This window comes from Streptomyces cacaoi (genome assembly GCF_006539165.1).
Classification (GTDB): Bacteria; Actinomycetota; Actinomycetes; order Streptomycetales; family Streptomycetaceae; genus Streptomyces; species Streptomyces cacaoi.
Map to the genome: position 1 here is coordinate 111,971 of NZ_BJMM01000019.1, position 49,814 is coordinate 161,784.

The following is a 49,814-nucleotide window of genomic DNA, read 5'->3' on the forward strand; positions in this document are numbered from 1 at the left end:
AGTTCGGACAGCCGCTGGGGGCCCTCGCGGCCGAGGCGGCCCAGCGCGGAGGAGGCGGCGGTGGACAGGCCGCCCGCCGTGGCGCTGTGCCGGACGTGCCGGACCAGTTGCTCGACGGAGAGCATCAGATCGTCCGGGGCCGGCCCGGCCGAATCCATAACCCGCTTATGCATATCCCCATTGTGTATCTACGTGTACGACGAAACAACCTTTCCGGCTCCGTTCGCGCCTCCGTTCCCGCACCCCTGACTGCTGCCGCCGCTCCCGCGCCCCGTGCCCGCTGCGTTCCGCCCCGCCTCCGCCCCGTCTCCGTGCGGCCGGAACGGATGGGGAGGCGCCGGGCAGGGCAGGGGGAGCGGTGGGCGCGGACCGGCCGCGTGGGGAGGCGACAGGGAGGGGAAGGCCGTATGGCAGCCGACGAGCTGGTGATCGTCCCGCACACCCACTGGGACCGGGAGTGGTATCTCCCGTTCCAGCAGTTCCGGCTCCAACTCGTCGGCCTCCTGGACGAGTTGCTCGACCGGATGGAGGGCGACCCCCGGCAGCGCTTCACCCTGGACGGCCAGGCGGTCGCCGTCGACGACTATCTGGAGGTGCGCCCCGAGCAGCGGAAGCGGCTGACGGCGCTGGTCCGCGCGGGCCGGCTGGCGGTCGGCCCCTGGCAGATCCTGCTGGACGAGTTCCTGTGCTCGGGCGAGAACATCGTGCGCAACCTGGAGCGGGGCCTGCACCGCGCTGCCGGGCTGGGCGAGGCGGGCACGATGCGCGTCGGCTATCTGCCGGACATGTTCGGCCACTGCGCCCAGATGCCGCAGATCCTGCGCGGCGCGGGGCTCGCGCACGCGTGTGTGTGGCGCGGGGTGCCCGCGCGGGTGGACGCGCACGCCTTCGCCTGGGTCGCGCCGGACGGCACGGCCGTGCGCACCGAGTACCTGGCGGGCGGCGGATACGGCAGCGCCGCGGGGCTGTTCGACGATCCGGTCCGGGTGGCCGAGCGCGCCGCCGACGTCGCCGCGAAGCTGCGCCCCTGGCGGCCGGACGGCTCCCCGATGCTGGCCATGTACGGCTCGGACCACACCGCACCCGCGGCGGACCTCGCCGACCTGCTGGAGCGGCACAACGCCGCCGTGGACAAGAGCGAGGCCGGCACCGGCAACGGCGGCGGAGTGCGGCTCCGACTGGCCACGCTCGCCGAGTACTTCGCGGCACAGCCCACCACCACCGAGGGGCTGCGCCCGGTCCACGGCGAGCTGCGCAGCCACGCGCGGGCGAACATCCTGCCGGGGGTGTTCTCGGCGCGGATCGGGCTCAAGCAGGCCATGGCGCGGGCGGAGCGCACCGTCGAGCGGTACGCGGAGCCGCTGGCGGCGCTCTGGTTCGACGGGGACGCGCGGCGGTTCCTGGACATGGCCTGGCAGCGGCTGATCGAGGTCTCGTGTCACGACTCGGTCACCGGCTGCGGCTGCGACGAGACGGCGCAGCAGGTCGCGGCGCGGATGGCCGAGGCGGAACAACTGGGCCGCGCCGTACGGGACATGACGGCCCGGGGGCTCGCGGCCGCCGTGCCGCACACCGCGCATCTGGTGCTCAACCCGACGCCGGAGCCGCGCACCGGCCTGGTCGAGCTGGACGTCGCCGGAGAGGGGCCGGTGCGGCTGCGGGACGCCGAGGGGCGCACCCTGCCCACCCAGCGCCTGGCCGCCGGGCCGACGCTGCTCGCGGACGACACGGTGCCGGCCGAGCGGCTGCCCCTGGTGCTGGCCCGGGTGCACGGCAGCGAGCTGTACGGCCGGGAGATCACCGGCTGGCGGGCCGACCACGCCCGGCGGCTGCTGCACTTCACGGTGGACCGCCGCGGTGAGCGGCCGTTCGACGTCGCCGACGTGCGGCGTGCGCTGGCGGGCGCCGAGGGCGAGTGGCGGGTGCGGATCGAGGCGGAGCCGCGGCAGACCGTCGCGGCGCTGGTGCCCGTGCCGGCGCTGGGCCGCACCGCCGTACGCGCCGAACCCGGCCGCGCCGCGGGCCCCGAGCACGCGGTGCGGGCCACCGGCCGGGGCGGGCCCTGCCTGGCCAACGGGCTGCTGACGGTGCGTGTCGCCGAGGACGGCACCGTCTCGGCGCAGGGCGCGGACGGCGCCGCACTGACCGGCGCGGGCCGCATCGTCGACGGCGGCGACCTCGGCGACACCTACAACTACGCCCCGCCCGCGCACGAGGAGCCGGTCGACCGGCCGGCCGAGGTGCACATCCGGCAGGCGGCCGAGGGCCCGCTGATCGGCGCCTGGGAGGTCGAGCGCCGCTGTGTCTGGCCGGTGGCCGGGGACTTCACCGGCGATGCGCGCTCGGCCCGGACCGTCGAGGTCCCGGTCACCACGCGGGTCGAGCTGCGCGCCGGAGAGCCGTTCGTCCGGCTGACCGTCTCGTTCGACAACCGCGCCGACGACCACCGGGTGCGGCTGCACGTGCCGCTGCCGCGGCGCGCCCGGGTCTCCTGCGCGGAGGGCCAGTTCGCCGTCGTGGAGCGCGGCGTCCGGGCCGAGGGCGGCTTCGGGGAGGAGCCGGTGCCCACCTTCCCGGCGTCGGCCTTCGTCGCCGCCGGGGGCGCCGCCGTCCTGCTGGAGCATCCCACCGAGTACGAACTCGTCGACGGCGGCGCCGAGTTGGCGCTCACCCTGCTGCGGGCAACCGGCCGGATGTCCCGCAACCGGCACGTGTGGCGGGACGAGCCGGCGGGCGGCGAGTTCGCCACGCCGCAGGCCCAGTGCCACGGCCGGCGCACCGTCTCCTTCGGGCTGCTGCCGCACGCCGGCCCGTGGCACGGCGCGGGCGTGCACCGGGCCGCCGAGCTGTTCCGGCATCCGCTCCTCGCGCTGCCCGGTACGGCACCGGCCGGTGCGCGGCTGCCGGGTGCGGCCGAGGGGCTGCGGCTGACGGGCGACGGCGTCGTCCTCAGCGCGGTGCGGGAGCGGGAGGGCGGCCTGGAGGTGCGGATCGTCGCGCAGACGCCGCAGCCGGTGACGGCCGTCCTGTCCCTGCCCGGGCTGCGGGCCGCACGCCGCACGGATCTGCTGGGCAGGCCGGGCGCGGAGTCGGCGGTGGAGGGGGCGCGGCTGCGGGTCGCGCTGCGCCCCTGGGAGATCGCCACGTTCCGGCTGGAGCGCTGAGCCCCCGGGCAGGGCCGGCGCACCCGCCCGGGATGCCGGAATTGCGGGTTTCTGTAACCTGTTGAGGGGATGGAGACGCCTGCAATTCCGGTATCCGGCCGGACGAGCCCGAAGCGGAAGGCGCAGACATGGCTTCACTGGGCGGAGTCCCCTGCTGGGTCAGCCTGATGACCCCCGAACCCCAGACCGCGGAGGACTTCTTCGGACCCGTCATGGGATGGACCTTCGCCCCGGCGGCAGAGGGGCCCGACGAGCGGGTCGCGCTCGCGGACGGCAGCCCCGTCGCCGGGCTCAGCGCCCTGGCCACCTCCGAGGGCGCACACGAGCGCTGGACCGTCTTCTTCCTGGTCACGGACGCCGACCAGGTCACCGAGCGGATCGCCGAACGCGGCGGCACCGTCGGCGTGGGCCCGCTGCGCGCCGGCGACGGCCGGGTGGTGATCGCCGCCGACCCGTTCGGCGCGCCGTTCGGCCTGTGGCAGGGCGAGACCCCCGCCTCCTGGGCGGTCGGCGAGCGCGGCGCCCCCGCCTGGCTCCAGCTGCACACCCGGGACGCCTTCGCCGCCGCGCTGTTCTACGGCGAGGTCTTCCAGTGGACCGACGACCCCCGGCACGCGGTCACCTACGAGGAGGGGTACGAGGAGATCGTGGTGCGCGCGGACGGCCAGCCCGTGGCCGGGATACGCGGCGGAGCCCTGGAGGCGCCGCCCGACCCGGCGATCCGCACGCGATGGGAACCCTATTTCCGGGTACCCGACCTGGACGCGGCGGTGGCGGCGGCCGAGCGCCCCGGCGGAGGCCGGGCCGCGCAGGTGACACGGCCGCGGGAGGGCCCGCTGGGCCGGACGGCGACGCTGTTCGACCCGAAGGGCGCCCCCTTCCGCCTCCTCGGCACGGTGTGACCGTCCGCCGCCCCGGCGCCCGCGCGGAGAAGCACATCCGAGCAAGGAGCACGACATGCAGGAGAACGACAAGGCCGGACGTCTCCAGGACGAAGAGGCCAAGAAGCGGCTCCAGGGCGATCTGCGCTCCAACCGCACGGAGTTCCGCGAGATGGAGCCCTCCGGCGAGGACCAGCCGGAGGCGGCCCGCGACCCGCTCGCCCTGCGCACCGGGGCCGCGCCCGACGGCATGACCCCGCGTGACGTCGAGCTGCGCTCCGAGATCGCCCAGTACCTGGGCCGGCATCTGTACCCGACGGGGCGCGAGGAGGTGCTGGACGCGCTGCGCGCCGAGCACGCCCCGGACCGGCTGCTGGACCTGGCCGCCCGGCTGCCGGCCGACGCCCGCTACAGCAACATCCAGGAGCTGTCCGAGGGCCTCGGCATCGGCACCGAGTCCGGCAAGCACTGAACGGGCTCCGCACCCGCGGACCCCGGCGAGGGCCCGCCGCCCCGCGCGGCGGGCCCTCGCCGTGCGCGGCCCGCCCGGCGCCGCAGGTGTGAGCGCGCGGCCCGGGGTTCACCCGAGGGTCATGAGAGAAACGAGCCCGAGGGCCACGACGAGAGAACCCAACCCCGACCCGGATCCCGAGCGCACGCCCGGCCTGGAGCGCGGCGGCGGAGTGCCGCCCGGCGAGACCCCGCCCGCCGAGGGCAGCACCCCGGACGCCGGGCCGCTGGAGACCCACAACCCGACGAAGGGCTGGAGCCGGACGCCGGTGATCCTCATCGGGCTGGTCGTCGCCTGCTTCGTCGTCCTCTTCCTCGGCTGGCTGCTGGAGCTGCTGGGGTAGCCACGCGGTCCGTGCCCGCCCCCGGCACGAGGCCGCCGCGCCGCTACCGCCCGTGCCCGGCCGATGGCGCCCCCGCACCCGCGCACACCGCCTCTGAGCTGCGCGGATGCCGGGGGCGTAGGAGTGTGTCACGGTGAAGGCGCGCCCCTTGGTGCGGTCCCGTTCCGCACCGCCGGCTTTCGTTCGGAAAGCGCGCACGGGAGGTTCCCCGATGGGTACCACGCAGCCGCACACCGATACGCCGCAGCGCGGGCGGCACAGCCACCACGACGCCCCCGACACGGCGGCCGACTTCGCGGCCCTGGCCACCATGCCGGACGGCCCCGACAAGCGGCAGCTCCAGGAGGGCGTCGTCACGGCCTGGCTGCCCATGGCGCACCGGCTGGCCCGCAAGTTCCGCAACCGGGGCGAGTCCCTGGAGGACCTGGAGCAGGTCGCCGCGCTGGCCCTGGTCAAGTCCGTCGAGCGCTACGACCCGCGGCGGGGCAACGCCTTCGAGACCTTCGCCATCCCGACGATCTACGGCGAACTCAAGCGGCACTTCCGGGACAACATGTGGGAGGTGCACGTGCCCCGCCGCGTGCAGGATCTGCGCAACCGGGTCCGCGCGAGCCTGCGGGAGCTGGAGCTGACCTGCTCCGGCCGCTCACCGACGGTCGCCGAACTGGCCGCGCACGCCGGGCTGTCCGAGGAGGACACGCTGGCCGGTCTCGAAGCCCTCCAGTGCTTCCACTCCCTGTCGCTGGACGCCCCCGTCGCCGCCTCGGAGGACGGCGGCGGAGCCGACGGCGGGCACGACGGGGCGATCCGCCTGGTGGACACGCTCAGCGCCGACGAGTCCGGCTACGACCACGTCGTCGACCGGGAGGCCGTCCGCTCCAGCCTGTGCCAGCTGCCCGAGCGCGACCAGAAGATCCTGTATCTGCGGTTCTTCGGCGAGATGACGCAGTCCCAGATCGCCCGCAGGCTCGGCGTCTCGCAGATGCACGTCTCCCGGCTGCTGGCAGCCGCCTGCCGCCGGGTGCGGGAGGAGGTCGAGGAGCGGGACGACGGGAGCGGGGGCGAGGCCGAACGCGCGGGCCCGATGGCGGCCTGACCGCCCGGCCGCCCCAAGTCACCGCGGGCGGCCGTGGGTTACCGCAGGCCACGGCACGTCACCGCGGGCCGCCGCCGGTTGCCGCAGGCCCACCGCGCGCCCTCGCAGGCCACCGCCCCGGCGACAAGAAACGAACCCGTTCACAGGGGTGCCGCATGCCGTGGTGTCACTGATTGAATGCACCGGACATTGATCGGTGAGCCGCACGAAAGGCGTGGTCACACCCCATGAGACGGCCCCTACGAGCCGCGGCGCTGACCGCCGCGACCCTGGCACTGGCCCTCCTCGTCCCCGCGGCGCCCGCCGTGGCGGACGGCACCGCCACCGGGGACGGCCGGCCGCAGCCCCAGGGCTCCGCCCGCGACCGGTACGCGGACGTCCTCGACCTGGAGGGCACCCCCGGCACGGCCCACCCGGGCGGCGAGCAGGAGAAGGACACCAACCCGGTCACCACCTTCGCCGACCGGGGAGCCTGGCACGCCTACTCCCTGCCCGAGGAGGACCGGCCCGCCACCTGGGGCGGGTTCAGCGGGCCGCTGTACCTCGCGCAGGAGTACCCGTGGTGGCTCAGCGACACCTTCAGCCGGCTCCGGCTGACCGAGCACGGCAAGCCGCTCGACCTCGACGGCGAGGGGAAGCCGCGCTTCACCTCGCTCCCCGGCGTGCTGCGCCAGAGCTACCGGCTGGACGGCGGGCTGCGCCTGACCCTGGAGCTGCGCTACGCCTCCGGCCGCACTGCGCTGGTCCGCGCCCGGCTCGCCAACGAGGGCCGCGCCTCCCGCACCCTGAAGGCCGGCTGGACGGGCTCCCTGCTGCGGCCACGCAAGGAGCCGATGCGCTCGGCGCCCTCGCTGGAGAAGACCCGTACCGGGGTGGCGGTCGGCTTCGACCGGGTCCGTGAGCCCTCCGACTACCTCACCGACGGCACCGAACGCTTCGCCGTCCGGCACGCCGAACCCGTCCGCACCCGCGTCTCCGGCGACGGCTACCGCACCGACCTGGCGCACCCGCTGCGGCTGCGGCCGGGCCGCAGCACCTCGCTGGACTGGACGGAGTCCTACACCTTCACCGCGGCCGAACGGCGCGCCGAGGCGCCGCGGGTCCGCCGGGCGCTGGCCCGCCCGGACGCGGTGGCGGCGGCGGGGCAGCGGCGCTGGGACGGCTACGTCCGCAAGGCCACCCATGGGGTGCCGGCCGGGCGCCGCCGGACCGCCGTCAAGGCCGTGGAGACGCTGGTCACCAACTGGCGCAGCGCCGCCGGCCGGCTGAAGCACGACGGGGTGACGCCGTCGCTGTCCGACAAGTGGTTCGCCGGGGGATTCTGGGCCTGGGACACCTGGAAGCAGGCCGTCGGCACGGCCCGGTTCGCACCGGGGCTCGCCGAGGACCAGATCCGCTCCCTGTTCGACCACCAGATCACCCGGGACGACCCCCGCCGCCCGCAGGACGCCGGCATGGTGCCCGACGCCGTCTTCTACAACGACACGGCCGACGGCGGCATCAACTGGAACGAGCGCAACTCCAAGCCGCCGATGGCCGCCTGGGCCGTGTGGGAGGTCTACCGGGCCACCGGCGACCGGGACTTCCTGCGCGAGATGTACCCGAAGCTCACCGCCTACCGGGACTGGTGGTACCGCAACCGGGACCACGACCACGACGGCCTCGCCGAGTACGGCGGCACCGTCGACCCGGCCAACGACAGCCCCGAGGAGGCCCGGCTGGCGGCCGCCTGGGAGAGCGGCATGGACAACGCGCCGCGCTTCGACGCCGAGCGCGGCACCGAGGCCCTGGTGAACCGGGACTCCGCCGGCCGCCGCACCGGCTGGTCGATCAACCAGGAGTCCGTCGACCTCAACGCCTATCTGGCCGCCGACCAGCGCCATCTGTCGCGGATCGCCGCCCGGCTGGGCCGCCCGGCCGAGGCCGTCCGGTGGCGGCAGCGGGCCGCGTGGGTGGACCGCGCCGTCCGCGAGTCCATGTACGACCCGCGCACCGGCTGGTACTACGACACCTCGCTGGACGGCACCCGGCTGACCGCGCGCGGCCGGGGCATCGAGGGCGCCGTCCCGCTGTGGACGGGCACGGCGAGCCGGGAGCAGGCCCGCGCGATGCGGCGCAAGCTCGTCGCTCCGGACGAGTTCGGCACCCGGATGCCGCTGCCGACGGTCGCGGTCAGCTCGCCGTACTTCGCCCCGACGCAGTACTGGCGCGGCCCGGTGTGGATCGACCAGGCGTACGTCGCCATCGAGGGGCTGCGCCGCTACGGCTACGGGCGGGACGCCGACGCGCTGACCTCCCGTCTCCTGGACGCCGCCGGGACGCAGGACCGCAACCCGCTGCGGGAGAACTACGATCCGCGCTCCGGCGACGGCCTCAACGCGCGCAACTTCTCCTGGACGGCCTCGCTGCTGCTCCCCCTGCTGTAGCGGCCCGTGCGCTTCCCCGGTGCGCTTCCCCGGTCGCGTCCGGGGCCGGGGAAGCGCACGCTGGAAGGGTCTGTGCCCGACCGGGGAGGAGCCCGCATGCAACCGGCAGCGCCGCAGCCCGTCCGTCCGCAGGCCGTCGTCTTCGACGTCCTGGAGACGCTGATGGACCTCGCGCCGATGTCGGCGCGCTTCGCCCAGGTGGGCTTCACCGGGCTGCTGCGGCCCTGGTTCCTGCGGCTCCAGCGGGACTGCATGGCGCTGGCGCTCAGCGGCGACAGCCCCGACTTCCGCACGGCGGCCCGGCAGGCGCTGCGCGTCGAGACCGAGCAGCGGGCCAGCGAGGACGCCCTCGACCACGTCCTCGAAGGCTTCGAGGGGCTGCCCGCACACCCGGACGCACAGGAGGCGCTGCGCACCCTGGACGAGGCCGGGGTGCGGGTCGGCTGTCTGTCGGTGGGGGAGGAGGCCACGGTGCGGGCGTTCCTGGAGCGGGCCGAGCTGGCGCCCTATGTGCGGGAGCTGGTCACCGCCGCCGACACCGGGACGTGGAAGCCCGCGCCGGAGGTGTACCGGGTCGCGGCGGAGCGGATGGGCACCCCGGCCGCGCGCACGGCGCTGGTCGCGGTGCACGCCTGGGACTGCCACGGGGCCAAGCGGGCCGGGTGGACGGCCGGCTGGTGTGCGCGGCTGGAGGGCCGGCACGGCGCGGAGCTGTTCGTCCGGCCCGATGTCACCGGCCGCGACCTGCCGGAGGTCGCGGCCGGACTGCTGGCGCTGCCCGGGAGCCCGGGCGAGGCCGGAGCCGTCAACGCCCCTGGAGCGCCTTGACGTTGTCGCCGAACGTCCAGTTCTTCGCGCCGTCCCAGTTGAGCGACCAGGTCATCAGGCCCTTGAGCGCGCCGTCGTAGTGGTTCCACGCCTGCGCGACCAGGTCCGGGCCCATGTGGCCGCCGCCCGCGCCGGGTTGGGCGGGCAGTCCGGGCACCTGCTTGTCGTAGGGCACCCGGATCGTGGTGCCCTGGACGACGAGGCCCTTGTCGAGGCAGTCGGTCTGCCGGGTGAAGCCCTCGACCGTGCCGGCGGAGTAACTGTCGCCGGAGCAGCCGTACATGCTGCCGTTGTAGTACTGCATGTTCAGCCACCACAGCCGGCCGTTGTCGGCGTACTTCTTCACGATCGGCAGATAGGCGCCCCAGATGGAGCCGTAGGTGACGCTGCCGCCGGTGACGTAGGCGGTCTCCGGCGCCATCGTCAGCCCGAAGCCCGCCGGCATCCGCTCCAGCACCCCGTCGATGATGTGGATGAGGTTCTCCTGGGAGGCGGAGAGGGTGTCGATGTCGCCGCTGCCGGAGAGCCCGGACTCGATGTCGATGTCGATGCCGTCGAAGTTGTACTTCTTCAGGATCGGCACGATCGTCTCGACGAACCGGTCGGCGACCGCGCGGGAACTCAGGTCGATGCCGGCCGAGGCGCCCCCGATGGACATCAGGAGGGTGGCGCCGTCCGCCTTGGCCTGGCACATCTCCTCGGGGGTGGGGACCTTCACCGTGGAGTCCATGCCGTCCTCCCACAGCACGGTGCCGTCCGAACGGATCACCGGGAAGGCCGCGTTGAGGACGTTGTAGCCGTGCTGCCGGATCCGGCTGTCGGTGACGGGCGTCCAGCCGAACGGCGGGTGCACGCCGTTGGACGCGCCGTCCCAGTTCTCCCAGTAGCCCTGGAGGACCTTGCCCTCCGGCTTGGGTTTCTGCGCGCAGGTCCCGGCGCGCGGCCCGTGCACGGCGCGTCCGGCGGACCCGGCGGGGTCGGCCGGCGCGGGCGCCGCGGTCAGGAGCTGTGCGGCGCAGGCCAGTACGAGCCCGGTGCCGAGCAGGCCCGGTACACGGACGCGGGTGAGCAGTCTTCGGAGGGGACCTCCGCTTGCCGGGCGGGCCGGTTCGGACATGGCGCGCTCCTTCTCGCCGTGGGGGCGCCCGCCCCCGGCCTGCGGGGGCGGGCGGTGGGTTGAGCGGTTCGCGCGTGCAGCCAGCAAGATAGAAAGGTCCAGACCTTTCGTCAACGGGTGCCGCACCGCCGACGGGCCCGCCCGCACGGCGAGTTGCCCGGGCTTCCGGGGCCGGGGCCGCCTCAGACCTCCGGCGCCGCCGCACGCGGACCGAGGTCGGGCTCGTCACGGAGCTCCACGCGCTCGCCGGGCTCCGCCATCTCCAGCACCACGATCTCGTTGCACGCCGAGCCGTCGCGCCCGTCGGCCCCGCTGTCCCCGTCGGCCCCGCCGCCCCGCCACAGCGGCGACGGCGCGTACAGCGTCTGCTGCGGCCCGCGTGCCGTGTCGTAGTGCCCGAGCAGAAAGCCGTTCAGCCACAGCAGCCCACTCGTCCAGCCGGGCAGCGCCAGGAAACCGTCGGCCGGAGCGCCCGCGTTGCCCGCGCCGCCCGCGTCCGCTGACCCGGTGTCGAGCCGGAACCGGTGGAAGGACGGCCCCGGGGCGCGCGACCCGTCCGCCCGCCAGGGCAGCCGTGCGAGGTCGTCCAGCGGCAGGGGGCGGCTCTCCCAGCCGAGGAGCTGCTGGTGGCCGTGGTGCACCGCACGCCAGATGCCCTTGCGGTCGTCCAGCAGCGGCCCGTAGTTCACCCGCCCCCACGCCCGTACGACGATGTCGAGCACCGCACCGTCCGGCCCGACGGCCAGCGGCAGCCCCTCGCCCGGTGCGTTCCTGTCCAGCGTGCCCAGCGGGACGCCGTCCACGAAGACGTGCGCGCGGTCGCCCAGCCCGTCGATCCGCAGCGGCATGGCGGGGCGCGGCCCGGTGATCCGCGTCCGGTAGTGCACCAGGCCGTGCGCCTGGCCGAGGCGTTCCATCGACAGCGGGGCGCTGTCGGCCACCGGTGCGCCCAGCACGTCCAGCGCGTCCAGCAGTGCGACCGACCCGGCGCCGGCGGCCGTGCCCGGTGCCAGGCGCGGGGGCAGCGGCGGCAGCGGGTCCCGCGGCAGCGCGGTGTAGCGGCCGATCACCTCCCGGAACGCGTGGAACTTCGGCGTCAGTTCACCGGCCTCGCCGATCGGTGCGTCGTAGTCGTAGCTCGTGGCGGTCGGCTGGTAGCCCGCGTCGAAGGGGCGCTGCCCGGTGTGGTTGGCCCCCGCCCACCAGCCGAAGTTGGTGCCGCCGTGCGCCATGTACAGATTGACCGAGGCGCCCGAGGCCAGCAGCTCGTCCAGCTCGGCCGCCGCCTCCTCGGGGTCGCGCACATGGTGCTGCTCGCCCCAGTGGTCGAACCAGCCGATCCAGAACTCCATCGCCGTCAGCGGGCCCGACGTCTGGTACCGGCGCAGCGTGGCCAGCCGCTCCTTCGGCCGGGAGCCGAACGTGGCCGTCGCCAGCCGCCCGGCGACCCCGCCGCCCTGCTGCATGGCGTCCTCCGCGCCGTCCGCCGTGAACATGAGCACGTCCACGCCCCGTGTGAGCAGCGCCTCCTCGATGTGCGCCCGGTATGCGGAATCGTTGCCGAAGCTGCCGTACTCGTTCTCGATCTGCACCGCGACCACGGGGCCGCCGCGGCTCGCCAGCAGCGGCAGCAGCTCGGGCACCAGCGCGTCGAACCAGCCGTCCACCTCGGCCAGATAGCGCGGATCGGCCGTCCGCAGCCGCATCTCCCCGTCCGCCAGCAGCCGTGCCGGCAGGCCGCCGAACTCCCACTCCGCGCAGATGTACGGACCGGGCCGGACGATCACATCCAGCCCGCACTCCCGTGCCAGACCGCAGAATCCGGCCAGATCGCGCGGGCCGGTGAAGTCGGCCCGCCCCGGGGCCGTCTCGTGGAAGTTCCACGGGACGTAGGTGTCCACGGTGTTGACGCCCAGCGCGCGCAGCCGGCGCAGCCGGTCCTCCCACAGGCCGGGGTGGACCCGGAAGTAGTGCAGGCCACCGGATATGACCCGGTGCGGGGCGCCGTCGCGGCGGAAGCCCGTCTCGTCGTAGCTGAGCATGTGCGTGCGTCTCCTGGTGCGGTGCGTGCGGTGTGTGCGGTCTGTTCGGTGCGTGCGGTGCGTGCGGTGCGTGCGGTGCGGGTGTTGCGGGTGTGGCGGTACGTGTGCGGGGGCGTGCGCGGGGCGCGCGATGTGGAGGCGCGGCCCGGCAACTCGGCGGTGATCTCCGCCGGTTGGGAGACGAGCGTACGCACCGGCGCCCGGCCCGGACAGCGCGCGCTCCCGGCGCCGGGTGCCCCGGTACGCACCGATCGCCCGTAGCTGCCCGCTCTTTCCGTTGCGCACCCGTCCGCGGCCTGTGCACCGAGCCGTTCCCGTGGCCGTCTCCACAACTCCGAGTGACCGTCAGCCGGCGGGAAACCGCAGGTCGAAGCCTTCTCGTCGGTGGATCGGGGGGCCCGGGGTGGTGATCACCTCTGCACGTATGTGTAGCCTGTGCGCCCGGCCGACGGCGTGTCCACGGTCAGGAGTACGAAGGATAGGCAGATGAACACAGCCCCCACACAGTCCGAACACCCACCGATCTACGAGGAGCTGCTGGAGGAACTCGGAGACGTACCCACCGACGTGCGGACGGTCGCCGAGCGCGTCATGCAGGAGTCGGAAGAGGCGGTGGCATCGGTCAAGGGCGGGGCGGCGCCGCGTCCGGCCGCGCCCCGCAAGCCGGCTCCCTGACCTCCGCCCCACGAACACACCGGTAACCCTTCCGGAACCGGACCGGCACCGCGCCGGGACGCCTCCGGAGCACCCACCGGAACGCCCGCCGCACCGCACGGGCCCACCGCCCGCGTCGCCCGGCCCCCGCCAGGGGAGCCCGGCGCCGCGGGCGGCGGTGTGTCCGGCGGCGGCGGGACCGTGCGCGGAACCGAGCGGACAGGGGGTGCGAGGGCGGGGTGCGGGGCGGGACCGTGCGGCGGCGGGGACCTCGGGCGGGGCCGTACGCTGGAGCGAGATCGTCGGCCACTGGCGTCCGCATGACCCCCTCGTACCGTCCGTAGAGGAGGCCCGTGCCCCGCACCGACCGCCCCCGCACCCCCGCAGGCCGAAGCTCCCGCGACGCCGGACGCACACTCCGTGCCCGGTGCGCCGCCCTCGGCTCCGCGCTCGGCACGCTGTGGGCCATCGCGCCCCCCTGGGTGCGCCACCCCTTCCGCTGGCAGCGGACGCCCGTGCCGTGGCCGGCGGTGCTGCGCGGCGCGCTGGGCGCCGGCCCGCTGCTGGGCGTCTCGGTGGCCACCGGGCACGGCGGCGCCGGGGTGATGGCCGGGGTCGGCGCCATGCTGGCCGGCGTCAACGACCGGCCCGGCACCCGGCGCACCGGCATCGCACACATCGGGGTCCCCGCCTTCGCCGGCGCCACCGGCGTGCTCGTCGGCTCCGTCTTCAGCCTGCTGGTGCCGTCCGCCTGGTGGGCAGTGCCGCTGCTGTTCGCGGTCGGGCTGGTCTCCGGCGCCGTGAGCGTCACCGGGCCCGTGCTGTCCGCCGCCGCCATGCAGCTGCTGGTGATGATGACGGTGAGCGCCGGTATGCCGCTGCCCGGCACCCCCTGGTTCAAGGCCGGCTGCTTCCTCGGCGGAGCGGCCTGGCTGCTGCTGCTCCGGCTCGCGCTGCGCCCCCTGCGCCGGCGCGGCGGCCCCCTCGACGGGGAACGCGCCGCCGTCGCCCAGGTCTACGACGCGCTCGCGGACGCGCTGGAAGCCGTCGGCCGGCCCGGCGCCGTCGGTGCCCGCCGCCGGCTGACGGCGGCCCTCGACCGCGCCGACGAGGCGCTCGCCATGCGCCGCTTCCTGCATCCCCGCCGCCGGTCCGACCGGCACGGCGCCGTGCTCGGCGAACGCCTCGCCACCGCCGCCGCGCTGTGCGAGGCCGCCGTCGCGCTGCTGTGCGAGGGCCGGCAGCTGCCCGCCCGCCTCGCACGCGGACCGCGCCGGCTCGCCGAGGCCGTACGCACCGGCGAGCCGCCCGGTGCCCTGCCGGCGCCCGCCTCCACCACCCCGGCCAGCAGCTCCTTCGACCGCGCTCTGCTGGAGGCCGCCCGCACCTTCGCACGCACCGCACCGGCGGAACCCGGCAAGCCGCACACCGTGCCCGCCGAACCCCTCGAAGCGGCCGGGCCGCCCGGCGGTCCGCAGCCGCGGCGCAGCGGCCGACGGCGGGGCGTGTTCGGTCCGGCGGGCCGCGAGTACGGGCTCCAGGTCGCCGTCTGCGTCGCGACCGGCGCCGCCGTGGCACAGCCGCTCAGCACCGAGCACTGGTACTGGATCCCGATGACGGCGGCCTTCCTCGCCAAGCCGGACCTGGGCCCGCTCTTCTCCCGCACGGTCAACCGGTTCGCCGGGACCGTGCTCGGCGTGCTGTGCTTCGGCCTGCTGACGGTGGTGTGCTCCGGCCCGTGGTGGCCCGTCGCCGTCGCCGTCGCCACGGGCGCCCTCATCCCCGTCGCCACCCGGCACTTCGCGCTCCAGACCTTCGTCATCACGGTGCTGGTGCTCTCCTTCGTCTTCACCGCCGGGGACACCCAGGCCGCCGGAGCGCGGCTCACCCACACCGCCGTGGCCTGCGGCATCGTCCTGATCGCCGGGCATCTGACGCTGGCGCTCGCGCCCGGCGCCCGGGTACGGCACCGCTTCGCCGGCGCGGTCCGTACCACGGAGGAGTACGTCCGCTGCGCCCTCGCCGCCCGCACGCCCGCGCCCGTGCCCGCCGCGGGCGCCCCCGTCACCGCCGGGACCCCGCCGTCCACCGGGGACGCACAGCGCAGGGCCCTGCGCCGCGCGGCCTACCGGGCGCTCGGCGAGGCCCGGGTGCTGGCCGACACCGCGGCGGCCGAGTTCCCCTCGCTGCGGGGCCGGGCGAACGAGCTGCTGCCCGCGCTCGCCGCGGCCGAGAGCGTCGTCGACAGTGCGACGGCCTGCTCCGTGCGGATCGCCAACGGGGCCGCGCCGCCCGCCCCCGAGCAGGCGGCCCGCCTCGCCGCCGAACTCGCCGACGTCGCACACCGCCTGGAGACCCATGGCCCCCGCCGCGACAGCGGCCCCCGCCTCCAGAAGTCCCTGACCGCCCTCGACGCCCGGCTGCGCGCCACCTCCCCCGCCGGGGACCGGCCGCGCTGACCTCCGCCGGGACACCGGCGTCCCGCCCGGGCGGTGGCTGACCTCCGGGTCCGACGGCCGGGGGCCGCCGGTGTTCCGCCGCGGCCCGAGGGTTGGTACCCCGCCCGCCGGGCCACCCGGGGAGGACGGCAGGGACAGCAGGGACAGCACGGACAGCACGGACGGTGCCGGCGGATCCGTGGACGGGAGGTGTCGGCCATGGCCGAGGCAGCGGCTCCCGCGCAGCGTACGGGGGCCTGGGACGGGCGTGCGGGGACCTGTGACGGCGGTGGCCCGGGCGACGGGCGCACCGTCGGCGTCGAGGAGGAGTTCCTGCTGGCCGAGGCCGGCGGGCGGCTCGCACCCCGGGCCGGTGAGGTGCTGGCGGCCGCTGCCGCCGGGCCGCGACTGCCGCCGGGCGTCCGGCTCCAGCGGGAGCTGCCGGCCTGCCAGGTCGAGGCGGCCACGGGCGTGTGCACCGGCATGTCCGAGCTGGGGGACCACCTGCGGGCGGCGCGGCGGGCCCTCGCGGCGGCGGCCCGGCGCTCCGGTCTGCTGCTCCTGTCCACGGGCACACCGCCCGGCCCGGTGAGCGGTCTGCGGCTCACCTCCGGCGAGCGCTACCAGCGGACGGCGGAGATCTACGCGGGCGCGGTACGCGACTACGTCTCCTGCGGCTGCCATGTGCACATCGGCGTCCCCGACCGGGAGACGGCCGTCGCCGTGGTCAACCATCTGCGCCCCTGGCTGCCCACGCTGCTGGCGCTGTCCGCCAACTCGCCCTTCCACCAGGGCCGCGACACCGGCTACGACAGCTGGCGCGCGGTGCTGAAGTCGCGCTTCCCCGTCTCCGGGACGCCGCCGTACTGCGCCTCGGCCGCCGAGTACGACGCGGCGCTCGACCGGCTGGTCGACTGCGGGGTGCTCGCCGACCGCCGGCAGACGTTCTGGCTCGTGCGCCCCTCCGAGCGCTTTCCGACCGTCGAGCTGCGCGTCGCCGACGCCGTACCCGGCACCGAGGACGCGGTGCTCCAGGCGGCGCTCTCGCGGGCCCTCGTCCGTACCGCGCTCACTGCCGTGCGGCAGGGACACGAGGCCCGGCCGGTGGACGACCGGGTCGCCGCGGCGGCGCTCTGGTCGGCCGCCCGGTACGGGGTGCCCGGCACCGCCGTCCACCCCGTCGAGCAGCGTCGGATGCCCGCCACCGAGCGGGTCCGTGAACTGTTCGCGCTGGTCGCCCCCGCCCTGGAGCAGGCCGGGGACCTCGCCCCGGCCCGGGCCGCGCTGGCCCGGCTGCTGCGCGCGGGCACCGGCGCCCACCGCCAGCGCGCGGCCGCCGCACACGACCCCGTCTCCCGCCCCGTCTCCTGCCCCGTCCCCGGCTCCGCCTCCGCCGGACCGCCGTAACCGCCCGTCTCCGCCGGGTGCCTGTCCGCGCCCTGCCCCTGACCAGGCGCCCGCGAACCGCCCCTCCGGCTCCCGCCGGGCACCCGTGTTGCGCCTGTCCCGGCCGGGCACTCGTGAGGCGCCTGTCTCCACCAGGCATCCGTGCAGTGCCCGTCCCCTCCCCGCGGGCGCTCGTGAAGCGCCCGTCCGCGCCGGGCACCCGAGAACCGCCCGCCGCCCGGACCGACTTCCCCGACCGACCGGCCGACTGCCCGTCCGCCCGACCGACCGCGTGACCGCGTGACCGACCGCCGTACCGACGACGCCCGGGAGGAACCCGTGACCAGCACCCTCACCCGCACCGCCGGCCGCGCGGAGGCACCGCTGCCCGGAGCACGCGGCGCGCTGACGGAGGCGCTCCTGGCGGCCCTGCGCACCCCGCCCGGCGCGGGACGGACCTCCCGGGCCGGCCGAAGCCCCTGGCCGGGCCTCGCCGGGGCCGACCCGTACGGCGAGGACGTCCAGCTCGCCCTCCAGCTCTGCTACGAGCTGCACTACCGCGGGCTGCGCGACGTCGACCCCGAGTGGGAGTGGGACCCGGAACTGCTGCGGCTGCGCGGCGAGCTGGAGCGGCTGCTGCTCGACCGGGTCCGCTCCGAGGTGGCGGGCGGCACGGACGTGACGGCGGAACTGGGCGCGCTGCTCGTCGAACCGGCCGGGGGCGCGGGACTCTCACGGCGGCTCGCGGAGCGCGGGACGTGGCAGCAGATGAGGGAGTACTTCGTGCACCGCTCCGTCTACCAGATGAAGGAGGCGGACCCGTATCTGTGGGCCGTCCCCCGGCTGCACGGCCGGCCCAAGGCGGGGCTCGTCGCCGTCGAGTACGACGAGTACGGCGCCGGGCACGCCGAGCGGGTGCACGCCCAGCTGTTCGCCGACCTCATGGCCGCGGCCGGGCTGGACAGCGGCTATCTGCACCACCTCGACGACGTGCCGGCGCCCGCGCTGGCCGTCGTCAACCTGACGTCGCTGTTCGGGCTGCACCGCCGGTGGCGCGGGGCGCTGGTGGGCCACTTCACCGCCGTCGAGACGACCACCGCCTCCAGCGCCCGGCGGATGACGGCCGCGCTGCGGCGGCTGGACGCGCCCGAGGAGTGTGTGCACTTCTACGCCGAGCACATCGAGGCCGACGCGGTGCACGAGCAGGTGATGCGCCGCGACGTGGTGTCCGCGCTGCTGGAGCAGGAGCCCGCGCTCGCGGCGGACCTCGTGCTGGGCATCCAGGCCATCGGCCTGCTGGAGGACCGGCTGAGCCGCCACCTGGAGACGGCCTGGGACGCCGGCACCACCTCACTGCGCCGCCCGCTCCCGGAGTGAAGCCCGCTCCGGGGCGCGCCGTCAGCCGCTGTGCGCGCCGTCAGCCGCTGTGCGGGCCGGACCCCGGGGAGCCCCGGCCGGGCGGGGTGCGGCGCCGGTGGCTGCTGTCGCACCAGGGCTGGGTGCGGCTCCGGCGGCAGGTGCACAGCGCCACCATGAAGCGGTCGGAGCAGGCCGTGCTCCCGTCCGGCAGCTCCACCTCGACGGGTCCCTCGACCAGCACGGGCCCCGCCGGGTCGACCAGCACCCGTCGCGGGTCCCGGCCACCCTCGGCGCCCCCTCCGGCGCCCCCTCCGGCGCCCCTTTCGGCGCCCTCTTCGGCCTCGGCGTCCGCGTCGGCCACCGCCTCGGGCCCGGCCCCGGCCCGAGGCTCCGTCCGGCCGTCGGGCTCCGTCCGGGTCTCGGGTTCCGTCCGGCCGTCGGATTCCGTCCGGGCGTCCGCTCCGGCCCCGGCCCGGGCGTCCGCTCCGGCCCCGGCCCCGGTCTCGGGCGCCGTACCGTCACCGGGTGGGGAGGTCACCGCGGATCACCACCAGTTCGTCGTGTGCCGAGCGCCGTTCGGCGGGCGTGATGAGCCCCTGCTCCTCCAGCCAGGCCGCGCGTTCGTGCAGCACCGAGCCGAACGGCTGGACCCTGCGGGCCACCACCGCCGCCTTCAGCCCGGCCTTGTGCAGCAGTTCGACGGTGCGTTCCGTGCCGCACAGCGCCGAGTGCACGACGAGCAGGACACCGTCCGGGGCGAGCAGCCGCGGTGCCGCCTCGCACAACCGGTCCAGATACCGTCTGCCGTCCGGTCCGGCGTCCACGGTCCGGGTCCGCCGGGTCCCGCCCCGGCCGCACGACGGCACATACGGCACATACGGCGGATTGGCCGTGACCAGGTCGAAGCGGCCCGCGGCGCGGGGGAGCAGATCGGCGCGGTGGGCCCGGACGGGCGCCCGGTGCAGCCACCCGTTCCAGCGCGCGGTGAGCACGGCCCGTGCCGAGATGTCGACGGCGTGCACCTCGGCGGCGCCGAGCCGTGCTCCCGTCAGGGCGATCAGGCCGGTGCCGGTGCACACGTCCAGCATCCGCGCACCGGGCGGGACGGACACGGCACACAGCGCCTGGCGCAGCAGTTCGGTGTCGCCCCGGGGCCGGTAGACCCCGGGAAGCCGTAGAAGTCGCACACCCCCGGGGTTCCATGCGCCGACGGAACCAAACGGCCGGCCCGGACCCGGGCGCCGCTCGGCACACCGGCCGCGAGGGGCCGGGGCAGCACCGGTCAGCGCCGGGTCAGCGCCGGGGCAGCGCCGGGGCAGCGCCGGGAACTGCCGGGCAGTGTCGGGCAGGGCCGAGAGGTGTCGGGCAGGGGGTGCTCAGGAGGGCCGTTCGTCGCGGTCGATGGTGTCCTTCACCCGGTCCACGAGAGCCGCGAACGGGCCGACCGTCCACTGGGCCGCCGTCGAGCCCGCGGCGCCGGGGTGCGGATGGGTCGGCGCGGCCTTCTCCACCCGCAGCAGCCGCCTGCCCATGCTCTGGAGGTGCTCGTCCGAGCAGGAGCGACGCAGCGCGGGGAACTCCTCGCGCTCCTCGTGCTCGGCGTGGTCGGAGACGGCGTGTTCGAACTCCATGAGCTTGGTGACGAACACCGGGCTGCCGACGTCCATGTCCTCCAGCTCGGCCAGGATGTGGTTGGCCTCGTCCTCCTCGGCGTTGCGCGCCCGGACCTCCTCCTCGCCCGCGGCCTTCTTGGCGGCCGGACGCACGATCATCTCCTCGGCCGTCTCGTGCACGGCGAGCAGCGCCCGCAGCTCGTTGAACTTCTTCTTGCGGTGCTCGCCCTGCGCCTGCCGCACCTCGGTGAACAGGTCGCGGATCCGGGCGTGCTGGGTCAGCAGGACGGCGGTGACGTCCCCCTGCGGGAGCTTCGCCGCCTCTGCGCGTTCCGTCACTGCGTTGCTCACGGCACTGTCCTCCTGTCGGTGCGGACTGTCGGTGCGGTCTTTCGGTACGGGCTGTCGGTTCGGGCTGTCGGTCCGGGGTGTCGCTTCGGGCTGTCGGTTCGGGGTGTCGGTGTTCGGGCTGTCGGTTCGATGCGGGCTGTCGGTGCGGATCGTGTGCCTCGTGCGGGTGGCCGCACGGGGCGCGGGCAAACCGGGCGCTCCTCGGCCGCCCGACGCACGGGCGGTCAGCGGGTGTTGGTGAGTCCGCCGGTGACGGCGAGCACCTCGCCGGTCGTGTAGCTGGAGTCGGGGTCCGAGGCCAGATGGACATAGGCCGGGGCGATCTCCTCCGGCTGCGCGGGGCGGCCCTCCGAGGCGTTGCTGCCGACCTGTGCGAGGCCCTCCAGCGGCATGTGCTGGTCGGCGACGTTCAGCACGGTCCAGGTGGGGCCGGGCGCCACGACGTTGGCGCGGATGCCGTCCGCGGCCAGATCGGGGGCGATGGACTTGATGAAGGTGATCAACGCGGCCTTCGAAGCGGCGTAGTCGATCATCGTGGTGCTGCCCTTGAGGCCCTCCTCGGAGGCGGTCGCGATGATCGAGTCACCCGGGTCCAGATGCGGGAGGGCGGCCACCACCAGGTGGAAGCACGAGTAGACGTTGGTCTTGAAGGTGCGGTCCCAGTCGGCCGAGGTGAGCTGGTCCAGCGCCATCTTGCTGTTGAGGTAGGCGGCGTTGTTCACCAGGATGTTGAGCCCGCCCAGCTCCCGCACCGTCCGCTCGACGGCGTCGCGGCAGAAGTCCTCGTCCTGGAGATCGCCCGGCAGCAGCAGGCACCTGCGCCCCTGCTCCTCGACGGCCGCGCGCGCCTCCTCGGCGTCGGACTGCTCGTAGGGCAGGTACACCAGCGCCACGTCGGCGCCTTCGCGCGCGTACAGCAGCGCGACGGCCCGCCCGATGCCCGAGTCGCCGCCGGTGATCAGCGCCACCTTGCCGGCGAGCTTGTCCGCCGGGCGGTAGCGCTCGGCCAGGTACCGGGGGCGCGGGGACATCTCGGACTCCAGCCCCGGCGGGTCCTGCTTCTGCTTCTCGAAGGGCGGGACCGGCTCGGCGTCGATCTGCGGAACGGCCGTGTCCCCGCCGCCCTGTCCGTCGTCGTGCCGGTCGTCCTGCCGGTCGTCCTTCCGGCGTGCTGCGTCGTGCCGCACCGCAGGCACCTCCTCGCGGAACGTGTCCGGCCGGGCGCTTCCCGGCCTGCCGGACGAGTGGCCGGTGCACCCGGGGGCCTAACCTGCGGCGGGGCCGACGGGGCCGGTGTGGTGCGGACGGTTCGGCTGGGGCGTACCGGGAACCCGGGAGCGTGAGCGGAGTCCGGCCGTGGCCCCGTGTCCGCTGCGGCGGTGCGGGGCGCGGCCGGGCGGACCCCTAAAGGAAAGCGATCATGACTGTTCCGGAAGAGAGCCGTGAGAAGACCGCGTCCACCGACGAGGTGGTCATGCGCCCCGAATCCCCCGAAGAACAGCCGCACATCCACTCCGGCGCGACCCTGAGGGAGGCGTTCGAAGAAGCCGGCGTCCAGCCCGAGGACTTCCAGGAGGGCACGGAGGGCGCCGGGTCCGAGGGCACCTCGGGCGAAGGGGGAGCGGCGGACACCTCCGGGCGGTGACCGCGCACCCTCATGTACCCGGGCCGGTGCCGGCCCGCCGCCCCGAGGCCCCGGCACCGGCCCGCCCATTCCCCCGCCCGTGCCCTGCCTCTGACCGGGCCCCGCCGGACGAGCGTCCCCGCCGGACGGTCGCCCCTCGCCGTGCGTGCCCGGAAGCGTCCGGAAGCCCCGCCGTGGGCAACTGCGGTTTCCTGGACGGCATGACGCAGCCACACCCTTCCGCGCACAGCCCGTCCCCGGCCCCGTCCGCACCGACGTCCCCGTCTGCGCCGACATCCCCGCACCACGTGCTCCGGTCGTTGCTGCCGGGGTCGGGCGGGAGCGGGCGGGAGTGGGACGCTGTCGCGGCCGGGGAGTCCGGTGCCGCCGTCTTCCGCCGTTCGGACGGTGCGGCCTACGCCAAGTGCGTCCCACCGGAGAGGAGTTCGGGTCTGGGCGCGGAGCGGGACCGGGTCGCCTGGCTCGCGGGGACGGGGATCCCGGGGCCCGAGGTGCTGGAGTGGGCCTCCCGCGAGGCGGGTGCCTGTCTGGTGACCTCGACCGTCCCCGGCGTTCCGGCCGACACCCTCACCTCCGGCGCCCTGCGCGCGGCCTGGCCCGCGCTGGTGCGCCTGCTGCGCCGCATCCACGAACTCCCGCCGGGAGACTGCCCGTTCGAGCGGCGGCTGGAGACCATGGTCCGGGTGGCCGAGGACGTCGTGCGCCGGGGCGCCGTCGAACCGGCCTTCCTGGCCGAGGAGCAGCGGGGCGTCCCGGCCGCGACGCTGCTGGCGGACCTCCGCGCCGAGCTGCCCGCCCGCCTCGCGCAGGAGGAGGCCGACCTGGCGGTCTGCCACGGGGACGCCTGTCTGCCCAACTTCCTGGTGGATCCGGACACTTCGCTGTGCACGGGCGTCATCGACCTGGGCCGCCTCGGCGTCGCCGACCGCTGGCCCTGCTGCGCGCCAGTGCGGAGGAGACCTGGACCGGTGACGACGGCGCGCACGCCGACCGCGTCCTCGCCGAGCACTGCTCGCCCGACCGGGACCGGCTCCGCTTCTATCTCCACCTCGACCCGCTGACCTGGGGCTGACCGCGCCGCCGACCAGGCACCGACGAGGCGCCGACCGGGCATCGGCCGGACGCCGGCCGGACGCCGAAGGGAGGCGCGCCGAAGGGGGCGCCGAGGGGGCCGCTGACGGCCGGTGCCGTCACCGCAGCCGGGCGACGCCCGCGAACATGTTGCTCTCCTCGGTGCCGACGGGCTCGGCCCCGTCCTCGGGCCGCCAGTGCTGCATGGGGACGATGCCGGGCTCGACCAGTTCGCACCGCGCGGGCAACAGCGCCGCCACCTCGGTACGGGAGCGCAGATGCATCGGCACCCCGCGCCGGGCGTACACCTCGGCCAACGCCGCCGATCCCCGGGCGAGTTCGGCCGTGGCGGTCGTCAGCGCGAGGAAGCTGCCGGGGGCGAGAGGCTCCACGAGTTGTGCGAGCAGCCCGGCCGCGTCCTCGACGAACTGGAGCACCGCGATCGCGGTCACGCCCACCGGCCGGCTCAGGTCGAGCGTGTCGCGCAGCCCGGGCGCCGCGAACAGCGCAGCGGGGTCCCGCAGGTCCGCCTCGACGCAGGCCGTGCCGCCCGGTGGTGAGTCGGGCAGCAGCGCGCGGGAGTGGGCGAGCACCACCGGGTCGTTGTCGACGTAGACCACGCGTGCCCCGGGTGCGGTGCGCCGCACCACCTCGTGCAGGTTCGGCGAGGTCGGGATGCCGGAGCCGAGGTCGAGAAACTGGCGCATTCCGGCCTCGGCCGCGAGCCAGTGCGCCATGCGCCGCATCACCGCCCGGTTGACCCGCATGCTCGTCCACAGCCCCGGCCACACCCGGAGCGCTTCCTCGGCGGCTTCCCGGTCCGGCGGGTAGTTGTCCGTGCCGCCCAGGACGTAGTCGTACATCCGGGCGGAGTGCGCCACCGTGGTGTCCCCGTCGGCCATCCGCACCCGCTCCCTCTTCCCTCTGCCGCTGCGATTCCCGGCATACGGTTCCCCGCACCGCGGGTCTCCCGCCGCTCAGGCTCTCGTCGCCCGGCCCGCTCCGGGCCTGCGCGGTGGCCAGTGTGTCCCGGCGGCACGGCCCGGCGACAGCGGTCGTACCGCCCCCGAACACCCGGCAGCTGCCGTACGGGCGGACGCCATACGACGGATGCCGTACGGCAGGTGACATACGGCGGACGGTGCACGGCAGTCGGCGCGCGCGGTGGGTCCGGCGGGCGTCGTGCCGGTGGGGGACGGAGGGCGCGGGGCGGTCCGTGCGCCGTGCCACGGCCGTCCGGCCGATCGTGCGCTGTTGCGCTCCCCGGCCGCCTGCCGGTGCCGTGCGCTCCCGATTCCGTCCCCGGGGTGGTGTGAGCGTCCCCCAGGAGTGACATGTCCGCTGCGGCTCTGTCCCGGAGCGTGTGCGGCTGCTGCTCTGAACCCGGCGGACGGGCGCCCTGCCTCAGGTAGCGGGGATGGCGCGTCGCCGACGAGTCACCAACGCTGCCCCGGCCCGGACCCCCGCTCGCGACGACGGTGCCCTCCGGTGCCGCCCCGTCCACGGGTCCGCCGCCGGCGGCCGACGAAAGGACTGCAACATGAGGACGAAGGAAACGACCACCCGCACCCGGGCGTTGACGGTGCTGGCCGTGATGGCCACCGCACTGGTGGGCGTGCTGCCGGCCTCGGCGGTCGCGCAGAGCGGTTCGGCCTCGGCCGAGCGGCACCGTGGCTATGTCTGCGACCGCGTCGAGCGGCACCACAGCGGCGTGGTGGGCAGCAGCAGGTGCCGTGCCTTCAATGCGCCCCGCCACGGCACCATCCGCGGCTCGTTCACGATCCAGAAGCGCGGTTCGCATCACCTCAGGTGGCTCTGTGTGGCCCGGCACAACCGTCCCTCCGGGTACGCCAACACGCCCAACTGGGTGCGCGGGGAGCAGTGCCGCCGGATCTGAGCCGTCGGCTGATGACTCACCCGGGCTGGGTGCGCTCGACCGCGCCCCGCCCGGGTGACCCACCGGACCACCGCCCTGCCGGCGGTGGTCCGTTCCCGTGCGCCGCCCCGTGCGAGCGCCTCGTCCCCCGACTCGTTCCCCGACGCCGGGTCACGCCCGCGTGCGCCGCGTTCCGCCTCCGGGCACGGAGCCCACCCCGCCCGACCCGAGCCCGCGTGCCGACGCCGGGCGGGCCGCACCCGCGCCCGCCCTGCCCCGGCCCGCACGGCGACGCCGAGAGGTTCGCCTCCTGGCCCTGCCCCGGCCTGCGCGGTGACTGCGAGGTCCGCCTCCCGGCCCTGCCCCGGCCCGCACGGCGACGCCGAGAGGTCCGCCTCCTGGCCCTGCCCCGGCCCGCGCGGTGGCACCGAGGTCCGCCCGCCTCCCGGCCCACGCCAAGCCCCGCCACTCCGCGCCGAGTTCGGCCTCCCCCGGCGGCCCCGGCGCCGGGTTCCGCCCCGTTCGCCCGGCGCTCCGGGCCCCGGCGCCACCTCCCCGACGCCGCGCGCCGTGTGTCGCGCCCGGACGCCGGGTGCCCCGCCCCGCCGCCCGGCCCCGCGCCGCCGGGTCCCGTCGTCCGGTCTGGTCCACTGGCCCTCCGGGCGGGGGCGCGTCCCTGCCGTCCCCGCCGTCCCGACCGATCGCGGAGGACCATATGCGTACTGGAGTGCTGAGGGCCGTCGGTGCGACGACCGCCGTCTACGGGCTGGCCGTGGCCGCCCGGCCCGGGCTGCTGGCCCGGCCTTCCGGGCTGGTGGACGAGGGCGGGCGGGTGCCGGGGCACACCGCCGTGTCGCTGCGTCCGGTGGGCCTGCGGGACGCCGCCTCCGGGCTGGCGCTCGTGCTGGCGCCGCGCGGCCCCGCGCTGCGCACCGCCGCCTGGGTGCGGATGGCCGCCGACTTCGGTGACGCGGCGCTGCTGGGTGCGACCCTGCCGCGCCGGGCCCGGGCGGGCGCCGTCGCCATCTCGCTGGCGTGGGGCGCGGTGTCCCTCGCCGCCCTGTGCACGGGCCCGGACGCCGAGTAGCCCCGGGCTCGGACGCCGGGTGGCCCCGGGCCCGGACGCCGGGTCGCCCCGGGTGCCGCGTCGCGGAACCCGCGCGGGGGACGCCGGTGGACCTCACCCGGGGCGGTACGCGCTCCAGCCCGCAAGCTATGCGCTCCCGTCCGCAGCCTTATCTGCTCGCACATTTGCCTAAAGGCCTTAGGTAGTGCACACTCGACGATGTCGAACAGGAGGACGGACATGGTGCGTGCGGGACTCACCCCGGAACGGCTGACCCAGGCGGGTGCCGAGCTGGCGGACGAGGTCGGCTTCGAGCAGGTCACCGTCTCGGCGCTCGCCCGCCGGTTCGACGTCAAGGCCGCGAGCCTGTACTCGCACGTACGCAGCTCGCACGACCTGAAGACACGTATCGCCCTGCTCGCCCTGGAGGAGATGGCCGACCGGTCCGCCGAGGCCCTGGCCGGCCGGGCGGGCAAGGGGGCGCTGACCGCTCTGGCCGACGTCTACCGCGACTACGCGCGGGAGCACCCCGGCCGCTACACGGCGGCCCGGTTCCCGCTCGACCCGGAGACGGCCGCGGCCAGTGCCGGCCCCCGGCACGCCCGTATGACGCGGGCCGTCCTGCGCGGCTACGACCTCCAGGAGCCGGAGAGCACCCACGCGGTCCGGCTGCTGGGCAGTGTTTTCCACGGTTACGTGAGCCTGGAGGCTGCGGGCGGGTTCAGCCACAGCGCCCCGGACTCGCAGGAGTCCTGGGAGCGGACCCTGGACGCCCTCGACGCGCTGCTGCGCAACTGGCCGACGGCCTGACCGGCACCACGCCACGCCCGCAACGCCTCACCGCACCGCGCCCAGCGCCCGCCGCACCCCCGTTGCCCGGCCCCACCCGCGGCGCGCACGGCGCCCACGACGACTGACGGCACCACGTCCGCCGCGCGCACGGCATCGCCGCCCCCCCCGCGACGTCTGCCGGCACCGCGGTGGACGCCCGGCACGGGCCCGTCCGTCCCCCTGCACGGCGGACGTGGCGGCGACGGGCGACGGGCGACGGGGACGGGCGACGGACACGGTGCGCATCCGCCCCCGCGGCGCCCGCCCGGCACCGCGCCCGCATGCCCGGGCGCGGCGGCCCCGCACACCCGAGACCCCTGCACACCCGAGACCCCGCACACCCGAGAACACTCCCCGCACACCCGAGAACATGCAGCGACAGGTGGAGACCATGCACACCGAGAAACCCTGGATCACCACACCCGTCACGCCCGAACTGGTCCACGGCGCCCTGGAGTTGGCGCCGACGGAGGACGGTGTGATGCCGTACCGGCTGCCCGCCCGGGCCCGCAGGTTCGCCGACGGGCAGATGAACATGGCCGCGGGCCAGCCGTCCGGCGTACGGCTCGCGTTCCGTACCCGGGCCACCGCGATCGAGCTGGACACCCGGCCCACCAAGCGCGAGTACGTGGGCGCACCGCCGCGCCCGGACGGCCGCTACGACCTGTTCGTCGACGGGCGGCCGGCCGGCCAGGGCAGTGTGTCCGGCGGCAACACGCTGGTGATCGACATGACGGCCGGCACCTTCGAGCACCGGCCGGGCCCGCCCGGCACCGTCCGCTTCACCGGACTGCCCGACGCGGGCGGGAGCGGGAGCGGGGGCGACGGCGGCGGGAGTCCGCGGGACGTGGAGATCTGGCTGCCGCACGACGAGGCCACCGAGCTGCTCGCGCTGCGCACCGACGCGCCCGTCGAACCCCTGCCGGACCGGGGCCGCAAGGTCTGGCTGCACCACGGCAGTTCGATCAGTCACGGTTCCAACGCGGAGAGCCCGTCCGTCACCTGGCCCGCGCTCGCCGCGGCCCGTGGCGGGGTGGACCTGGTCAATCTGGGCCTGGGCGGCAGCGCACTGCTCGACCCGTTCCTCGCCCGGACGATGCGGGACACCCCGGCCGACCTGATCAGCGTCAAGATCGGCATCAATGTGGTGAACGCCGACCTGATGCGGCTGCGGGCCTTCGGCCCGGCCGTCCACGGGTTCCTCGACACGATCCGTGAGGGGCATCCCACCGCCCCGCTGCTGGTCGTCTCGCCCATCCTGTGTCCCATCCACGAGGACACCCCGGGGCCGAGCGTGCCGGACTTCAGCGGTGTCGAGGAGGGGCGGCTGAGCTTCGCCGCCGCCGGCGATCCGGCCGAACGGGCCGCGGGCAAGCTGACGTTGAACGTCATCCGGGAGGAGCTGGCCCGGGTGGTGGAACAGCGGCTGGCCGACGACCCGAACCTCCACCTCCTCGACGGCCGTGAGCTGTACGGCGAGGCGGACAACGCCGAACTGCCGCTGCCGGACGCGCTGCACCCGGACACGGCCACCCACCGGCGCATGGGCGAGCGGTTCGCCGCGGCGGTCTTCACCCCCGGTGGCGCCTTCGGCGAGCGCGCCGACTGAGCACCGGGGCCGGGACCGGCGCCGGGGCCGGAACGGGCGCCGCGGCCGGGGGAGCGCCGGGCCCCGGCCCATGTGCCGGGGCCGTGCTCAGGGGGCGATGGACTCCAGTTTGCGGCCGCTGGTCTCCTCGGCGCCCGCGGCGGCGGTGAGCGATCCGGCGAGCGCCGTGCCGGCGAGCGTCAGGAAGACCGCGCCGAGGGTGCCGCCCGCGTACACGGCGCCGACGACGATCGGGCCGAGGATCACCCCGAGCCGGTTGAGCGCACCTCCCACGCTGGAGCCGAGCGCCCGCATCCGGGTGGGGAACAGCTCGGGCGTGTAGAGGTACAGGCAGATGTTGGAGCCGAAGAAGAACACGGCGGCCAGCGAGGTCCACAGCAGCACCGCCCCGGCCGAGCCGGCGCCGAGGACGCCGAGCAGCAGCAGACAGCCGGCCGCGGCGCCGAGGCACCGCACGACCGTGCGCCGCCGTCCCACCCGGTCGACGGTGAGCGCCACGACGAGGCAGCCCAGCAGCCCGGCGCAGGAGGTCAGCGTCGAGTGGAGCAGTGCCTCGGAGAGGCTCAGTCCGAACCGGGTGCTGTAGATCGTCGGCAGCCAGGACGTGATGCCGTAGTTGACGAAGTAGCCGGTGAACCAGAGGACTCCGATCACCAGCGTGCGCTTGCGGTAGCGCCCGGAGAGCAGTTCGCGCAGCCCGCCGCCGCCACGGGTTCCGGCCGGCGGGGCGGTCTCCTCGGGTACGGGCTCCGGCTCGGGCAGCGGGGCGCCGGTGATCCGCCGCACCCGCTCCTCGATGGCGTCCATGGTGGCCAGGGCCTCCCGGTGCCGCCCCTGGTCGGCCAGCCAGCGCGGCGACTCGGGGACGTACCGGGCGACGACGAAGCAGAGCACGCCGGGCAGCGCGGAGAGGCCGAACATCCACCGCCAGCCGAGCAGCGGCACCAGCCAGGAGGCGAGCAGCGCGCCCGCGGTGAGCCCCGCGGGGAAAACGAGTTCGTACAGCAGGACGAAGCGGCCCCGGTGCCGGGTCCTGGTGATCTCGGCGATGAAGGTGGCGGCGACCGGTACCTCGCCGCCGATCGCGAGGCCCTGCACGAACCGGACCGCCATGAACGGCCCGGGCGAACCGCTCGCCGTGAGCAGCAGGTTGCACAGACTGGAGACGGCGATGCAGACGGCGATGACCCGGACCCGGCCGAAGCGGTCTGCGAGGCGGCCGGAGAGGACGGCGCCGAGCAGCATCCCGACGGAGCCGACGGTCATCAGGGCGGTGGCGTGCCCGGTGCCCAGCTGCCACTCGGTGCGCAGTTGGGGCAGTGCGTAGGCGATGAGCAGCTGGTCGAAGGCTTCGAAGAAGGTCACCACGCCGATCACGAGGCGGACGGTGACGTGCCAGCGGCACAGCGGAAGGCGTTCCACGCGGGCGCCGATGGCGGCGGCGTCCGTCCGGCGGCGGTCGCCGCCCTCGGTGGCAGGGGAGGCGTCGAGCGTCATGGCGGTTCCTCCGGTCCCGGCACGGTCGCGCGGGCGCGGCTGAACTGCCGGGGTTTCGGGCGGCGTCGGGGCAGGGGAGGGGGAGCGGGCTGAGCCCGGGGCCGGCAGGCGGGGGGTGCTGGTGCGGGTGCCGAGGCGGGTGTCGTCGGGCGGTGCACGGCCGGCCCGGGCCGCACATGTACAAGGGCTGAACCTCTCAGGGCCTAAGTTCTACCGGCCGCACACAGGGGCCCGTCAAGGGTCCTGCCGTGACCTCACGCGAATTGACCGCCGCCCGGGGCTTGCGGGTGAATTATTTAAGCCCTTAGCTTCTTGGTGCTTGCCGACGACGGCCGGTCACCGACCCGGCCGCCGGTGAACTCCCGTGCCCCTTCCTCCCGGAGGCCCTGTCATGCTGCGCGTTCCTCCCGACGAGATCCTCGGCGCGGGCCGGGCCCGGCGCGGCGCCGGCGCGCCCGTCGAAACGGTCGACCCGGCCGACGGCACCGTGCTCGCCACCCTCCACGCCGCCTCGCCCGAACAGGTCGACGAGGCCGCACACGCCGCCGACCGGGCCGCCCGCGACCCGGCCTGGCGCGACCTCCTGCCGCACCGCCGGGCCCGGCTGCTGCACCGGATCGCCGCACTGATCGAGGAGAACGCCGACGCACTCTCCGCGCTCCAGACCGCCGACACCGGCAAGACGCTCGCCGAGACCCACGCCCTCGCGCTCAGCGCCGCCGGCACCTTCCGCTACACCGCGGCGGCGCTGGAGACCGCCGAGGACGCCGTCACCCCCGCACGCGGGCCGTATCTGACGATGAGCGTGCACGAACCCGTCGGTGTCGTCGGCGCCGTCAACCCGTGGAACTCGCCGATCGCCTCCGACGCGCAGAAGGCGGCGCCCGCCCTCGCCGGCGGCAACGCGGTCCTGCTCAAGCCCGCCGAATGGACCCCGTTGGTCTCCCTCGCGCTCGGCCGGCTCGTCCACCGCGCGCTCGACGAGGCCGGGTTGCCCACCGCGCTGTTCTCCGTGCTGCCGGGGCCCGGCTCCGTCGTCGGGGACGCGCTCGTGCGCCACCCGCTGGTACGGCGCATCGGATTCACCGGCGGCACCCGCACCGGCCGGGCCATCGCCCGCGTCGCCGCCGACAAGCTCGTACCGGCCGGGCTCGAACTCGGCGGCAAGTCCCCGACGATCGTCCGCGAGGACGCCGACACCGAACAGGCCCTGGCCGGTGTGCTGTTCGGCATCTTCTCCTCCACCGGCCAGTCCTGCGTCGCCGGCTCCCGGCTGTTCGTGCACCGCTCCCGGTACGACGCCTTCGTCGGCGAACTCGTCGAGCGCGCCCGCGCGTTGCGCGTCGGCCCCGGCACCGACCCGGCCACCCAGGTCGCGCCGCTCGTCCACCACCGGCACCGGGAGACCGTCGACGGCTGGGTCCGGCTGGCGCGCGCGGAGGGCGGGCGTGTGCTGTGCGGGGGCCGGGCGCCGGACGGCGAGCGGTACGCGGCCGGCGCCTACTATCTGCCGACCGTCGTCGACGGACTGCCGCACACCGCGCGGGTGTGCCGCGAGGAGATCTTCGGGCCCGTCCTGGTGGCCCTGCCGTACGACGACGAGGACGAACTGGTGCGCCAGGCCAACGGCACCGACCACGGCCTCGCCTGCGGCATCTGGACCCGCGACGCGGGGGCCGCCTGGCGCCTCGCCCGCCGTATCGAGGCCGGGACGGTCTGGATCAACACCTACAAGCAGTTCTCCGTCTCCACCCCGTTCGGCGGGATGAAGGACAGCGGCCTCGGCACCGAGAAGGGCCGCGACCTCATCCGCGCCTACCAGCGGCAGAAGTCCCTGTACTGGGGGACCGATCCGGCGCCGCTGCCCTGGGCCGACCGACGGCCGACCGACCACGGAGGGAACCCGTGACACCACCCCCGATCGCCCGGCTGCGCGCACTGCGCTCGGTCGAGCTGCTCACCCCCGACTTCGCCGAGGCCGCCGACTTCTACGAGGAGGCATGGGGCCTGGAGGTCGTCGAGGCCGGACACAGCGCCAGCTGGCTGCGCGGTACCGGCACCGAGCACCACGCCCTCCAGCTCACCCGCGCCGACCGCACCGGTCTGGGCCGGCTCTCCTTCGCCGTCGGCACCCCCGCCGAGATCGACGAGGCCGCCCGCCGGCTGGAGCGCCGCGGCATCACCCCGCTCACCGAGCCCGGCCCCCTCGACCAGGCCGGCGGCGGCTACGGGCTGCGCTTCCACGACCACGAGGGCCGGCTCGTCGAACTCTCCGCCGACACCTGGGCGGTGCCGCCGCGCGGCCGGGACGCGGCCGTGCCCGTCGGCGTCACCCACGCCGTGCTCAACACCCCCGACATCGACGCCGCCGTGGCCTTCTGGACGGATGTGCTCGGGCTGCGCGTCTCCGACTGGTCCGAGCACCAGATGGCCTTCCTGCGGTGCAACAGCGACCACCACTGCATCGGGTTCAACCAGGCCGACTGGGTCTCGCTCAACCACGTCGCCTACGAGATGACCTCCGTCGACCACTTCATGCGCGGCCTCGGCCGGCTCCGCCACCACGGCGTCACCCCGCAGTGGGGACCGGGCCGGCACGGCCCCGGCAACAACACCTTCTCCTACTTCACCGACCCCACCGGGCTGGTGTGCGAGTACACCTCCGAGGTGGCCCAGGTCGTCGAGGACTCCTGGATCTGCCGCGTCTGGCGGCGCACCCCCGAGCTGTCCGATCTGTGGGGCACCGCCGGTCCGCCCTCCGCACACATCCGCGCACACATGGCCGGCACCCCCGATGGCAGCCCCGTGCGGCCCCCGCGCGCCGAGAACGCGCCCGAGGACGCGCCCGTGGACGCCCCCGTGGACGCGCCCGCGGAGGCCCGCACCCCGCACGGCGAAGGAGCAACCGTATGACGGCCCCCGCGCTGCGCACCGGCCTGATCGGCTGGGGCGCCATCGGCCGCGTCGTCGGCAGAGCCCTCGCCGACGGGGCGGTGCCCGGCGCCGCACTCGTCTGCGTCGTCGACAACCGGCCGCTCGGCGCGGACGTCCCCGCGCCCCGCTGCACCGTCGAACAGGCCCTGGAGCGCTGCGATCTGCTCGTCGAGGCCGCCGGGCAGGGCCTCGTACGCGAGTGGGGCGAACGCGTCCTGGAGTCCGGCACCGATCTGCTGATCGCCTCCACCGGCGCCCTCGCCGACGAGGACCTCGCCAAGCGGCTGCTGGACGCCGGCCCCGGGCGTCTCCACGCCACCGGCGGCGCCCTCGGCGGGCTCGACCTCCTCCAGGCCGTGTGCGCCATGGGCCCGCTGGACGAGGTGCGACTCACCACCACCAAGCTCCCCGCCACCCTCGAACAGCCCTGGATGGGCGAGGAGTTGCGCACCCGGCTGTGGACCGCGACGGGCCCCGTCGAGGTGATGACCGGCACCGCACGGGACGTCCCCGAGCGCTTCCCCCGCTCGACCAACGTCGCCGCCTCGGTGGCGCTCGCCGTGGGCGACCCCGGCGCCGTGCGGGTCACCGTCGTCGCCGACCCGGCGGCCCGGCAGACCTCGCACGTCGTCGAGGCACACGGCCCGCACGGCTCGTACCGCTTCGAGGTGCGCCATGTGCCCGACCCGGGCAACCCGGCCACCAGCGGCGTCGTGCCGTACGCCGTGCTGCGCTCGCTGGGCGCCCTCACCGGCAGGACGGGGCAGATCCTGTGACCGCGCACCCGGCCGCAGCCGGCCGCACCCCCGGAGCAGGCCCCGCCGCCGACCCGCCCGCCGTGTCTGCCGCGCCCGTCACGCGCGCCGCCGACCCGCCCGGTCTGCACCTGCGCGAGGCGGGGGAGCGGGGCCCGCTGGTGCTGTGTCTGCACGGCATCGGCTCGTCCTCCGCGGCGTTCGCGCACCAACTCGACGCGCTCCGCGGGGAGTTCCGGGCCGTCGCCTGGGACGCGCCCGGCTACGGCAGCTCCGCCGACCCGCCCGGCCCCCTGACCCTGGACGACTACGCGGACGCCGCCGCCGCGGTGATCCGCGCCCGGGGCGGCACCGCCCACGTCCTCGGCGCCTCCTGGGGCGGGGTGATCGCGCTGCGGCTCGCGGTGCGCCACCCGCGGCTCGTCACCTCGCTGATGCTCCTCGGCTCCACCCCGGGCTCCGGCACCGCACCCGGCAAGGCGGCGGCGATGCGGGCCCGCGCCGACGAGCTGGCCGCCTCGGGGCCGGACGCCTTCGCCGCCGCCCGCGCCCCCCGGCTGCTCGCCGAGGACGCACCGCCGGAACTGGCCGAGCACGTCACCCGGTCCATGGCCGACGCGGTACGGCTGCCCGGCTACCGGTACGCCGCCGAGTCCATGGCCGCGACCGATCTGCGCGGCGCACTGCACCGCGTCACCGCGCCCGCCCTCGTCCTGTGCGGCGACCGGGACCGGATCACCGGCCCCGAAGCCTCCCAGGTGCTGGCCGGCGGCCTGGCCGGGGCCGCCTACGTGATCGTCAGGAACGCCGGCCACCTCGTCCACCAGGAGCGGCCCGGCCCCGTTGACGCCTGGCTCCTGTCCCATCTGCACATCGCAGCCGACCCGTCCACCGAACCGAAGGGCTGAATCCCATGCCGCTGACCACCACCGCCTACGACAACGGCGGTGACCTGGCCGCCTACACCGACTCCCTGATCGCCGGCCGGGAGTCCCGCGAACCCGACTGGGGCGCCCTGTCCTTCCAGGAGAAGGCCGGGCCGCAGTACCGCCGTGCACAGATCCGCTACGTGGGCTCCGGCGCCACCGGCGACCACGAGGGCGACCGGCGGATCCTGCCCTCCGGCGGCTTCACCTTCTCCAACATGCTGCTGCCGCCCGGTGCCGAGGGCCCCGCGCACACCCACCACGACGTCGAAGAGGCGTTCTTCGTCCTGGAGGGCGAGGTCCGGGTCGGCATCCACCGGGGGCCCGACGAGGCCGAGTACCGCACCCTGGGCTACCGGGACATGATCGTCGTCCCGGCCGGGGTGACCCGCTCGCTGAAGAACGAGGGCGACACCGACGCGCTCTTCTGCGTGATCATCGGCACCCGTAAGCCGCAGGTGCCGACCTACCCCGAGTACTCGCCGCTGTACGGCGTCACCCGTGACTGACCACGGGGCGCGCACCGTCGTGGTGACCGGCGCCGGCCGTGGCCTGGGGGAGGCCATGGCCCGCCGGGCCGCGGCCGACGGCTACCACGTCGTCGTCGCCGAGCTGGACACCGGGCGCGGCGAGCGGTGCGCCGCCGCCATCCGGGACGACGGCGGACAGGCGGTCCATCTGCCCCTGGACGTGGCCGACCCCGGCTCGGTGGCCTCCCTCGCGGCCGAACTCGCCCCGCGGGCACCGCTGTACGCGCTGGTCAACAACGCGGCGCTGGCGGACGGCGTCGGCGGCAAGGAGTTCCAGGACATCGACGTGGCCGTCTGGGACCGGCTGATGGCGGTGAACGCGCGCGGGCCCTGGCTCGTGGCGAAACACCTGCTGCCGCTGATGTCCGGCCCCGGCCGGATCGTCAACATCGCCTCGGACGCCGCGCTGTACGGCTCGCCCCGGCTGGCCCACTACATCGCCTCCAAGGGCGCCGTGCTCGCGCTGACCCGGGCGATGGCGCGGGAGCTGGGCGAGTCGGGCATCACCGTCAACGCGGTGGCGCCCGGCCTCACCGAGGTCGAGGCCACCGAGGCGGTGCCCGCCGAACGCCACGCCCTGTACGCGGCGCGGCGCGCCATCGCCCGCCCGCAGCGGCCCGACGACCTCACCGGCCTGGTCGCCTTCCTGCTCGGCGAGGAGTCCCGCTACCTCACCGGCCAGGTGATCGCCGTCAACGGCGGCTTCACCATGCACTGACCCTCGCGGGAGCCGGCCCGCGCGGTGGTCCGGCCGACCCGGACCGGCCGGGACACCCCCGTACCGCCCCGACCGGACGCCGCCCCGCCCCCGGGCACCGCCGCACCACCGCACGGGCCGCCCCCGGCCGTTCGCCCCCAACAACCCCTGCACCACACGGCGCGACACCACGACACCCGGCACCACGACCCGGTGCCATGGCCACTCCGGCATCACCGCTTCGGCACCGCCACCCCGGCGCCGCCGCCCAGGCACTGCCGCTTCGGCACCGTCACCTCCGGTGCCGCCGCACACCGACGCCCGCACGCACACACCCGCCTCTGGGAGCAGGTGCACACCGCCCGCCGGGCCACACCCCGACCCCCACTCGTCCAACGCCCCGCGCGGGGCCCGTACTTGGAGGCAACCGCCATGGATCTCGGCCTCGCCGACCACGCGTTCCTGGTCACCGGGGGCAGCTCCGGTGTCGGGCTGGCCACCGTCCGTGCCCTGCTCGACGAGGGCGCGGGCGTCGCCACCTGCGGCCGGGACGCCGAGCGGCTCGACGCCGCCGCCCAGCGTCTCGACGCCGCGCCCGGCCGGCTGTTCACCGGCGTGTGCGACGTCCGCGACGCCGGCCAGATGTGCGCGTTCACCGAGCGGGCCGCCGCACACTTCGGCCGGCTGGACGGGCTGGTCAACAACGCCGGACGCTCCCGGATGCAGCGCCTGGACGAGACGACGGCGGACGACTGGCGCGACGAGCTGGAGCTGAAGTTCGCCGGTGTCCTCAACCCGCTCGCCGCCGCGCGGGAGCATCTGCGCGCGGCGCCGGCGCCCGCCGTCGTCAACATCAACGCCGTCCTCGCCAAGCAGCCCGAGCCCCGGCTGATCGCGACGGGCGCCGCCCGCGCCGGTGTCCTCAACCTCTCCGCCGCCCTCGCCACCGAGCTGGCGCCCGAGCGGATCCGCGTCAACTCCGTGTGCTTGGGCCTGATCGACACCGGCCAGTGGACCCGGCGGCACGCCGCCGCCGGCACGGCGCTGAGCTACCAGGAGTGGCAGCGCGAACTCGCCGCCGACCGCGGTATCGCGCTGGGCCGCCTCGGCCGGGCCGAGGAAGTGGCGTACGCCGTCGTCGCGCTGCTCTCGCCGCGCGCTTCCTACATCACCGGAACCAGCATCGACGTCTGCGGCGGAGTCGGCCGCGGCATCCTGTGAGGAGCCCGAAATGCAGTACGCCGACGGAGGCGAACTCCTCGTCGCGCATCTGAAGGACATCGGCGTCGACACCGTCTTCGGCATCGTGTCCGTCCACAATCTGCCGCTCGTCGAGGCCGTCGACCGGCATCTGCGGTTCGTGCCCGTCCGGCACGAGGCCACCGCCGTCAACGCGGCCGACGCGCACGGGCGGGCCCGCGGCGGCATCGGCTGCGCCCTGACCTCCACCGGGACGGGCGCCGGCAACGCCGCCGGGTCGCTCATCGAGGCGCTGGCGGCCGGCGCGGCCGTCCTGCACGTCACCGGCCAGATCGAGACCGCCCATCTGGGGCGCGGGCGCGGCTTCATCCACGAGACGCCGGACCAGCTCGGCATGCTCACCGCCGTCTCCCGGTACGCCGCGACCGTCCCCACCGCACGGGACGCCGGACGGCTGCTGCGCGCCGCCACCGCCGCCGCGCTGACCGCGCCCGGCGGCCCCGCCAGCCTGGAGTGGCCCGTCGATCTCCAGTACGCGGCCCAGACCGACCGGGGCGAACAGCCGTCCCGTACACCGCTGCCCGTGCCCGACCCCGGTCAACTCGACGCCGCGCGCCGCCTGTTGGCCGGTGCGCGCCGCCCGCTGATCTGGGCCGGGGGCGGCGCGGCCGGCGCCCGTGCCGAGCTGGGCACGCTGCTGACCGCCACCGGCGGCGGCCTGCTCACCTCCAACGCGGGCCGCGGCGCCGTCCCCGAGGACCACCCGCGCGTCGTCGGCAACTTCGCCACCGCCCCGGCCGCCCGCGCTCTGCTCGCCGACGCCGATGTCCTGGTCAGCGTGGGCACCCACTTCCGCTCCAACGAGACCGCCGACTACACCCTGGGCCTGCCCTCGGCGCACATCCAGGTGGACGTCGACGAGGCGGCGCTCGGCCGCGCCTACCCGGCCCGGCACACCCTGCACGGCGACGCCGCGGCCGTACTGCCCGAACTGGCCGGCGCCGCCGCACCGGCCGAACCGGGCTGGGGCGAGCGCGTCACCGCCGTCCGTGCCGAGGTGCGCGCCGCGCTGCACGAGTCCATCGGCCCGCAGGCGGCGATCTGCGACGCGCTCGCCGCGCTCCTGCCCCGGGACGCCGTCGTCGCCCGCGACGTCACCATCCCCTCCTCGTCCTGGGGCAACCGGCTGCTGCCCGTTCACGACCCGCGCGCCAACGTCTTCCCGCGCGGCGGCGGCATAGGCCAGGGCCTCGGCATGGGCATCGGCGCCGCGCTCGCCCGCCCCGGCCGCCCCACCGTCGTCATCGCGGGCGACGGCGGCCTCGCCGTCCACCTCGGCGAGCTGCTCACCCTCGCCCAGGAGCGGCCCCGGCTGACCCTGCTCGTCTTCGACGACGGCGGCTACGGCGTGCTGCGCAACATGCAGGACGCACACCGCACCCGCCGCAGCGGAGTCGACCTGGGCGGCCCCGACTTCGCCGCGCTGGCCGCCGCCTGCGGGCTGCCGCACTCCCGTATCGCCGACGCCGCCGAGGCCGAGGCCGTGCTGGCCGACGCGCTCGCCCTGGACGGCCCCTGCCTCGTGGAGATCGACCTGGCCGCGCTCGGCCCCATGAAGAACCCCTTCACCCCGCCCGTCACGATCCCCGCCGCGTAAAGGGGGAACGCGCCATGACCGACACCGCGGAGCACGAACTCGACCTGCTGGTGCACCGGATGACCTGGGAGGCGGACGGCGTGCTGGCCGTCGAACTCGTCCACCCGCAGGGCAAACCGCTGCCCGCCTGGACGCCCGGCGCCCACATCGACCTGCACACCGGCGGCCACATCCGCCAGTACAGCCTGTGCGGCGACCCGGCCGACACCGGCAGCTACCGGCTGGGCGTCCTCGACGAGCCCGCCTCGCGCGGCGGGTCCCGGCACATCCACACCCGGCTGCGGCCCGGCCGGCGCGTCCGGGCGGCCGGGCCGCGCAACCGGTTCGAGCTGGAGCCCGCCGCCTCGTATGTCTTCCTCGCCGGCGGCATCGGCATCACGCCCCTGCTGCCCATGGCCCACCGGGCCGCGCGGGACGGCATCCCCTACCGGCTGGTGCACGGCGGACGCAGCCGCGCCTCGATGGCCTTCGGCGCCGAGCTGGCCGCGCTCACCGGCGGCGAGGTGACGCGCGTCCCGCAGGACGAACAGGGCCACCCCGACCTCGGCGCCGCCCTGCACGGCCTGCCGCCCGACGCCCTCGTCTACTGCTGCGGGCCCGCGCCGCTCCTCGACGCCGTCGAACAGCTCTGCCCCGCCGGGCAGTTGCGCACCGAGCGGTTCGCCGCCCCGCCCGCCGGCCGGCCGGACACCGGCACCTCCTTCGAGGTGGAGTGCCGCTCCTCCGGCATCACCCTCACGGTGGACGCCGGCACCTCCGTCCTGGAGGCCGCCGAACGCGCCGGGCTGGCCGTCCCCTCCTCCTGCCGGGACGGGATCTGCGGCACCTGCGAGACCCGCGTCCTGGCCGGCACACCCGACCACCGCGACTGCCTGCTCAGCGAGGCCGAACAGGCCGCCGGCGACACGATGATGATCTGCGTCTCGCGCTGCGCCTCCGACCGCCTCGTCCTCGATCTGTGACACCGGCGCACGCGACCACCGCCGGACCGGCGACCGCCGCACCCCGCCGCCTCCCCAACAAGCCCTGGAACACGCGCACTTCACCGCGACGCGACCGTACGGAGAACGCCATGCAGCCCACCGGAACCCCGCCCTACCTGGACCCGCACCAGACCCGCCGCCACGCGCCCACCCCCTACGAGCTGAAGCTCGCCCGCACCCTGGAGGAGATTTTCACCGAGGACGGCCACACCCTCGACGACGTCGTCGCCGGGCTCAACGCCCGGCAGGTCCGCACCCCCGACGGCCGGCCCTGGACCGAGGAGTCCTTCCGCGCCGAGATGCACCGCCTCGGTGCCTGAACACGCCGGGCGGCCCGGGCGGCCCGAGCACGCCGCGCAGCCCGGGCACGCCGAGAAAACCGGGAACCGGAACCCCGAGACCCCCGACCGAGGAAGCCGCACATGACTCTCTCCACCAAGGACTCAGCCGAGCACATCCACGCCAACGGCCTGCGCAACCAGTGGCATCCGGTGGTGCCCTCCCGGTTCGTCGAGCCCGGTGCCCTGCGCCGGGTCACCGCGCTCGGCGAGCAGTGGCTGCTGTTCCGCCGGGCGGACGGCACGCTCTCGATGCTCGCCGACCGCTGCCCGCACCGGGGCGCGCCCCTGTCCCTCGGCAAACACCTGGGCGACCGGATCGCCTGCTGGTACCACGGCGTCGAGGTCGACGGCGGTGGCACGGTCACCTCCGTGCCCGGCCTGCCCGGCTGCAATCTGGAGGGCAAGACCCTCGTCACCTCGCTGCCCGTGCGGGAGGCCGGCGGCGCCGTGCTGGCCTGGTTCGGCGACGAGGAACACCCCGAGCCCGGCGAGCTGACCCTGCCGGAGCCGCTCACCGACCCGGAGATCTCCGCGCTGCTGTGCTACGCCGAGTGGAACGTGCCCTGGCGCTACGCCATGGAGAATCTGCTCGACCCGATGCACGGCGCCTTCCTGCACCGCGACTCGCACACGATGTACGACGGGGACACCACCGCCAAGTTCCGCATCAGGGAGACCGAGCGGGGCTACTTCTTCGAGAAGACCGACCAGCGCGGCGTCAACTTCGACTGGGTCGAGCTGTGCCGCACCGGCGTCGACTGGGTGGACCTGTCCATTCCCTATCCGCCCTCCGCGGGGCCGGGCGGGCCCTTCGGCATCGTCGGGATGGTCTGCCCCGTCGACGCCGGGCGCACGGGCGTCTTCTTCTGGCGCTACCGCAAGGTCTCCGGCTGGCAGCGCGACACCTGGCACTTCCTGTACCGCACCCTCATCGAGGAGCGCCACTGGGAGGTGCTGGAGCAGGACCGCGTCATGCTGGAGGCCATGCCCGCCGACGCCGACCAGCGGGAGAACCTCTACCAGCACGACCTGGGTGTCGTCCGGCTCAGGCGGCTCTACCGGGGCCTGGCCGAGCAGCAGTCGGCGGCCGGGAGCGCCGGCTGAGGAGCGGCGCACCCGCCTTCGGCCGCGGCCCCGCGTCCGGCAGGTGCCGGGTGCGGGGCCGGGCGCTGTGGCGCCGTGCGCGGAGCCGGGCCCGTGCGGCGGCGTTGCACGGGGCGGGCCCGCGCGGCGGGCCGGTGCCCGGTTCACTCCGGTGCGTCGTCGTCCTCCGGCAGTTCGTCCGACTCGACGATGGAGCGCTCCAAATGTGAGAGCAGCCGGGCGAGTTGGCGCTGCTGTGCCGGGCTGAGGCCGGTGAGCATCCGGCGTTCGTTCTCCAGGTGTTCCGCGAACACCTCGTCCACGGTGGCCAGTCCCCGCTCGGTCAGCCGGGAGTAGACGACCCTGCGGTCCTCCGAGTCCCGCTCCCGCACCAGCAGGCCCTCCTTCTCCAGCCGGTCGAGCCGCAGCGTGATCCCGGCCGAGGAGACCAGCCCGCTGGCCGCGAGCTGCCCGGCGGTGAGCCGGTAGGGCTCCCCGGCCCGGCGCAGCGCGGTCAGCACGTCGAAGCCCGCGAGGGACAGCCCGTGCCGCTCGATCTGTGCGGTGAGCCGCGACTGGTAGTGGAGGTAGGCGCGGTGCAGCCGGGCCAGCACCTCCAGCGGGCTGGTCTCCAGCTCGGGCCGCTCGCGCGCCCAGTCCTCGACTATGCGCGCCACCGCGTCGGGCCCCCTCGTCGACCTGCGCTGCCCCATCTGCTCCCCTTGGTCGGTCCTGCCGCGTTCCACCGGCTGCCGGATCCCGGAACCGGAACGACGCGCGTTCCGGGATCCGCGGAAACTTTAGCCATGAGCTATCGCCGGGCGGCCGGGCAGGCGCCGGAACAGGGGACCGGGGGAGGGGCGGCGGCGTCAGAGCGCGCCCGTGCCGGGTTCCAGGCCGGCGGCGGCCAGCCGGGTGCGGATACGCCGCCGGGCACGGTGCAGCCGGCTCATGACGGTGCCCTCCGGCACGTCGAGGAGCCGGGCGGCCTCCGCGTAGCTGAGCCCGCCGATGTCGACGAGGCGCACCACCTGCCGGTGTTTCTCGGGCAGTTCGTCCAGCGCGGCGTCCACGGCGTGGTCGAAGCTTCCGCCCACCACGAGGTCCTCGGGGGAGGCGACGCTGCCCGGCGAGTCGATCCGCCCGGCCGAGGCGAGCCGGTCGAGATCGGCGTCGGGGTCGTCCAGCAGGTGCGGACGGCGGCGCCGGTGCCGGTTGCGCTCCGCCCTGCGCATGATCGTCAGCAGCCAGGCGCGTGGATGCCGGCCGTCGAACCGGTCGATCGCCTTGTACGCGCGCAGCAGTGTGTCCTGGGCCAGGTCCTGGGCGTCGGCGGGCTGCGCGGTCAGGGTCATGGCCACCCGCAGCAGCACGTCCACCTCCGGCAGCACGTACCGCGCGAACGCCGCGTCCCGGCCGCCCTGCGTGTCCCGCGCGGCCGGCGGCCGCACCACTGTGTCCTCCACGCGGTCCTCCACGCACCGGAAAACGTTGCTCCGCTCCTGGTGTTGCGCCGCACGCGCCGCCGGCCGGGCGCGCCCCGCGCGGACGCCCCCGCGTGCGACGGCGGCGCGCCGCGGGCCCGCGCCCGCCGTACACCGCCTCCGGGCCCGCCGGGCCCGGCCTGGGGACGGCGGGCGGTGGCCGGGCCCGTCCCGCCGCCCGGAGGGGGCCGCAGGATCAGTCCGGCACGGCCAGCGCGACGGCGAACCGCTGCTCCCGGTCGGTCCACCACTGCCGCACGGCGAACCCGGCCCGGCGCAGCTCGGCGGTGAGCCCGGCGCGGCGGAACTTCGCCGAGGTCTCGGTGCGCAGCTCCTCGCCGGCCGCGAAGTCCACGGTGAGATCGAGCGGGGGGAACTTGACGGTCTGCGCGGTGCGGGAGCGCAGCCGCATCTCGACGCGTTCGTGCTCGGCGTCCCACACCGCGCGGTGGTCGAAGGAGCCCGGGTCGAAGTCGGCGTCCAGCTCGCGGTTGAGGACGTGCAGCACATTGCGGTTGAACTCGGCGGTGACGCCCTCGCCGTCGTCGTAGGCCGGCAGCAGCTCACCGACGGGTTTGACGAGGTCGGCGCCCAGCAACAGGGCGTCGCCCGGGGCGAGTTCGGCACGCAGCGCGGCGTGGAAGGCGGCACGCTGCGGCGGGCCCAGATTGCCGAGGGTCGAGCCGAGGAACGCCACCAGGCGGGGGCCCGGCGCATCGGCGGGCAGCGCCGGGTCGGTCTCGAAGTCGGTGACGGTTCCCGAGACGCGCAGCCCCGGGTAGGCGCGGCACAGCCGCTCACCGGCGTCCCGCAGCGCGGAGGCGGAGACATCGACGGGGACGTACCGCTCGGGCGCACCGCGGTCCGCCGCCCGGAACGCGTCGAGCAGCAGCCGGGTCTTGCGTGAGGCGCCGGAGCCCAGCTCGACGAGGGTGCGGGCGCCGGTGAGCCGGACGATGTCGGCGGCGTGCCGGGCGAGGATGCCGTGCTCGGCGCGGGTGAGGTAGTACTCCGGCAGGGCGGTGATGGCCTCGAACAGCCCATCGCCCCGCGCGTCGTAGAACCACTTGGGCGGCAGGGTCTTCGGCGTCGCGGTGAGCCCGGCCAGCACATCGGCACGCAGGGTGGTGGCGAAGTGGCCGTCGGGCAGCCGGTGGGTGAGGGTGAAGCGGCCCGTCATGGGGTGGGCGTCCTCTCCGTGGGACGGATGGCGGGTTCGGTGGTGCCGGGCGTCAGCGGGGTGATCGTGACGTCCGTGTGGGTGGCCAGCAGCAGCGATCCGTCAGGCACGTCCTGCCAGTCGCCGTCGTCGTCCGGCGGCTCGGACGCGACGAGCACCCGACCACCGCGCGTGCCCGCACCGCCGTCACCGTCCGGGCCGGGGACGAGCCGGTAGCCGAGGGAGTCGCCCCAGCGCACGGCGGCGATCGTGCGGCCGTCGGTGAGCAGCAGGTTCAGCCGTGCGCCGGGCCGTACGGCGGCGGTCGCGCGGACGACCGACGCGAGGGCGGCGCCGGCGGACTCCCCGGCGGACAGCCGTCGCACGAGCAGCGCCCACAGGAGCGCGGAGTCGGAGCGCGCCTCCATCTCCAGCAGCTCCCGTGCGCCGAGCGGCGTGCGGAGGTCGTCCGGGAGGCCGGGCCAGTCGGCCACGGCCCCGTTGTGGCTGAACAGCAGATGCCCGGCGCGCAGCGGGGCGCAGGCGGCCTCGTCCTGCCCGGTACCGGGGGTGGCGTCGCGGACGGCGGCGAGCAGCGCGCCGGTGTACAGGCACCGGGCGAGGTCCGGCAGGTTCGGGTCCGCCCACAGGGGGACCGCCCTGCGGTAGCGGGCCGGGCGGGTGTCCCGGGCCTCGATGGCCCCGGGGGCCCCGGTGGCCCCGGGGGCGCCGGTGGCCGGCGGGTACCAGCCGAGTCCGAAGCCGTCGGCGTTGACGGTGCCGTGCCGCTGTGCGCGCGGCGCCCAGGACTGCCGGTGAAGGCCGTACGGCGGATCGAGCAGCAGCCGCGACACCGCCACCGGCGGCCCCAGATAGGCCATATGACGGCACATCAGACGGCCTCCGGCGCGGCAGGTCCGGCGGGGTCGGCGTCCCGCGCGGTGCGGAATCCGGCGAAGATCTGCCGCCGCACGGGCAGATCCCAGTTGCGGAACGTCCCGCGGCAGGCCACCTGCGCGGTGCCGAACGAGCCGCCGCGCAGCACCCGGTACCGGTCGCCGAAGAACACCTCGCTGTACTCGCGGTACGGGAACGCCTCGAAGCCCGGGTAGCCGGTGAACGGCGAGGACGTCCACTCCCACACGTCGCCCAGCAGCTGGCGTGCCCCGCACGGCGCGGCACCCTCCGGGTAGGAGCCGACGGGTGCGGGACGCAGCTGCCGCTGGCCGAGGTTGGCGTGGACGGTCCCCGCGTCCCGGTCGCCCCACGGGTGGCGCAGCGACCGGCCGGTGGCGGGGTCGTGGCGGGCGGCCTTCTCCCACTCGGCCTCGGTCGGCAGCCGCCGCCCGGCCCAGCGGGCGTACGCGTCCGCCTCGTACCAGCACACGTGCAGCACGGGTTCGTCCCCCGGCACCTCCTCGGTGCGGCCGAACCGGCGCCGCAGCCAGGTGCGGCCCTCCCGGAACCAGAACAGCGGTGCGGTGAGGCCCTGCCGGACCCGGTGCCGCCAGCCCTCCGGGTGCCACCACTCGGGGCGCTCGTACCCGCCGTCCTCGATGAACTCCTGGTAAGCGGCGTTGCTGACGGGGGTCGTGTCCAGCCGGAAGGCCGGCAACTCGACGGTGTGTGCGGGCCGTTCGTTGTCCAGCGCCCAGGGGTCGGACGAGGTGCCCTGGGTGAACGGCCCCGCCGGGACGAGGACGTCGGCCGGCAGCCGGGCGCGGCACGCGCCGGTGTCCGGCGGCGTCTTGTCGTCGAGGACCGCCGGGCCGCGGCGCAGCTGGTGGGTGGCGAGCATCGTCTCGTCGTGCTGCTGCTCGTGCTGGGCGATCATGCCGAACACGAAGTGGCCGTCCAGCAGCCGGGCGCGCCGCCCCCGCGCGGCGGGCGGCGCCTCCAGCACCCGCAGGGCCGAGGCGCGCACCTCGGCGAGGTAGCGGCGGGCCTCGTCCGGGCCGAGGAGCGGCAGGGCCGGCCGGTCGGCGCGCGGATGCCGGAACGCGTCGTACAGCGTGTCGAGGTCACCGCGCAGCGCGGGCAGCCCGCCCGCCTCGCGCAGCAGCCAGATGTCCTCCTGGCCGGCGATGTGGGCCATGTCCCACACCAGCGGGGACATCAACGGCGAGTGCTGTGCGGTGAGTTCGCCGGTGTCGAGCCGGTCGGTCAGCGCCGTCGTCCGCCGCCGCGCCTCCTCCAGCGCCGCCGCCGCACACCCGGCGTCCGGCGCCTCGTACCCGGTGCTGCCGGAGGCGGTGGAGTGCGTACCCGTCACAGGGGGTTTCCTTCCGGTAGGTGGAGTGGGAGCACCGGCCGGTGCGGACCGCCGTCGCGCAGCGCGTCCAGCTGGTCGTCGGCGGGGCAGCGGCCACGCAGGGGATAGCGGTCGAGGAAGCCGGCCACCGCGTCGACCAGCGGTGCCGGGACCCGCTGCCGGGCCAGCGCGTCCAGCGCGGCCCGCAGACAGGCGCGGACCGCCGTGCCCAGGCCCGGCCCGCGCGGACCGGTGCGCGCCGCGCGCAGCCACACCTCCCACGGCGGCACGCCCCGGTCGTCGGTCAGCGGCCGGGTGGCCTCGTGCGCGAGGGCGGCGGCGACGGGGTCGTCGAGCAGCGCGGAGACGACCAGCACGGGGACGATCCAGCCGTCGCCCGGCTGCGCGTCCACCATCCGCAGCTCCAGGTGGCCGCGCGGGCGCACCGGGGGGAACAGGGTCGTCAGGTGGTAGTCCACGTCCGTGAGCGTCGGGGCCCGTCCCGCCGCCGGCCCGCCGCCGAGCCAGGCGCGCAGCGCCAGCCCGGGCGGTACCCGCCAGGGGCCGGAGGCGCGGGGGCGTACGCACATGACCTGTGCGTCGAGGGCGTAGCGGGCCCAGTCCCGCCGGGGCGAGCGCCAGCCGCCGGGCGGCTGCCGGGTGCGCTGCGGGTCGAGGCGGGCCCAGACGGCCTGCCGGGTGGAGGCCCAGCCGGTCGGACGTCCGCGGTGCACCGGGGAGTTGGCGAAGGCGGCGACGAGGACGGGGCCGAGCCGGTGCGCCAGCCGCCAGCGGAAGCGGAAGCCCGTCACGCCGTCGCTCTCGTCGCCGGCGTCCACACACACCTGCACGGCGGCGGTGGCCCGCATCATCACCCGGCCCCACGGGCCGTACCGGTCGAAGTACGTCTCCATCGCCCGGTACCGGGGGTGGTCGAGCACCCGCGGCGGTTCGCGCCACGGGTCGAGTCCGGCGCCGTCCAGCACGAGCCCGGCGGGTGCCAGGACCCGGCGCAGCGCCGTGAGGTCACCGGCCGCCGCGGCGACGCAGCCGGCGGGGGAGGAGGCGGGCGGGCAGCTGAGTTCGAGCTGTCCGCCGGGCTCCGAGGTCAGCACGCCGCCGTGCGGCAGGCCGCCCGGGCCACGCAGTGGAGCCAGCGCCTCCGCCAGCCGGCCGGGCGGCACCACCGCCTCCCGCTTCCGGCGGTCCCGCACCAGCCACTCCAGCTCCACGCCCGTACGCAGCGGAGGCCCGGTCTTGAAGCACACGCCGCGCACATGCGTCGCGGCGTCCTCCTCCCGTACGGGACGGTGCGCCGGGTCCGGGCCCCGGGTGCGCTCCGCCCGCACCGCAGGCGAGTCCATCGCGCCTCCTCACTCGTGCCACGTCCGCGTTCACTCGTGAGCCGCACCGGTAACCCGCCCGGCTGCCCGCCGGATTCCCTTCCGGGCGGCCGAAACCGGCCGTTCCGCGTTCCGCGGCGGCCGGGCGAACGCTCAGGCCGGAGCCCCGCCGGGGTGCCGACCGCCGCCCGGTGTACGGGGGTTGACGCTGGTGGGCCGGGTGAACACGCCCGGCCGCCGCGTTGGCCGGATCCCGACGGGCGCCCGGCCGCCGGGCTCCGGGGCCGGGAGTGGCCGGACGCGGGCCCCGGGGAGGCCGGTCCGGGCCGGGGAGGGCGGGAGCGGGCGTCCTCACCCGCCGGGGTGATCATGCGAGGACCCCGGGGCCCGCTGAGCCCGGGCGGGAGCGGCCCGCTGCCCGGCCCGACGGCGATCCCGGAGGTCTTATGCCGCTGAATGTCCCTTATGGGGTGCGCAGTTGAGGCGGGGGCCGCCCTTTCGTGTAACCCTCACAGCGTGCAATCGAGTGACAGCACTCCGTTACTATGAGGGTCTGCGGGAAGCTGCCCACGGCCTGTTCCGGCAGCACACGAAGCACTTCTTCCGGAACGGATATGGAAACGCATCGCTGGTACACGAGGCCCGGTTCCGAGGGAATTCCGCACCCTCCGCGACCCCCCTCGGCACACCGCTCCTCCCACGGATCGAGAAGGGACGTACGCGTGCCATCCGACGTCCCCGGAATTCCGGACGCATGCTGTGACAGCGCGCTGCCCGGCGGCACACGGCCCGGGCCGGCGCGGTACGGTCACCCACCCTGCCGGACCGGAACACCGCCCCGGACCGGCACACCGCCCCGGGACGGCAGAGCCCCCGCGGAACCTCCCACGGGCTCCCGCCCCGCCTGAACAGCCCCCCACCTCCCGCCCGGTGCACAGCGTGCCGGACGCGACCGGCAGGCCCGGCGCCGCACGCCCGGCCGTCGGTCCCCGCCGCCCGGCGGCACCGTGCGTCGGCCCTGTCGGCCCCGTCGGCCGCCCCGGACGTTCCGCCCGCCGTCGCGACACCGGTCGCGGCACGACACGGAATGCGCCGCAGCCGGCGCGTATACGCCCGGCCGCCTTTGTCTTCTCCTCTCCTCCAGGAGCCTTCTTGTCTCGTCGCCCTGAAAGCCTGCCGCTCACCGCCGCCCAGCGGGGAATCTGGTTCGCGACCCAGAACTCGGCCTCGGCGAATGTCGCCTTCCGCGTCGGTGAATTCGTGGAGATCACCGGACCGGTGGACGAGACCGCGTTCGACACCGCTCTCCACCGGACCGTCGAGGAGATCGACGGTCTGCATGTGCGCTTCGCGGCCGGCGACGACGGGCCCGTGCAGATCTTCCGGCCGGACACCGAACGCGCCTGGGAGCTGACACGGGTCGATCTGAGCAGCCGGCGGGACCCCTGGTCCGCCGCGCGCGACTGGGTCACCGCACGCATGGCACAGCCCCTGGACCCGGCGTGCGACCGGCTCTTCGACCATGCGCTGCTCACGCTGTCCCCCGACCGGCACATCTGGGCCTACAGCTACCACCACCTGGTGATGGACGCGACCGGCTTCGCGCTCGTCGCCACCCGCGTCGCCGAGCACTACGCCGCGCTCACCGAGCAACGCCCCTGCGCCCGCAGCCCGTTCGGCTCCCTGTCCGACGTGATCCGGCGGGAGCGTGCGTACGAGGAGTCCGGACAGCGCGCCGTCGACCGGGAGTTCTGGACGGACCGCCTCGCCGGCTGGCGGCCCCCGCGTCCGCTGACCGCCCCGACCGGCCGCACCGGCGACGGAACGGTGCTGCGCACACCGGAGGCGCCCCTGGCCGACGCGGCGCGGCTGCGGGCTGCGGCGGAACGCGCGGGGGTGCGCTGGTCCCGGCTGGTCGTCGCCGCGACGGCCGGCTATCTGCACCGGCTGACCGGAGAGTCCGACATCGTGCTCGGCCTGCCCGTCACCGGCCGCGACAGCGAGGAGACACGGCACCTGCCGGGCTCCGTCTCCAACGTCCTGCCCCTGCGGCTGTCCGTGCCGCCCGGGGCGACCTTCGCCCAGCTCGCCGCGCAGGCCGACACCGAACTGAGGGAGCTTCGGCAGCACCAGGGCTACCACGGCGAGGAGATCCTCCGCGACCTCGGACTCGCCGGTGAGCAGGGGCCGTTGTTCAGCCCGAACATCAATATCTTGTCCTTCCACCGCGCCCTGCGGTTCGGCGACAGCCCGTGCACCTTCCACCCGTGCCACAACTCCATGGGCATCGGCGTCTCCTTCATGGTCTGGGACCGGCGGGACGGCTCCGACCCGGCGCTGGGAGCGGAGGCGGACCCCGCGTACTGCGCCGAGACGGACCTCACCGGGCACCACGGGCGGCTGCTGCGCGTCCTGGAAGCCGCGATCGAGGACCCCGACCGCCGCGTGGACACCGTCTCCCTGCTGGACGCCGCCGAGCGGGAGGCCGCCCTCGGCCGCCCCACCGGCGAACCCCCCGAGGAGCCCCACGCGACCCTCCCGGAGTTGTTCCGTGCGCGGGTGCGTTCGGGTCCGGATGCACCGGCGGTGTCGTGTGGTGGTCGGACGCTGAGTTATCGCGAACTGGATGTGTTGTCGGACCGGTTGGCGGGTGTGTTGGTGGGGCGT

43 protein-coding genes and 1 pseudogene (1 of these 44 cut by a window edge) are annotated in these 49,814 nt (G+C 75.6%); 29 read left to right on the plus strand and 15 right to left on the minus strand.

All coding sequences use genetic code 11. The annotated features are described in order from the left end of the window. Positions 1–173: the 5' portion of a MarR family winged helix-turn-helix transcriptional regulator gene (locus SCA03_RS18940; protein ID WP_030876899.1), read on the minus strand. It extends 280 nt beyond the left edge of the window; 173 of the gene's 453 nt are visible here — the first part of the coding sequence; its start codon is at positions 171–173; its stop codon lies off the left edge, out of view. A 234-nt stretch (positions 174–407) separates the two neighbouring features. Here SCA03_RS18940 and SCA03_RS18945 point away from each other — a divergent pair, with 234 nt between their 5' ends. The 7 genes from SCA03_RS18945 to SCA03_RS18975 all read left to right on the plus strand — a co-directional run bounded on the left by SCA03_RS18945 (position 408) and on the right by SCA03_RS18975 (position 9,249). Then, a complete protein-coding gene (locus SCA03_RS18945) occupies positions 408–3,164 on the plus strand; it encodes a glycoside hydrolase family 38 N-terminal domain-containing protein (RefSeq protein ID WP_141275519.1) in 2,757 nt (918 codons plus the stop codon). Positions 3,165–3,292: 128 nt separating this feature from the next. Further along, the gene (locus SCA03_RS18950) at positions 3,293–4,066 is read left to right on the plus strand and encodes a VOC family protein (RefSeq protein ID WP_030893558.1); all 774 of its coding nucleotides are present in this window, start codon (positions 3,293–3,295) and stop codon (positions 4,064–4,066) included. Between the two features lie 55 nt (positions 4,067–4,121). Continuing rightward, positions 4,122–4,517, plus strand: a complete 396-nt coding sequence (locus tag SCA03_RS18955) for a DUF2795 domain-containing protein (RefSeq protein ID WP_030876912.1) — start codon at positions 4,122–4,124, stop codon at positions 4,515–4,517. A 121-nt stretch (positions 4,518–4,638) separates the two neighbouring features. After that, complete coding sequence (locus SCA03_RS18960; RefSeq protein ID WP_086814576.1) at positions 4,639–4,899, plus strand: DUF6480 family protein; 261 nt, start codon at positions 4,639–4,641, stop codon at positions 4,897–4,899. Positions 4,900–5,110: 211 nt separating this feature from the next. Further along, on the plus strand, positions 5,111–5,995 hold the full coding sequence (locus tag SCA03_RS18965) for a SigB/SigF/SigG family RNA polymerase sigma factor (protein WP_086814575.1): 885 nt from the start codon (positions 5,111–5,113) through the stop codon (positions 5,993–5,995). Positions 5,996–6,222: 227 nt separating this feature from the next. Continuing rightward, on the plus strand, positions 6,223–8,421 hold the full coding sequence (locus SCA03_RS18970; RefSeq protein ID WP_086814574.1) for an MGH1-like glycoside hydrolase domain-containing protein: 2,199 nt from the start codon (positions 6,223–6,225) through the stop codon (positions 8,419–8,421). A 96-nt stretch (positions 8,422–8,517) separates the two neighbouring features. Then, a complete protein-coding gene (locus tag SCA03_RS18975; protein ID WP_037867248.1) occupies positions 8,518–9,249 on the plus strand; it encodes an HAD-IA family hydrolase in 732 nt (243 codons plus the stop codon). Here SCA03_RS18975 and SCA03_RS18980 read toward each other — a convergent pair. Together SCA03_RS18980 and SCA03_RS18985 are read right to left on the minus strand one after the other, a co-directional pair. Then, entirely contained in the window at positions 9,227–10,366 is a 1,140-nt protein-coding gene (locus tag SCA03_RS18980) for a chitinase (protein WP_078875197.1), read from the minus strand. The genes SCA03_RS18975 and SCA03_RS18980 overlap by 23 nt on opposite strands. A 182-nt stretch (positions 10,367–10,548) precedes the next feature. Continuing rightward, positions 10,549–12,408 carry a glycoside hydrolase family 35 protein gene (locus tag SCA03_RS18985; protein ID WP_086814573.1) on the minus strand — a complete coding sequence of 620 codons (1,860 nt, stop codon included), beginning with the start codon at positions 12,406–12,408 and terminating at the stop codon, positions 10,549–10,551. Positions 12,409–12,894: 486 nt separating this feature from the next. Between SCA03_RS18985 and SCA03_RS18990 the strand changes: the two genes are divergently transcribed. The 4 genes from SCA03_RS18990 (at position 12,895) to SCA03_RS19005 (ending at position 18,263) form a co-directional block, all read left to right on the plus strand. Next, positions 12,895–13,083 carry a hypothetical protein gene (locus SCA03_RS18990; protein WP_030891571.1) on the plus strand — a complete coding sequence of 63 codons (189 nt, stop codon included), beginning with the start codon at positions 12,895–12,897 and terminating at the stop codon, positions 13,081–13,083. Between the two features lie 332 nt (positions 13,084–13,415). Beyond that, positions 13,416–15,521 carry an FUSC family protein gene (locus SCA03_RS18995; protein WP_230988807.1) on the plus strand — a complete coding sequence of 702 codons (2,106 nt, stop codon included), beginning with the start codon at positions 13,416–13,418 and terminating at the stop codon, positions 15,519–15,521. A gap of 198 nt (positions 15,522–15,719) precedes the next feature. Further along, complete coding sequence (locus SCA03_RS19000) at positions 15,720–16,907, plus strand: carboxylate-amine ligase (RefSeq protein ID WP_086815718.1); 1,188 nt, start codon at positions 15,720–15,722, stop codon at positions 16,905–16,907. 318 nt (positions 16,908–17,225) lie between these two features. Next, the gene (locus tag SCA03_RS19005; protein ID WP_086815723.1) at positions 17,226–18,263 is read left to right on the plus strand and encodes an iron-containing redox enzyme family protein; all 1,038 of its coding nucleotides are present in this window, start codon (positions 17,226–17,228) and stop codon (positions 18,261–18,263) included. 40 nt (positions 18,264–18,303) lie between these two features. On the opposite strand, the gene SCA03_RS37270 is transcribed toward SCA03_RS19005, so the two are convergent. The 4 genes from SCA03_RS37270 to SCA03_RS19025 form a co-directional block, all read right to left on the minus strand. Continuing rightward, entirely contained in the window at positions 18,304–18,783 is a 480-nt protein-coding gene (locus SCA03_RS37270; RefSeq protein ID WP_371863959.1) for a CDGSH iron-sulfur domain-containing protein, read from the minus strand. Further along, positions 18,764–19,432 carry a HemK2/MTQ2 family protein methyltransferase gene (locus SCA03_RS19015; protein WP_030891587.1) on the minus strand — a complete coding sequence of 223 codons (669 nt, stop codon included), beginning with the start codon at positions 19,430–19,432 and terminating at the stop codon, positions 18,764–18,766. Before SCA03_RS19015 ends, SCA03_RS37270 begins: the two co-directional genes overlap by 20 nt. Before the next feature lie 189 nt (positions 19,433–19,621). Next, on the minus strand, positions 19,622–20,209 hold the full coding sequence (locus SCA03_RS19020) for a hemerythrin domain-containing protein (protein ID WP_086815716.1): 588 nt from the start codon (positions 20,207–20,209) through the stop codon (positions 19,622–19,624). A gap of 224 nt (positions 20,210–20,433) precedes the next feature. Next, positions 20,434–21,306 carry an SDR family oxidoreductase gene (locus SCA03_RS19025; protein WP_030891591.1) on the minus strand — a complete coding sequence of 291 codons (873 nt, stop codon included), beginning with the start codon at positions 21,304–21,306 and terminating at the stop codon, positions 20,434–20,436. Between the two features lie 323 nt (positions 21,307–21,629). Here SCA03_RS19025 and SCA03_RS19030 point away from each other — a divergent pair, with 323 nt between their 5' ends. Beyond that, a complete protein-coding gene (locus SCA03_RS19030; RefSeq protein WP_037852002.1) occupies positions 21,630–21,854 on the plus strand; it encodes a hypothetical protein in 225 nt (74 codons plus the stop codon). Positions 21,855–22,054: 200 nt separating this feature from the next. Further along, a pseudogene (locus SCA03_RS19035) lies at positions 22,055–22,926 on the plus strand (APH(3'') family aminoglycoside O-phosphotransferase). 118 nt (positions 22,927–23,044) lie between these two features. Here the strand turns inward: SCA03_RS19035 and SCA03_RS19040 are convergent. Further along, complete coding sequence (locus SCA03_RS19040) at positions 23,045–23,827, minus strand: SAM-dependent methyltransferase (protein WP_086818179.1); 783 nt, start codon at positions 23,825–23,827, stop codon at positions 23,045–23,047. A gap of 638 nt (positions 23,828–24,465) precedes the next feature. Between SCA03_RS19040 and SCA03_RS19045 the strand changes: the two genes are divergently transcribed. From SCA03_RS19045 to SCA03_RS19060, 4 genes are all read left to right on the plus strand, one after another. Beyond that, positions 24,466–24,822 carry a hypothetical protein gene (locus tag SCA03_RS19045; RefSeq protein WP_030891601.1) on the plus strand — a complete coding sequence of 119 codons (357 nt, stop codon included), beginning with the start codon at positions 24,466–24,468 and terminating at the stop codon, positions 24,820–24,822. A gap of 694 nt (positions 24,823–25,516) precedes the next feature. Then, complete coding sequence (locus SCA03_RS19050) at positions 25,517–25,888, plus strand: hypothetical protein (protein ID WP_086815887.1); 372 nt, start codon at positions 25,517–25,519, stop codon at positions 25,886–25,888. A 219-nt stretch (positions 25,889–26,107) separates the two neighbouring features. Continuing rightward, a complete protein-coding gene (locus SCA03_RS19055) occupies positions 26,108–26,677 on the plus strand; it encodes a TetR/AcrR family transcriptional regulator (RefSeq protein WP_030891293.1) in 570 nt (189 codons plus the stop codon). Between the two features lie 412 nt (positions 26,678–27,089). Further along, the gene (locus SCA03_RS19060; protein WP_030891297.1) at positions 27,090–28,307 is read left to right on the plus strand and encodes a GDSL-type esterase/lipase family protein; all 1,218 of its coding nucleotides are present in this window, start codon (positions 27,090–27,092) and stop codon (positions 28,305–28,307) included. Positions 28,308–28,394: 87 nt separating this feature from the next. On the opposite strand, the gene SCA03_RS19065 is transcribed toward SCA03_RS19060, so the two are convergent. Continuing rightward, positions 28,395–29,804, minus strand: a complete 1,410-nt coding sequence (locus SCA03_RS19065; RefSeq protein ID WP_030891300.1) for an MFS transporter — start codon at positions 29,802–29,804, stop codon at positions 28,395–28,397. Between the two features lie 391 nt (positions 29,805–30,195). On the opposite strand from SCA03_RS19065, the gene SCA03_RS19070 reads away from it, so the two are divergent. The 11 genes from SCA03_RS19070 (at position 30,196) to SCA03_RS19120 (ending at position 40,931) form a co-directional block, all read left to right on the plus strand. After that, positions 30,196–31,713 carry an aldehyde dehydrogenase gene (locus SCA03_RS19070; protein ID WP_030893568.1) on the plus strand — a complete coding sequence of 506 codons (1,518 nt, stop codon included), beginning with the start codon at positions 30,196–30,198 and terminating at the stop codon, positions 31,711–31,713. Next, the gene (locus SCA03_RS19075; protein ID WP_086817443.1) at positions 31,710–32,717 is read left to right on the plus strand and encodes a VOC family protein; all 1,008 of its coding nucleotides are present in this window, start codon (positions 31,710–31,712) and stop codon (positions 32,715–32,717) included. The genes SCA03_RS19070 and SCA03_RS19075 overlap by 4 nt, the downstream gene beginning before the upstream one ends. Then, the gene (locus tag SCA03_RS19080) at positions 32,714–33,514 is read left to right on the plus strand and encodes an aspartate dehydrogenase domain-containing protein (RefSeq protein WP_086817441.1); all 801 of its coding nucleotides are present in this window, start codon (positions 32,714–32,716) and stop codon (positions 33,512–33,514) included. Before SCA03_RS19075 ends, SCA03_RS19080 begins: the two co-directional genes overlap by 4 nt. Before the next feature lie 62 nt (positions 33,515–33,576). Continuing rightward, a complete protein-coding gene (locus tag SCA03_RS19085) occupies positions 33,577–34,401 on the plus strand; it encodes an alpha/beta fold hydrolase (RefSeq protein WP_086817446.1) in 825 nt (274 codons plus the stop codon). Positions 34,402–34,406: 5 nt separating this feature from the next. Continuing rightward, positions 34,407–34,928, plus strand: a complete 522-nt coding sequence (locus SCA03_RS19090; RefSeq protein WP_030893570.1) for a cupin domain-containing protein — start codon at positions 34,407–34,409, stop codon at positions 34,926–34,928. Then, on the plus strand, positions 34,921–35,667 hold the full coding sequence (locus tag SCA03_RS19095; RefSeq protein WP_030891314.1) for an SDR family oxidoreductase: 747 nt from the start codon (positions 34,921–34,923) through the stop codon (positions 35,665–35,667). Before SCA03_RS19090 ends, SCA03_RS19095 begins: the two co-directional genes overlap by 8 nt. Before the next feature lie 411 nt (positions 35,668–36,078). Then, on the plus strand, positions 36,079–36,867 hold the full coding sequence (locus SCA03_RS19100; protein WP_030891317.1) for an SDR family oxidoreductase: 789 nt from the start codon (positions 36,079–36,081) through the stop codon (positions 36,865–36,867). 10 nt (positions 36,868–36,877) lie between these two features. Next, complete coding sequence (locus SCA03_RS19105; protein WP_030893572.1) at positions 36,878–38,503, plus strand: thiamine pyrophosphate-binding protein; 1,626 nt, start codon at positions 36,878–36,880, stop codon at positions 38,501–38,503. Positions 38,504–38,517: 14 nt separating this feature from the next. Beyond that, positions 38,518–39,465, plus strand: a complete 948-nt coding sequence (locus tag SCA03_RS19110) for a PDR/VanB family oxidoreductase (protein ID WP_030891324.1) — start codon at positions 38,518–38,520, stop codon at positions 39,463–39,465. A 110-nt stretch (positions 39,466–39,575) separates the two neighbouring features. Further along, positions 39,576–39,806: a recombinase-like helix-turn-helix domain-containing protein gene (locus SCA03_RS19115; RefSeq protein ID WP_030891328.1), complete on the plus strand. Its 231-nt coding sequence runs from the start codon at positions 39,576–39,578 to the stop codon at positions 39,804–39,806. 102 nt (positions 39,807–39,908) lie between these two features. Beyond that, a complete protein-coding gene (locus SCA03_RS19120; RefSeq protein WP_086814585.1) occupies positions 39,909–40,931 on the plus strand; it encodes a Rieske 2Fe-2S domain-containing protein in 1,023 nt (340 codons plus the stop codon). A gap of 143 nt (positions 40,932–41,074) precedes the next feature. On the opposite strand, the gene SCA03_RS19125 is transcribed toward SCA03_RS19120, so the two are convergent. The 6 genes from SCA03_RS19125 to egtA form a co-directional block, all read right to left on the minus strand. Next, positions 41,075–41,623, minus strand: coding sequence for a MarR family winged helix-turn-helix transcriptional regulator (locus SCA03_RS19125; RefSeq protein ID WP_030891333.1), 549 nt, complete (start codon positions 41,621–41,623; stop codon positions 41,075–41,077). Positions 41,624–41,779: 156 nt separating this feature from the next. Next, positions 41,780–42,376, minus strand: a complete 597-nt coding sequence (locus SCA03_RS19130; protein ID WP_230988808.1) for an RNA polymerase sigma factor — start codon at positions 42,374–42,376, stop codon at positions 41,780–41,782. Positions 42,377–42,590: 214 nt separating this feature from the next. Then, the gene (egtD, locus tag SCA03_RS19135; RefSeq protein ID WP_086814583.1) at positions 42,591–43,574 is read right to left on the minus strand and encodes an L-histidine N(alpha)-methyltransferase; all 984 of its coding nucleotides are present in this window, start codon (positions 43,572–43,574) and stop codon (positions 42,591–42,593) included. After that, positions 43,571–44,446, minus strand: coding sequence for an ergothioneine biosynthesis protein EgtC (gene egtC / locus SCA03_RS19140; RefSeq protein ID WP_086814582.1), 876 nt, complete (start codon positions 44,444–44,446; stop codon positions 43,571–43,573). Before egtC ends, egtD begins: the two co-directional genes overlap by 4 nt. Next, positions 44,446–45,825 carry an ergothioneine biosynthesis protein EgtB gene (gene egtB, locus SCA03_RS19145; protein ID WP_086814581.1) on the minus strand — a complete coding sequence of 460 codons (1,380 nt, stop codon included), beginning with the start codon at positions 45,823–45,825 and terminating at the stop codon, positions 44,446–44,448. Before egtB ends, egtC begins: the two co-directional genes overlap by 1 nt. Beyond that, on the minus strand, positions 45,822–47,168 hold the full coding sequence (gene egtA, locus SCA03_RS19150) for an ergothioneine biosynthesis glutamate--cysteine ligase EgtA (RefSeq protein WP_086814580.1): 1,347 nt from the start codon (positions 47,166–47,168) through the stop codon (positions 45,822–45,824). The genes egtB and egtA overlap by 4 nt, the downstream gene beginning before the upstream one ends. Before the next feature lie 1,131 nt (positions 47,169–48,299). Here egtA and SCA03_RS19155 point away from each other — a divergent pair. After that, a partial coding sequence (locus SCA03_RS19155) for a condensation domain-containing protein (RefSeq protein ID WP_230988809.1) occupies positions 48,300–49,814 on the plus strand: 1,515 nt, incomplete at its 3' end.

What these genes read in the sequence shown, in the direction of transcription:
- SCA03_RS18945 (WP_141275519.1), top strand. Translation starts at nt 408, where the DNA reads ATGGCAGCCGACGAGCTGGTGATCGTCCCGCACACCCACTGGGACCGG.
- SCA03_RS18950 (WP_030893558.1), top strand. Translation starts at nt 3,293, where the DNA reads ATGGCTTCACTGGGCGGAGTCCCCTGCTGGGTCAGCCTGATGACCCCC.
- SCA03_RS18955 (WP_030876912.1), top strand. Translation starts at nt 4,122, where the DNA reads ATGCAGGAGAACGACAAGGCCGGACGTCTCCAGGACGAAGAGGCCAAG.
- SCA03_RS18960 (WP_086814576.1), top strand. Translation starts at nt 4,639, where the DNA reads ATGAGAGAAACGAGCCCGAGGGCCACGACGAGAGAACCCAACCCCGAC.
- SCA03_RS18965 (WP_086814575.1), top strand. Translation starts at nt 5,111, where the DNA reads ATGGGTACCACGCAGCCGCACACCGATACGCCGCAGCGCGGGCGGCAC.
- SCA03_RS18970 (WP_086814574.1), top strand. Translation starts at nt 6,223, where the DNA reads ATGAGACGGCCCCTACGAGCCGCGGCGCTGACCGCCGCGACCCTGGCA.
- SCA03_RS18975 (WP_037867248.1), top strand. Translation starts at nt 8,518, where the DNA reads ATGCAACCGGCAGCGCCGCAGCCCGTCCGTCCGCAGGCCGTCGTCTTC.
- SCA03_RS18980 (WP_078875197.1), bottom strand. Translation starts at nt 10,366, where the DNA reads ATGTCCGAACCGGCCCGCCCGGCAAGCGGAGGTCCCCTCCGAAGACTG.
- SCA03_RS18985 (WP_086814573.1), bottom strand. Translation starts at nt 12,408, where the DNA reads ATGCTCAGCTACGACGAGACGGGCTTCCGCCGCGACGGCGCCCCGCAC.
- SCA03_RS18990 (WP_030891571.1), top strand. Translation starts at nt 12,895, where the DNA reads ATGAACACAGCCCCCACACAGTCCGAACACCCACCGATCTACGAGGAG.
- SCA03_RS19000 (WP_086815718.1), top strand. Translation starts at nt 15,720, where the DNA reads ATGGCCGAGGCAGCGGCTCCCGCGCAGCGTACGGGGGCCTGGGACGGG.
- SCA03_RS19030 (WP_037852002.1), top strand. Translation starts at nt 21,630, where the DNA reads ATGACTGTTCCGGAAGAGAGCCGTGAGAAGACCGCGTCCACCGACGAG.
- SCA03_RS19040 (WP_086818179.1), bottom strand. Translation starts at nt 23,827, where the DNA reads ATGGCCGACGGGGACACCACGGTGGCGCACTCCGCCCGGATGTACGAC.
- SCA03_RS19045 (WP_030891601.1), top strand. Translation starts at nt 24,466, where the DNA reads ATGAGGACGAAGGAAACGACCACCCGCACCCGGGCGTTGACGGTGCTG.
- SCA03_RS19050 (WP_086815887.1), top strand. Translation starts at nt 25,517, where the DNA reads ATGCGTACTGGAGTGCTGAGGGCCGTCGGTGCGACGACCGCCGTCTAC.
- SCA03_RS19055 (WP_030891293.1), top strand. Translation starts at nt 26,108, where the DNA reads ATGGTGCGTGCGGGACTCACCCCGGAACGGCTGACCCAGGCGGGTGCC.
- SCA03_RS19060 (WP_030891297.1), top strand. Translation starts at nt 27,090, where the DNA reads ATGCACACCGAGAAACCCTGGATCACCACACCCGTCACGCCCGAACTG.
- SCA03_RS19065 (WP_030891300.1), bottom strand. Translation starts at nt 29,804, where the DNA reads ATGACGCTCGACGCCTCCCCTGCCACCGAGGGCGGCGACCGCCGCCGG.
- SCA03_RS19070 (WP_030893568.1), top strand. Translation starts at nt 30,196, where the DNA reads ATGCTGCGCGTTCCTCCCGACGAGATCCTCGGCGCGGGCCGGGCCCGG.
- SCA03_RS19080 (WP_086817441.1), top strand. Translation starts at nt 32,714, where the DNA reads ATGACGGCCCCCGCGCTGCGCACCGGCCTGATCGGCTGGGGCGCCATC.
- SCA03_RS19090 (WP_030893570.1), top strand. Translation starts at nt 34,407, where the DNA reads ATGCCGCTGACCACCACCGCCTACGACAACGGCGGTGACCTGGCCGCC.
- SCA03_RS19100 (WP_030891317.1), top strand. Translation starts at nt 36,079, where the DNA reads ATGGATCTCGGCCTCGCCGACCACGCGTTCCTGGTCACCGGGGGCAGC.
- SCA03_RS19105 (WP_030893572.1), top strand. Translation starts at nt 36,878, where the DNA reads ATGCAGTACGCCGACGGAGGCGAACTCCTCGTCGCGCATCTGAAGGAC.
- SCA03_RS19110 (WP_030891324.1), top strand. Translation starts at nt 38,518, where the DNA reads ATGACCGACACCGCGGAGCACGAACTCGACCTGCTGGTGCACCGGATG.
- SCA03_RS19115 (WP_030891328.1), top strand. Translation starts at nt 39,576, where the DNA reads ATGCAGCCCACCGGAACCCCGCCCTACCTGGACCCGCACCAGACCCGC.
- SCA03_RS19120 (WP_086814585.1), top strand. Translation starts at nt 39,909, where the DNA reads ATGACTCTCTCCACCAAGGACTCAGCCGAGCACATCCACGCCAACGGC.
- SCA03_RS19125 (WP_030891333.1), bottom strand. Translation starts at nt 41,623, where the DNA reads ATGGGGCAGCGCAGGTCGACGAGGGGGCCCGACGCGGTGGCGCGCATA.
- egtD (WP_086814583.1), bottom strand. Translation starts at nt 43,574, where the DNA reads ATGACGGGCCGCTTCACCCTCACCCACCGGCTGCCCGACGGCCACTTC.
- egtC (WP_086814582.1), bottom strand. Translation starts at nt 44,446, where the DNA reads ATGTGCCGTCATATGGCCTATCTGGGGCCGCCGGTGGCGGTGTCGCGG.
- egtA (WP_086814580.1), bottom strand. Translation starts at nt 47,168, where the DNA reads ATGGACTCGCCTGCGGTGCGGGCGGAGCGCACCCGGGGCCCGGACCCG.